This window comes from uncultured Dialister sp. (assembly GCF_937959425.1).
Lineage (GTDB): Bacteria > Bacillota > Negativicutes > Veillonellales > Dialisteraceae > Dialister.
Genome location: NZ_CALGPS010000104.1, coordinates 1 through 57671 on the forward strand (window position 1 = coordinate 1; position 57671 = coordinate 57671).

The following is a 57671-nucleotide window of genomic DNA, read 5'->3' on the forward strand; positions in this document are numbered from 1 at the left end:
CGGGGGAAGTCCCGCGCAGCGGGCAAGGGGGAGGCGAGCGTAGCGAGCCTGACACTGCAATGCTTAGCGTGACTTAAGCAGCGGGAGGGTAATCCCGTAACGCTGACTTTATACTCATTGCCGCCAAAGGCGGCAATCCACAACCCTCAGCAGGGGAGCTGCTGTCAAACCTAAGAACCCTTGGGCCCGGAGGGCCCATCAATCTTAAGAACCTTTCCCCCTGAACCCCAACGGGCCCTTCGGGCCCGTCCCCCTTTGGTGGCCGCGCCCCCTTTTTATTTGCGGCTGTGCCGCCACCACAACCCTCGGCGGCGGAGCCGCCGTCAAACTTAAGAACCTTCCGGCCAAAGGCCGGTCAATCTTCAGAACCCTCACGCCCACAGGGCGTGTCAACAAAAGGAGGCCTGTTTCTGAGTTACAATAAAAATATCATCACCCTGGTAGCCAGCATGTTCCTTGTGGCGTCCGGCTACACCATGGTTATTCCCTTTCTTCCTCTTTACCTGGGAGAGCTGGGAGTACCGGACAATGAAATATCCTTCTGGACGGGCATCGTCTTTTCCAGTTGTTTCCTGGTGGCCGGCGTTATGGGGCCGGTGTGGGGGAAGCTGGCTGATTCCGGAGGGAAGAAGAAAATGGCCGTCAGGGCAGCGGTGCTTCTTGGTTTCTCCTATCTTTTCTGCGGCCTCTGCCAGAATCAGTACCATTTGATGGCCGCCCGGGCTTTCCAGGGCTTTGCCAACGGTTTTGTGGCTGCCTCCATGGCCATTATTTCCGACAGTACGGAGTCGGACAAGCTGGGAGCTACCCTTGGCATGGCCCAGACATCCCTGGTGGTGGGAGGCATTTTGGGGCCCCTTATGGGCGGTGCCCTGTCCCATGTTTTCGGCATGCGGGATACCTTCTTCCTTTCCGCCCTCTTTCTCTGGATTGTAGCGGCAGCGGTGATCTGCTTTGTAAGAGATAAAAAGCATTTGGCGAAGAAGGATGAGAAGAAAACATCCATTGGAGCCGATCTTTCCTATGTGGCCCATAAGCCTTCCCTTCGGGAGCTGCTGATGCTCTGTTTTTTTCTGCAGACTACCATCCTTATGATCCAGCCGGTGACCTCCCTCTATGTGGGTGAGCTTATGCATCATGAAGGAAATATAGAGCTTACCGCCGGATTTATTATGTCCAGCGGCGGCTTGGCAGGGGCTCTTACCACCACCCTTTGGGGAAAATTCGGACAGGAGAGGGGCTATTACCGCGCCATGACCGTCACCCTTCTGGCAGCGGGGGTCATTACTATCCTTCAGTCCATTCCCGACTCCATCTGGGGCTTCGGCCTTTGCCAGTTCCTGGTGGGCTGCTTTGTCATAGGCGTGAACCCTTCCCTCAATGCGGCACTGGTGGAACATACGCCCTCCGATTTCCGGGGACGCATTTTCGGCCTGTCCACTGCGGCCCAGCAGTTTGGAAATATGCTGGGGCCCCTTCTTTCCGCCGCCGTTTCCATGGCCTTCGGCATCTGGGAAGTTTACCTCACTGCCGGTATTATCCAGCTCCTCTTGGGACTGAAGGTGTGGGTGAGCCATGGGAGAGGGAATAGACGGTAGAAATTAGAAGATAGACGATAGAAGACACGGCTGACCGCTGTCGGCTATCCGCCGGCCCCTCGCGGGGCTTTTCTATTCATGATATAATGGGCATAATCAACCATAGAAAGAAGGTATATCCATGCAGAGACTTGTTTCTTATAATTACAATGGCCAGCGGCAGTGGGGCGTGCTGGCGGCTGACGGAAGCTCCATTTATTCTGCGGAGGACCTGGAGGAAACCTATTTCATTCCTCTGGGAGAAACCATGGAGGAATTCATCGAATCCGGCGAAGAAGGCCTTTTGAATCTGGCAAGGGCGCTGGAAATGAATGAAAAGGACAAATCCATCGAGCCCCTTTCCCTGAAGGATGTGCGGCTGGAAGTTCCCTTCTATCCAAGACGCAACATTCTTTGCGTAGGCAAGAATTACCAGGCCCATGTGAAGGAATTTGATCAGAACGTGAATGCAAAGAACCCCACCACCCCTATTTTCTTCACCAAAGCCACCACCTCCGTCATCGGTCCTGACGAGGAAATCGACAGTCATCCGGCGGTGACAAAGGAAGTGGACTATGAAGGGGAACTGGGTGTCATCATCGGCAAACGGTGCACCAATGTGGCGGAAGAGGATGCCATGAAGTATGTGTACGGCTATACCATTATCAACGATGTGACTGCCCGGGACCTGCAGAAGAAGCATGTGCAGTGGTTCAAGGGAAAGAGCCTTGATACCTTCTGCCCCATGGGTCCTACGGTGATGGTGGGAGACTGGCCGGTGCCTTTTACCATTTACACCAGGGTGAACGGCCACCTTCGCCAGGAAGGTTCTACCAATGACCTGATTTTCTCCATTCCAAAGCTTATCGAAGTGCTTTCCGACGGCATGACCCTTCTGCCCGGCGACGTCATTGCCACCGGTACGCCGGTGGGAGTAGGCATGGGCATGAATCCTCCCCAGTTCCTGAAGAAAGGGGATGTGGTGGAAATCACCATTGATCCTATCGGTACACTGAGGAATAGGGTGAAATAAATTTCTTGATAAAAAAGAGCTGTGAAAAAATGTTCAATCATTTCTTCACAGCTCTTTTTCCTACTGCCACATCCCATTTCCCTCATGGAAATAGAAATGAAGCGTCAGATATTGTATAATAAAACAAATATCCATGATAAAAAGAAATGGAGGAAACTAAAATGGAAGAAAAAAGAGAAGCCGCCAATTTTATTGAAGCGGAAATCAATAAAGACATAGCAAATCATATCTATGCCAATGGAAGGGTGCTCACCCGTTTCCCGCCGGAACCAAACGGCTACCTGCATATCGGACACGTGAAGAGTATCTGCCTGAACTTCGGACTCGGTGAAAAGTATCACGGTGCCACCAATATCCGTTTCGATGATACGAATCCCTCCAAGGAAAACCAGGAATTCGTGGACTCCATCCTGGAAGACGTAAAATGGCTGGGATTCAAGTGGAAGGAACCGGTTCATTTTGCTTCCGACTATTTCCCGGAACTTTATGAATTTGCCTGCAAACTCATCCGCATGGGCCTTGCCTATGTAGATGACCAGAGCAGCGAGGAAATCCATAATACCCGTGGCGACCTGGAGCATCCGGGCAAAGAAAGCCCCTGGAGAAACCGGTCGGTAGAAGAAAACCTGAAGCTTTTCCAGGAAATGAAGGAAGGCAAGTACAAGGATGGGGAAAAATGCCTCCGTGCCAAGATTGATATGGCTTCCCCGAACCTTGTTATGAGGGATCCGGTCATTTATCGTATCCTCCGTGCCACCCACCACAGGACAGGAGACAAATGGTGCATTTATCCTCTCTACGATTTTGCCCATCCTCTTTCCGATGCACTGGAAGGCATTACCCATTCCATCTGCACTCTGGAATTTGAAGAAAGGAGACCTCTTTACAACTGGTGCCTCCAGGCCTTTGACGGCAAGGAAAAACCGCGGCAGATTGAATTTGCCCGCCTGAATGTGACTACCATGATTACCAGTAAGAGAAAGCTTCGTAAAATGGTGGAAGCAGGCCTTGTGTCCGGCTGGGATGATCCCCGCATGCCCACTATCTGCGGCATTAGAAGAAGAGGCTACACGCCAGAATCCCTCCGCCATTTCTGCGACCTCATCGGTGTAGCCAAGGCGGACAGCGTGGTGGATATTTCCCTTCTGGAATACTGCATCCGTGAAGACCTGAAGGCCAAGGCACCCCGCATTATGACAGTCATTGATCCGGTGAAGGTGGTTCTGACCAACTATCCGGAAGATAAGATCGAATACATGACACTGGAAAACAATCCGGAAGATGAATCCATGGGCAGCCGTAAAGTACCGTTTGGAAGGAATCTGTACATTGAAAGGGAAGATTTCATGGAACATCCGGCCCATAAATTCTTCCGCATGACCCCGGGGAAAGAAGTCCGCCTTAAGGGCGCCTACATTGTAAAGTGCGAAGATGTGGTGAAGGATGAAGAAGGAAATATCAAGGAAATCCACTGCACCGTAGACTTTGACAGCAGAAGCGGCACTCCCGGCGCTGACCGCAAGGTGAAGGGCACCCTCCACTGGGTATGTGCTGATACAGCGGTGGATGTGGAAACAAGACTCTATGATTACCTCATTTCGCCGGACGATACGGACGACGGCAGAGATTTCATGGAAAAGGTAAATACCCATTCCCTTACCGTCATGAAGAGCAAGGCGGAACCGGCCATTAAGGAATACCCTGTAGGCAGCCGCTTCCAGTTCCTCCGGAAAGGCTATTTCATCATTGACCAGGATACCACGGAAGACCATCTGGTATGCAACCGTATCGTAGGTCTTCGGGACACCTGGGCTAAACTGCAGAAGAAGCAGGCAAAGGCATAAGGCATGAAGAAATCATTTTTCTCAGGCGCACTGGCAGCAGCGCTCCTTCTTGCCGGCGCCCTGCAGGTTTCCGCCGCAGATAAGATGACTCTTTCCGGTATCGGCACCATGGAAGTGCCCAAAGGCATTACCTATTCGAAGGGTGCCCAGGACGCCCTGCCCTTTATGAAGGACGGGGGAACGAAACGGTTCTTCATCCGGCGGGGCATGACCAAAAGCGATTACTACACCATGACCTGGAAAAACGGCCCCGATTTCTCCTATGGCTGGGCCATGTCCCAGGAAACAGGCATTCCATTTCTGCAGGACATAGGGGAATTCAAACATAAGGACGACAAACCGGAAGATCAGATGGACCTCATCGCCGGCTGGCTGAATAAAGAACTCATTTCCCAGGGGGCATCCTTTGAAGGGCCGGCGCCGCTGAAGAAAATCAAAGACAGCCGCCATCCCCGGTGGGAAGGCTTTGTCACCGTGAAAACCAGGGAGCAGGGCATTACCTATAATGAAGCTTACATCATCCTTCTCCAGTGTGACGGCTATTTCACCACCCTCGGCATTTTCAATACGGACGCCGACAGAGGAGATATTACGGATGCAGTGAAGAAAATGGTGCAGAAGCGGAAATTTCCCCAGAAAGCAAACCTGCTTGACCTTTCTAAAAAGGGAACATCTTTGACAGAATGGGAATAATTGCTTTTAGAAATTGACAAGGAGCCTTTGAATCAGTAAGATAGAAGAGTAAGGCAATTATATCAATTGAATATTGATAGGAGGAATTTTAAATGGCAAAAGTTGCAATTGTATATTGGTCCGGTTCCGGTAACACTGAAGCTATGGCTCAGGCTGTAGAAGAAGGTGCAAAGGCTGCAGGTGCAGAAACCACTCTTTCCTTTGTAAGCGACACCTCTGCTGCTGACGTAGCTCAGTTTGACCACATCATCCTCGGCTGCCCCGCTATGGGCAATGAAGAACTGGAAGAATATGAATTCGAACCATTCTTCGAAGAACTTCTGCCCCAGCTGAACGGCAAAGTTGTTGCTATCTTCGGCTCCTACGCATGGAACCAGGGCGACTGGATTGAAAACTGGAAAAAGCGTTTCGATGAAGCAGGCATCAAACTGGCTGCTGATCCCGTCAAAGCTTACAGCTATCCGGACGATGACGCTCTGGAAGCCTGCAAGAAACTGGGCGAAACCGTAGCTAAGGCATAATTGAAAAGCAGAAAAGAGCGTTCTTTTTTAAGGACGCTTCTTTTTTTAATGAAATATGAACAGAAAAGGGGCTTTTGAAAGAGGCTCCATCCCTGTGAAAAGGAGGACAATATGGCAGAAAAAGTAGCTGTCATTTATTATTCTGCCACAGGAAATACGGAAGCCATGGCGGAAGCTGTGGCAGTCGGTGCCAAAAACACCGGTGCAGAAGTGCTTCTGGCTCCCGTTTCCGATGTGGACCCTGTGGAAATCGGAAATACCTATGATCATATCCTTCTGGGCTGCAGTGCCTGGGGCGTAGAAGTGATTGAAGAGGCGCAGATGAAGCCTTTCTGCAATAAACTGAAGCCTTTCCTTAAAGGAAAAATTATGGGAATTTTCGGCTCCTGCGGCTGGAGCCGCGGCGCCTGGCTGAATTCCTGGTATAATGAACTCCATTTTGCCGGTGCATCCTTCCCGGCCCAGCCCCTTCTGGCCTACGGGTATCCCGATGAAGAATCCCTCAAAAAATGCGAAGCTCTGGGGAAGAAAGTGGCAGAAACAAAGTAATGTTTCTTCTTTCCCTTTTTAAAAATATAAGGAGACTGTTATGATAAACTGGGATGATAAAGTTGCATCCAACATAAAAGAAGTACCCTTTTCCGGTATCCGTAAATTCTTCGACCTGGCCAGCACCATGAAAGACGTGATTTCCCTGGGGGTCGGGGAACCGGACTATTCGGCTCCGGACAAGGTCATTGACGCCTGCATTGACAGTTTGAAGCGGAAAGAAACGTCCTATACCTCCAACTGGGGGCTTTTGGAACTGCGGCAGGAAATCGCAAAGCTTTTCAAGAACCGCTACCATGTGGACTATGATCCGGTGGATGAAGTCATGGTTACCGTAGGCGTATCCGAAGCCATCGGTCTTGTAATGACCACCCTCCTGAATCCGGGAGACGAAGTCCTTATCCCGGACCCCGCTTACCTGGCTTATCCTGCCTGCGTATCCATTGCCCGTGGTACTCCGGTGCTGGTTCCAACCTACGGAAAAGATGAATTCAAGCTTACTGTGGAAGAACTGGAAAAGAAAGTCACTCCAAAGACCAAAGCCATTCTCATCGGCTATCCCAATAATCCCACCGGCACGGTGATGGACAGGAAGTCCCTGAAAGAAATTGCCGCCTTTGCAGAAAAGCATGACCTGGTGGTAATTTCCGATGAAATCTACTGCGATTTGACCTATGAAGGCACCCATACCTGCTTTGCCTCCCTCCCGGGCATGAAGGAAAGAACCCTCACCATGAACGGTTTCTCCAAATCCTACGCCATGACAGGCCTCCGCATCGGCTACATCTGCGGACCCAGGGAAGTGATGGAAGAAATCTACAAAGTGCACCAGTATGAAATCCTCTGCGCCAGCGTGACCAGCCAGTACGGCGCCATTGCTGCCCTCAAATACTGCGACGATGATGTAAAAGCCATGTACGATGAATATGCAGCCCGCAGGGACATGGTGTATGAAGGCTTAAAGAAAATCGGTCTTTCTGTTTTCAAGCCTAAAGGTGCCTTCTACATTTTCCCGGACATCAGCATCACCGGCATGGATGATGAAGAATTCGCCGACAGGCTTCTGAAAGAAGAAAAAGTAGGCGTAGTCCCCGGCACCTGCTTCGGCCCCCAGGGAAAGAACCACATCCGTATCTCCTACGCCGCCAGCCGTGAAAACCTGGCGGAAGCGCTGAAACGGATCGGTCATTTTGTGGATAAATACAGAAAAGCATAAGAAAAGAGGCGCTCTTCAAAATCGAAGAGCGTCTCTTTTCTTATGCTTAGCAGAATCATATTATGCCGCTGGCCGGGATTCCTTAATCCACAATCACCGGCGAATGATAAAATTCCTGCCTTCCGTCTCGGAACCGGGGGGATGCCTGGCACCAGGCCTGCACGTCACCGGCGCGGATGTCCATGGCAAGGGAAAGGCGGGTGGATTCACCGGCCTCCTTCATGGCCCTGGCCATACTGGTAATGACAGGAAGGGAAATATTCCGCAAAGCGCTGCTTTTTTCCCGCCTGAGGGCAAGGAGGCGGGCATAGGATGGCGGAGGAGGGGCGGTAAAGGGGGAGGAGCCTCTTCCGGAGAGAAGGAGCTGGGCTCCCAGCCGTTTCAGGCGGCTGTAAAGATAGCGTTTGCTCTTAATAGCAGAAAGCATGGTTTTATAATCGGTATTTCCCATTTCTTTAAACCATTTGTGCTCCAGTCCCTCTGTGAAAAGGCCGGTTTCTGAAAGCTCTTTTTCAGAAAGAAGACGGGCATGGAGGAGGCAGGCGTCCTCAAAGCGGGAAAAGTCGGTGAAGTGACCGGACTTCATGAGGGACTCCGCTTCAACGGCGCTTCGGGAGGGGAGGAGGCTGCCGTCTCCCCGAAGTAAAAGATCTTTCCTTGTCTCGGAGGCGGAAATATTATGGTCCATGTCCCGGTGCACCACATAGATTTCCATGGGAAAATGATTTCTGAGGATTGCTTCTGCATACCGGAATCCCAGGAGATTGTTTGGTTTGGACAGTTCATCTGCCAGGAAGGGAGAATGGCTTTTCATGGCTTCGTAGGAAGCCCTTGCATAGGAAAGTCCTTCTTTTAAGGACTTGTGGAATGCCTTTTGATGGGTATCAGTGAGGGAAAAGGAGGCAGCCTCCCAGAGATCATCTTCATCGAGACTTTCCGTACCGAAGGAAATGACTTTCGCACCCATGGAGACAAGAAGCTTTACTCCAAAGGATGCAAAATGATCGGCACTCTGCAGTGCATAGAGCACCGGCAGGGCAAAAACCGCATCTACACCCCTTTCCGCCGCCCATCTGGCCCTGGTCCAGCTGTCAAAGAGGGCAGGCTCTCCCCGCTGTACGAAAGGGCCGCTCATGACTGCCATAATAAAGGCATTGTCAAAACGGGCCCGTACCTCCTGTACCATGGCTTCGTGTCCCCGGTGAAAGGGGTTCCATTCCGCAATGATTCCGATTGATTTCTGTTTCATCCTGTTGCTCCCTTCTATTCATAACTTTATTTTATCATAGCAGGGGAGGAAATGGAGAATCCGGTTCCTCGCGGTCCTTTTCCATTCATGATATAATTAAGGAAGCACTGATTAATTCGCAGAATCGAATTTCATATGTATTTTTATCCAATACTGCGTCATCAGTCTCCTTAAATAGCTCGCTATTCGCGTCGACCGATTCCTTGCATTGAATAAAAATACAAGAATGAAATCCGATAACAATTTAATCAGCGCTTCCTTAATGGCAGTATTTACCCGTTGATGGGATTGTTTAGGGAAGTATGACAGTACTTTTCCGGAATGGAGTTATGTATGAGCAACGAAAATAAGAAATGCCGCGTTCACTATGAAGGCACCTTTAATGACGGCACGAAATTTGATTCTTCCTATGACCGGGGAGAACCGCTGGAATTCATCTGCGGCGCCGGCCAGATGATTAAAGGCTTCGACGAAGCAGTGAAGAATATGGCAGTGGGAGAAATCAAAAATATCCACCTTATGCCGGAAGAAGCTTATGGCATGCCGGATGAACGGAATATTCTCACAATCAACATGGACCAGATGCCCGGTTCTTCCGAGCTGCCTGTAGGGGCCAGAGTGGTATTGACAGATCCCATGGGCCAGCGTTTCCCGGTCAAGGTAACGGCCAAGACAGAAACTACCATTACCTTTGATGCCAACCATGAAATGGCAGGAAAAGAACTGAACTTCAAAATCGAACTGGTTTCTGTAGAATAATAAAAAGGACAGCCCGCGGGCTGTCCTTTTTGATTTGTGAAATTAATAGTTTTCAGCTTTGATGGCAAAGAAGCTTCTCGGATGGCCGCATACCGGGCATTCCTGCGGAGCTTCTACGGATTCTACGGTGTAGCCGCAGTTAGCGCACATCCACAGTTTCTTTTCACCCTTCTTGAATACCTGGCCGTTTTCTACATTGGCGAGGAGCAGTTTATACCGTGCTTCATGAGACTTTTCGATTTCGCCCACTTTGGAGAAAAGGAAAGCAATCTGGGGGAAACCTTCTTTTTTAGCGGTTTCAGCAAATTCCGGATACATGGAGGTCCATTCACCATGTTCGCCTTCAGCAGCCATCTTCAGGTGTTCAGCGGTGGTCTTCTTCAGGTCCCCAACCAGCCAGAACCAGATTTTTGCATGAGCTCTTTCGTTATTTGCAGTTTCGCGGAAAAGGTCTGCAATCTGGCGGGAGCATTCCGGATCCTTTTCTGCTTCGTTGGCGAAAAGGTTATATTTTACATGAGCCTGGGATTCTCCGGCATAGGCAGCACGCAGGTTCTTTTCGGTCTGTGTGCCTTTCAGTCTTTTCATTTCTTCTAATACTTTTGCTTCATCCATAATAAATCCTCCTTTTTTAATCGCAGGATATTGAATCATTTTTTGCATTTGCCTGCATACAGCTTCAGTATAGGCATATTAAAGAGAAAAGTCAAATGTCAGAATTTATGCTGATTCAACTTAACAATTACAACATAGTGAAATAAATATTTTGAGCATATATAAAACATGAAGAGAAGCAGAAAGAAGGGAAGTGGGCCGGTGATTTTGCTGTTCCTCATGGAAATCTAATCCGTCTGCCCTATTTCAAAATCATAAAAAATATTTCATAATAAGAAAAAGAAACATGTGATTATATCTTTTTTTACAAACTTTACATTCTCTTTACATTCATGCGGTACCATAAACTTAACAGTTTGTGCGTTTTTTATGGAGGACACCATGTTTAGTCTTGTCAACAAGCACGAAGAGTTTTTTGATTTTCTTGTTACCAATGCAGAGTATTTCCACAAAGGGACACAAATGGCACGGGAGGTGCTGCAGGATCCGGCTAAGCTGGAGAGGTACGTAAAGGACGTAAAGAATCTGGAGCATTCTGCCGATAAGGTGACTCATGAGATTTCAGCAAAAATGCGCCACGTGTTTATCACACCTATTGACAGGGAAGATTTCTTTCTTCTTACCACCACCTTGGATGACTGTGTGGATGATATCCAGGATGTGGTGATGTCCCTGAAGCTGTATCATGCAGGTATCGGCTCTAAACTGCCGCTCAGGATGGCAGACATCCTTGTGGAAATGTCTTCGGAACTGATTGTGCTTTTTCGTCTGCTGAAGGATATTGACAAGAATGAGACGGAAATCAGCGAACGGACAAGAAAAATCAATGCCCTTGAAAGTGAAGGAGATGAAATTTACAGAAACGCCATTTCTGACCTTTTTGACGGTACCCATGAGGTGATGGAAATCATCCGCTGGAAGGAAATCATGGAGGCCATGGAAGATACGGCTAACCGGACAGAAAGGGTAGGCAACCTGATTAAAGAGGTGGTCATGAAATATGCCTGATATCTACATCATAGCCGTCGTCGTTATTCTGGCGCTTTGTTTTGATTTCATCAACGGGTTTCATGATACTGCCAATGCCATTGCTACCTGCGTGGCCACCCGTGCATTAAGCCCTAAAGTGGCTATTATCATGTCAGCTGTTCTGAACTTTGTAGGCGCCATGATTTCCACAGGCGTGGCCAAGACCATCGGCGGGGAAATCGTGACTTCTCCCCATATGGTGGATTCAGTGGTGCTTTCTTCGGCCCTGGCCTCTGCCATTATCTGGAACCTTTTCACCTGGCGTATCGGCATGCCTTCCAGTTCCTCCCATGCTCTCATCGGTGGGGTTATCGGCGCTGTCATCATTTCATACGGTACCGGCGCTATTCATCTGGCAGGAGTGCTTACTATCGTCATCGGCCTTGTGCTTTCTCCGGTCTGTGCCCTCATTACAGGCTATATTATGATGACCATCCTGTACATTGCTTTCAGGAATGTGGGGAAATCCAGGGTGAATTACGTGGCTACCCATATCCAGATGGCATCTGCCGCCCTCATGGCCTTTTCCCATGGCTCCAACGATGCGCAGAAATCCATGGGCATTATTACCCTGGCCCTTCTTTCCGGCGGCTATATCGGTCAGCTGGAAGTACCCTGGGAAGTGAAGGTGGCCTGTGCGATGGCTATGTCCCTGGGAACCTCTGTAGGGGGCTGGCGGATTATCCGTACCGTAGGAAATAAGATTTTCCGCATGCAGCCTGTGAATGGTCTGGCAGCGGATCTGAACAGCGCCATTACCATTTTCTCTGCCACCATGCTCCATCTTCCCGTATCCACCACCCACGTGGTGACAGGATCCATTATGGGTGTGGGCTGGGCTACCCGTTTCCGTGCCGTTCACTGGAGCGTGGCCTACCAGATGGTGTCCGCATGGATTATGACTATCCCCTGCACCGCAGCAGTGGGAGCGCTGGTCTATCTCATCATCAAGCATGTTCTGTAAAAGAAAGTAAAGCATCGCAGTTTCTGCGGTGCTTTTTACGTCTCATTTTTTCCCAATATATCCAATTTCTTTAATTTATGTTAAAATGGTACTCGTATAGGTAACCCGGGATGGGTATACCGGGAGGTGCATATGTTAATTCAATGGTTCCCTGGCCACATGACCAAAACGAAGAGAATGATTGAGGATCATCTGAAGGCGGTGGATGTGGTAGCAGAACTGCTGGATGCCAGGATTCCTGCATCCAGTGCCAATCCTATGGTGGAAGAACTGGTAAAGGGAAAGCCCCGTATCGTCATTCTGAATAAAGCGGATCTGGCAGATCCTAAGAAAACAGATCAGTGGGTTTCTTTTTATAAAAAGAGGAAGATCCCTGTAGTTCCCATGAGCGTGGGAAATGGCAAAAATAAGAAGAAGCTGCTGTCTCTCATTCGGGAAACAGCAAAACCGATTCTTGATAAATGGTATAAAAAGGGACTGAAGAACCGGTCCGTAAGACTTATGATTCTTGGCATTCCCAACGTAGGGAAGTCGTCCCTTATCAATTTTCTGGCAGGGACAGCGGCGGCCAGAACAGCCAATACACCAGGTCATACCAGAGGCAAGCAGTGGGTCCGCCTTTCGGAAGGGCTGGACCTTTTGGATACGCCGGGGGTTTTGTGGCCTAAGTTTGATGACCAGACGGCAGCCCTTCGTCTGGCAGCTACCGGAGCCATTGCAGGTGATGTATTCAATCCCGATGAGGTGGTGCCGGTTCTTCTGTCTTCTCTGGCGGAGACGGAACCCCAGGTTTTGATGGATGTGTACCGCATTGAAGATGTGCACCAGGATCCCCAGCTGCTGCTGGAAGCGGCAGGACGGAGAAGGGGATGCCTTCTTCCCGGCGGTGCCATCGACTATGACCGGGCGGAAACGGCGGTGCTCCATGATTTCAGAAGCGGCAAGCTGGGAAGAATCACCCTGGATCCGGTGCCGGCGGAGGACTGACCATGAAAATCGCAGAAATCAGGGATATCCTAAGGCAGGATGATGTGCCGGACGAAGTCATGAAGGAAATCCTGGCAGATTCCCGTAAAGGGGTGCAGCAGCTTGTTTCTTCCTATATGCGCCGTCTGGAGCGGGAAAGCAGGGAAAGGCTGCGGGTAGAATCTCTTTATGAGGTGGAAAGTGAATTCTACAAGCGGGGACTTACCTATGTGGCAGGGATTGATGAAGTGGGAAGAGGCCCCCTGGCCGGTCCGGTAACCGTGGCAGCGGTGATATTGAAGCCCCACTGGTTTGCGGAAGGTTTGAATGATTCCAAAAAGGTAACGCCGAAGCACAGAGAAATACTGGCAGAAAAGATTCATAAGGAAGCGGTGGATGTGTCCATTGTCAGTCTGCCGCCGGAGGAAATTGATGCATTGAATATTTATCAGGCAACCATGACGGCCATGTACCAGGCTGTAAGAAATCTTCATGTAAAGCCTGATGCGGTTATTGTAGATGCTATGCCTCTTCATTTTCCATTTCCTACGGTATCCATGGTTCATGGCGATGCCAGGAGTGCTTCGGTGGCCGCCGCCTCCATAGCAGCCAAGGTATACAGGGATCACCTTATGGATGAGTATGATAAAAAATATCCCGGCTATGGCTTTTCCCAAAACAAAGGGTACGGCACGGCAGAACACATCGAGGCCCTTCACCGGCTTGGCATTACACCTATTCACAGGAAAAGCTTTGAGCCTGTAAAAACCATGATTTACGAAGGATGGTAAGAAGGACAGGGAATTCTGCTGAACTGTGCAGGGGGTGGGAGAACCTTCACCGGAGACTGAAAAATAGCAGGGCAGGTGCAGGCCATCGTCCCATGGTTGATGAGGATGTGCCCTGTGAGGATATCGCTATCCCGGCGAATACAGGATAATCTGCCCTTCTCCAGTCCTGCACATATATTAGGGAAGCACTGATTAATTCATAGAGTCTGCTTTTATAAGAATTTTTATGCACTGCTTCGTCATAGGACTCCTTAAATAGTTCGCTATTCGCGTCGTCCTATTCCTTACATTGCATAAAAATTCAAGAATAAAAGCAGACAGTGATTTAATCAGCGCTTCCCTAGAAATGCTCAATCATAAATGGGAAGTGTATGAAACTTTATAATTAAATGCAATAAGAATGAGATAAAATTATTATTTTATATACCAGCATTAGAACTCTCTTTTAAAGCCCTGCTTTTGTTGTCACTGGACTGTTAGAGTGTTACAATTTTAATTGTGGTATAAGATAGCATTTTTCTTATTCTGCAGTTCATTTATATGGGAGGTTTCTTTTTGTATCCTGTCAATCTGCATATGAAGGGGGTTCCCTGTCTGGTGATTGGGGGAGGGCATATTGCTCTCCGAAAGGTAAGGAAGCTTCTTTTGGAAGGCGCAGAGGTGACTGTTCTTTCTCCGGAAATCTGCGTGGAGCTTGAACAGTACTTCAGGGAAAAGCGTATTTTCTGGAAGAAGGCTATGTACCGGCAGGGGGATACCCGAGAGTATCGATTTGTGGTGACTGCCTGCGGCATCAGGAACGTGGCGGAAGAGGTTCATCAGGAATCTCTCCAAAGGTCTTTCTTATATAATGCAGCGGATTTCCCGTCCCTTGGAAACTGTTCGCTTCCGGCTGCCTTTGAAACAGGGGGGATTCACTTTGCCGTTTCCACTGATGGCCGTTCACCGGCCATGGCAAAATATGTGAAGAATTGGCTGAAGGGAAAGATTCCTCCTTCTTTTGGTGCCTGGCTGGACCGGGTGGCAGAGCTCCGGATGGAGCTGAAGAAAGAGGTCGGCGAAAGCAGATTGCGGGAAAATTTTTGGCATGTTGTTTTTGATGATGAGATTATGAATCTTGTGATTTCAGGGAAATTAGACGAAGCAGAGGAGCGTGTGCGTCATGCAGTTGGTTGTATTAGGTCTGAATCATAAAACGGTTTCCGTAGATATAAGGGAACAGTTTGCGATTTCCGAGGAAAGTGCCAGAAGTGGTCTCCGCCATCTGGATGGAGAGGAAGGCATTGAGGAGGCGGTGGTTCTTTCCACCTGCAACAGAACCGAAATTTATGCAGTATTAAAGGATGCGAGTGCTAAAAAAACACTGGAAAAATTCTTCCTTGCCCTTTCCGGAAACAGTGAGGCAAAGAAGGAGTATTTCTTCTATTTTGAAGGAGAAGCCTGCATCCGTCATCTCTTTGAGGTGGCATCGGGGCTGGACTCCATGGTGATTGGCGAAAGCCAGATTTTAAACCAGATCAAGACGGCCTACACCATGGCTCTTTCTGAGAAGGCTACAAAGACCATTCTGAACACCCTTTTCCATCGGGCTATTACTACCGGTAAAAGGGTACGCACGGAAACCCGTATTTCCTACAGCGCCGTGTCTGTGAGCTATGCAGCGGTAAAGCTGGCTGAAAAAATCCTGGGAGGTCTGGATGACCGGACAGCCATGGTATTCGGCGCCGGCGAAGCAGCAGAACTTCTTGTGAAGAACCTCATGGGCAAAGGGCTTAAAAAGGTGATTGTAACCAACCGCCACATGGATAAGGCGGAAGATTTGGCTGCAAAGATTCATGGTGAGGCCGTTCCTTTCCACAGTGCCCTGTCCCATGCAGATGATGTGGATATTATCGTTACTGCCACCGGTGCATCCCAGTACATTGTAAAGGCCTGGGATGTTAGAAATCTCATGATGCGCCGTGGAAACCGCCCGCTGGTGGCCATTGATATTGCAGTGCCCTGCGACATTGAACCGGAAGTAGGCAGTATCCGCAACGTGACCCTCTATAACATCGACGATCTGCAGGAAATCGTGGCCAATAACATCCGCTTCCGCAAAGAGGAAGCACAGCGGGCTGAAGTGATCGTACAGGAAGAAATCCAATCTATTGAAGACCGGTTCAAATACCTGAGCACCCGTCCTGTCATGGTTTCCCTGTCCGACAAAGCAGAAGAAATCAGGCAGAGGGAGCTCCGCCATGGTCTGGCGAAAATCGAAGGACTGACGGATGAGGACATTAAGGTCCTTTCCCACATGACCCACATGATTGTGCGTAAGATTCTGCGCGAACCTATGATTCACCTCAATGAATATGCCGGTACGGAATGGGAATCGGAAGATAAGTCCGCCGTAGCCCGCCTGTTCAAGCTGGATGTAAGAAAGGGGCAGGAACTTGAAAAATAAAATCACCATTGCCACCAGAGAAAGCCTTCTGGCTCTCTGGCAGGCCCATTATGTAGAAAACCGTTTGAAGGAGAAGTATCCGGGACTTGTGGTGGAGCTTCTTCCTGTAACCACAAAGGGGGACCAGATTCTTGACCGCCCGCTGGTGGAAATCGGTGGCAAAGGGCTTTTTATCAAGGAACTGGAAGTGATTCTTCTGGAAGGAAAAGCAGATATTGCAGTCCATTCCCTGAAGGATATGACTGCAGAGTGCCCCAAGGGACTCACCATTGCGGCGGTCACCAAAAGAGAAGACCCAAGAGATGCCTTCGTTTCCAACAAATATAAATCTCTGGCGGAACTCCCTTCCGGCGCCAGGGTAGGCACCTCCAGTCTTCGCAGGCAGGCCCAGCTTCTTCATGAACGGCCTGATCTTGTAATCCGTTCTCTTCGCGGCAATGTGCAGACCCGTCTCCGTCATCTGGATGAGGAAGACTTTGATGCCGTCATCCTGGCAGCTGCCGGATTGAAGCGTCTGGGACTGGCAGAGCGCATTACCGCCTATATTTCTACGGAAGACAGCATTCCTGCTGCCGGACAGGGAGTCATGGCGGTGGAAGCCAGAAGTGATGACAGGGAAACGCTGGAACTCCTGACCTTCCTCCACAATCATGAAGTGGCTTCCTGCATTCGTGCAGAACGGGCCTTCCTGGCCAGGGTAGGCGGTGACTGCAAGGTGCCGGCAGGCATTTATGCCGTGCCCGGTGAGAAAGACAGAATTCAGGTGGAGGCTTTCATCGCTTCTCCTGATGGAAAGAAACTTTACCGCGGAAAGACAGAAGGCTCCATTGCCAAAGCTGAAGAGCTGGGAAGCGATATAGCCGGCAGGCTTTTGGATGAAGGCGGACGGGACATTCTTGAAAAGCTGCAGAAAATATAATTGAAGTGAGGAGATTTTTCATGAAAAAAGGGAAAGTGTATTTAATCGGCGCAGGCCCGGGAGATCCGGAACTTCTGACACTGAAAGGGAAGCGGTGCCTGGAAGAAGCGGATATCATCGTAGGTGACTATCTGGCGGACAGGCGGCTCCTTCGCTATGCCCGGCCGGATGCAGAATATGTGTATGTAGGCAAGAAAGCCGGCTGCCATACCATGAAGCAGCATGAAATCAGCCTTCTTCTGGCGAAAAAGGGAAAGGAAGGAAAGATTGTGGCCCGTCTCAAAGGCGGAGATCCTTTCGTTTTTGGCAGAGGAGGAGAGGAAATCGAGGTACTCCGCGAAGCGGGCGTTGATTTTGAAGAAGTGCCAGGCATTACCAGTGCCATTGCGGCTCCCGCCTATGCAGGCATTCCGGTCACCCATCGCGGCGTGGCCGCTTCCTTTGCGGTGATTACGGGCCATGAGGATCCTACCAAGGATAAGTCCTCCATTCACTGGGATAAGCTGGCCGGCGGCGTGGATACCCTGATTTTCCTCATGGGCGTAGGCCATACTGCTCTCATTGCATCCCAGCTCATGAAATACGGCAGAAGCGCCGACACACCGGCCGCTTTTGTGCGCTGGGGCACCCGTCCCTATCAGGAAACCTATACCACTACCCTTGGAAAGGCGGCAGAGGATGTTAAAAAAATGGGGATCAAGCCGCCGGCAGTCTTTGTAGTTGGAAATGTGGTTAATCTGCGCAGCGAAATGCGCTGGTTTGATAACCGGCCCCTCTTTGGAAAACGGATTATCGTCACCCGCTCCCGGAGCCAGGCGTCCCGTCTGGTGGATGTGCTGGACCAAAAGGGTGCGGAGACTATGGAAATTCCAACCATTGCCATTAAAGGCCCTTCCGATGATTTCAAAGGCATGGACGAAGCACTGGATCGTCTTGAAATGTATGACTGGCTTATCTTCACCAGCCAGAACGGTGTGGATTCTTTCTTCCGCCGCCTTTATGAATCGGGGAAGGATACCCGTGCCCTGGGGCACATGAAAATCGGTGCTATCGGACCGGCTACGGCCCGCCAGCTGACCCGTCACGGTCTCCATGCAGACTGCGTGCCGAAGGAATACAAAGCTGAAAACCTGCTGGCAGAGATGAAGCCTCTGCTGAAGGGCTATGAAAAGGTTCTCATTCCCAGAGCCAAAGTGGCCAGAAGCGTCCTCCCTGAAGGGCTTCGGAATCTGGGGTGCCGGGTGGATGTGGCGGAAGCCTATCGCACCGAACCGGACACGGCCCATCGGGAAGAGCTGCTGGAAGTTCTCCAAAATCACGGCGCCGACATCATTACCTTTACCAGTTCCTCCACCGTATACAATCTCATGAACCAGATCGACGGAAAGACGGAACTTCTGGAGGGAGTTACACTGGCGTGCATCGGACCTATTACAGCTGCTACATGCCGTAAATATCATTTAGAACCATCCATCATTTCTGATGTCTATACGATTGATGGCCTTGTCAATGCAATTGAAAAAGGAGTCGAAAAGAAATGAAATTAAACACACTTCGTCCAAGAAGATTGAGAAAAACGGAAGCTATCCGCTCCATGGTCAGAGAAAACTCTCTGGAACTGAACGATTTCGTCTATCCTATTTTCGTTGTTCCCGGTACCAATATTAAGGAAGAAATCCCCAGTATGCCCGGACAGTACCATCTTTCTGTAGATAATGCGGTTAAAGTGGCAGAAGAAATTTACAAGCTGGGCATTCCGGCAGTGGAAGTATTCGGACTCCCTGAATATAAAGATGATATCGGCTCCTCTGCCTGGGATATGACAAGCCCTGTGCAGCGTGCCATCCGCGCTATTAAGAAAGCGGTGCCGGACCTTGTTATTGTTGGGGATGTCTGCCTCTGCCAGTACACAAAGAGCGGCCACTGCGGTCAGCTGAAAGGCCATGAAGTGGATAACGACCCCACCCTGGAACTTCTGGCTAAAGTAGCACTGTCCCAGGCTGAATGTGGCGCTGACATTGTGGCTCCCTCGGATATGATGGACGGCCGTGTGGCAAAGATCCGCGAAACACTGGATGCCAATGATCTCCACGATGTATCCATTATGTCCTATGCCGTGAAATACGCTTCCGGCTATTACGGACCCTTCCGTGATGCAGCTGACTCTGCTCCCCAGTTCGGCGACCGCAGAGGCTACCAGATGGATCCTGCCAACAGCCGGGAAGCCATGAAGGAAGTGGACTTGGATATGGAAGAAGGAGCCGACATTATTATGGTGAAACCGGCCCTGGCTTATCTGGATATTGTTCGTCAGGTAAGGGATCATATCAACCGTCCTGTGGCTACCTACAACGTATCCGGCGAGTATGCCATGGTCAAAGCAGCGGCTGCCAAAGGCTGGATTGATGAGAAGAGAATCGTTATGGAATCCCTCCTCTGCATGAAACGGGCCGGCGCAGATATCATTATTTCCTACCATGCTCCTGATGTGGCTAAATGGATGAAGGAGGAGGCAGGGAAATGATCGACCTTACCAAGTCCAAAGTCGCCTTCGAAGAAGCAAGAAAATACATGCCCGGTGGAGTGAACAGTCCTGTCCGCTCCTATCCCCACATGGGATGCCCGCCGCCCTTCATCAGGGAAGCCCACGGTTCCCATATTACCGATATTGACGGAAATACGTACATTGACTACGTAGGCTCCTGGGGGCCCATGGTGCTGGGCCATGCCCATCCGGCGGTGATTAAAGCCATCCAGAAAGCAGCGGAAAGAAGCACCAGCTATGGTGCTCCTACACTGATGGAGACGGAAATCGCAGAACTGATTCACCAGGTGTATCCCTCCATTGAAAAAATGCGTATGGTCAACTCCGGTACTGAAGCTACCATGAGCGCCTTAAGAGCTGCCCGGGGCTATACGGGAAGAGATAAAATCCTGAAATTTGAAGGCTGCTACCATGGTCATGGGGACAGCCTTCTGGTGAAAGCCGGCTCCGGCGCTGCCACCTTCGGCAGTCCTGACAGTGCAGGCGTTACAAAGGGAACGGCCCAGGACACCCTGGTAGTTCCCTATAACGACATTCCTGCCTTTACAAAGATGATGGACGAAAAGGGTGATGAAATCGCTGCTGTCATTGTGGAACCGGTAGCAGGCAATATGTGCTGCGTACCGCCGGTGGAAGGTTTCCTGGAAACCCTCCGCAAAGAAACGGAAAAACACGGCACCGTCCTTATTTTCGATGAAGTGATGTGCGGCTTCCGTACCTCCTTCCACGGTGCCCAGGCCCGTTACCATATTCATCCCGATATGACCTGCCTTGGCAAAATTATCGGTGGCGGACTTCCGGCAGCAGCTTACGGCGGCAGAAGGGAAATTATGAACTGCATTGCGCCTGACGGTTCTGTTTATCAGGCAGGCACCCTGTCCGGGAACCCCCTGGCAGTAACGGCAGGCATCGAAACCCTGAAGCAGATGATGGCCATTCCGGACTTCGACAAAATTCTGGAAAAGAAAACGAAAGACCTCCTTGCAGGCTGGAAACAGGCTGCGGACAAAGCAGGTGTACCTCTTGTATGCCATCAGTCCGGTTCCATGTTCGGTATTTTCTTCTCCGACAAAGATGTCCTTAACTATAAGGATGCCTGTGAAGCCGATGCAGCCCGGTTCAAAGCCTGGTTCCTTTCCATGCTTGACCAGCACATCTATCTGGCACCTTCTCCCTTTGAAACACTCTTCATGTCCTATGCCCACAGTGACGAAGACATTGAAAAGACCATCAAGGCAGCAGAAAAAGCCATGGAAAAAGCGGCAGAAGTCAAATAAAATTGTAAAACGCGGCATTCTCAAAAAGGAATGCCGCGTTTTTTATATCATAGCCGTTGATGGGTGTATAAAAAATATTTTTAATTCCCTTTACTTCGATAAATCTCTATGCTATAATATAAATATCGAAGGGGTTCGATGATGAACTCTAAAATGTGTGGACGAAAAGGAGAGATTCTTATGAAATTATCTGAAAAACTCTTAAAAGCACTGAATCAGCAGATCAATATGGAACTTGCTTCCGGTTATTTATATCGCGCCATGTCCCATGACATGAAGAACCTTGCTCTTAACGGCTATGCTAAATGGCTGGACAAGCAGTATGAAGAAGAAAGAGAACATGCTTTCAAAATCATTGCCTATGTGGAAGACAGAGATGGAGTTGTAGACTTTGACTCCGTAGAGGGTGTAAAGAAACATTACGACAATCCTCTGGATGTGGCTAAGGATTCCCTGGCCCATGAAGAAGCGGTTTCTGAATCCATCCGCAGCCTCTTCAAGATGGCTCGTGAAGAAGGAGACCTGGAAACCGAAGTATTCCTCCAGTGGTTTATTACTGAACAGATTGAAGAAGAAGTGAATGCCCGTGACAATGTGGCAGGCTTTGAAAAGGCTAAAGGCTGCGAAGGACTGCTCTTCATGTTCGATGCTCATCTGGGAAATCGCTGATTTCAACAATAAAAAATACCTCCTTTGCGGGAGGTATTTTTTTATTGTTGTCAGGGAAGCACTGATACCGCTGGGGACTTACTTTTCTTTCATCGAAATGTACACGCCTGCCGCCGGCTATGATATAATTTATGGGTAGAGTAAAGAAAAGGGGTACTGCCATGTGGGACAAACCGCGTAAGTTTATTATTTTGACAGCCAGCATAGGAACCGGACACAGCCAGGCAGCCAGAGCCATTGCGGAGGCCATCCAGTCTACCCATCCCTCCGACTCCGTCAGCGTTCTTGATTTCGTTTCCAATAATAAACTGTCGGTGGATCACATCATTAAAGATACCTATCTGAAAATGATCGATGTATTTCCTTCCATGTATGACCATTTGTACAGCGATTCCCAAAACAGCCAGTTTGGGAAAGCATCCCAGTACATGCTTTCTCTCACCTTTAAAAGGCGAATGAAAAATCTGGTGAGCACACTGAAGCCGGACGCCGTGATTTTCACCCATCCTTTTCCTGCAGGGGCAGCGGATCTGTTGAAGGCAGAGGGGAAAATCAGTGTACCCCTCCTTGGCGTAATTACGGACTTTGATATTCATCAGCTCTGGGTGGATCATCATCTGGATGGATTCTGCGTGGCCACTCCCGATTTAAAAACACTTATGGAGAGCTATGATGTACCGGGCTATATGATCCATGTCACCGGCATTCCGGTACGCCGCTCTTTTTATGAGAAGGCTGCCCAAAAGAAGCCTTTTGAAAAAGGAGCGGTTCTTGTGATGGGCGGCGGTCTGGGGCTTGGAAATGTGGTGGATAATATTATCCGGCTCGATGAAGTGGAGGAAATCTCCAAATTTATCGTCATTACCGGGAAAAATATCGACCTTTACGAAAAAGTAGCGGCTCTTTCCGATAAACTTCACCATCCCGTAGAGCTGCACAGCTATACCAATAAGGTGGCTGAAATCATGGCCAGAAGTGAAATCCTCGTGACCAAGCCGGGGGCTCTGACCTGTACGGAAGCTATGGTGATGCACCTTCCCATGGTTCTTGTCAATACGCTGCCCGGGCAGGAAAGGGCCAATGCCCTTCACATGAAGAAGCAGGGCTGTGCGGAATGGGTGAAGAGAGGAGAACTGGCGGAAACGGCACGCCGTATTTTAAGAAATCCGGATGTCAGGAGCCGGATGGCTGCCTCCTGCGGCGATGTCCATCCTGACAGCGCACGGGATGTGGTGAAAGTTCTCTATGATTTATTATGAAATATAGCAGTCAAAAAGCATTGAGGAAATGGTTTATTTCTTCAATGCTTTTTATATCTTCAATGTATTTGATTATTTTGCCAGGAGAGCCAGCATAATGCCGCCGGAAATGGCGGTACCGAATACGCCGGAAAGGTTCGGCCCCATGGCATGCATGAGGAGGAAAATCCTTCTGTTTTCTCTCTGTCCCACCAGGTGGGATACCCGGGCGGCAATGGGAACGGAGGCGATACCGGCAGAGCCGATAAGAGGGTTAATCCGTCCGCCGGAAAGACGGTTCATGATTTTGGCACAAACTACGCCGGAGCCGGTGCCGAAGGCAAAGGCGATAAGGCCAAGGGCGATGATGAGGATGGTGCTTCCGGTGAGAAAGGTATCTGCTGCCATGGTGGAGCCGATGGCTACGGTAAGTACCAGGGTGACAATGTTCAGCAGGGCGTTGGAAGCAGTTTCTGCCAGTTTGGTCACTGCCAGGCACTCACGGAGCAGATTTCCCAGCATAAGCATGGTAATGAGCGGTGCCACCGGCGGCAGGAACAGATTGACTATGAAAGCCATGACAATGGGAAAGGCGATTTTTTCAAGCCGGGATACAAAGCGGGGCTGTTTCATCATCACGTTTCTTTCTTCTTTCGTGGTGAGAAGCTTCATAATAGGCGGCTGGATGAGGGGCATGAGGGCCATATAGGAATAGGCAGCTACGGAAATCTGTGGCAGCAGGTGGGGAGCCAGTTTCATGGTAGTGTAAATGGCCATGGGGCCGTCGGCGCCGCCGATAATACCGATGGAAGCAGCTTCTCCCAGGTTGAAGCCCAGAAGCTGGGCTCCGATGAGGGCTACGAAAATGCCCAGATGGGCAGCAGCACCAAGGATGACAAGGCTGGGATTGGCAATCATGGGGCCGAAGTCCGTCATGGCGCCTACGCCCAGAAAAATGAGGGGAGGAAGGATGAGTTTTTCCACTCCCTGGTAGGCATACCAGAAAAGGCCGCCGTCAGAAGTGAGGGTTGAACCGGGCACATTAGCCACAATGCAGGAAAAACCGATGCCCACCAGCAGGAAGGGTTCGTATTTCTTTACAATGCCCAGGTACAGCAGTACCAGGCCTGCGGTAATCATGATAAGATTTCCCAGAGACAGGTCAGAAAGGCCGGTCTGGTAAAAAAGCTCTGTTAAGAGGGTGCTCATGAGAGAATCCATGAAAGTCAGTCCTTTCGTTCAGAAATGCTTCCCAGCTTATTGAGAAGGGGAAAGAAGTGGAGCACCACTCCGATGAAGGAAATAAAAATGAAGCTGAGGAAGAAATCAATCACTGAAAGAATCAGTGCGCCTGTTAAATTATCCGGTAATGTCATCATATGTTCATGTTCCTGATCTGCTCGTTTGCCTGACGGATGAGGAGCAGTCTTGTCCTTTCTTCTGCTTTATCCAGCACGGTTTTCTTCAGAACGATGGAACGCTTTAAAAGTCCATGCCCGATTTCACCCTGTTCATCCCAGGCCTTGATGGAAAGAGTGACATCCCTGTCGGTGATGGCAATGATGGAAGCGTGTACGGTGACCGTCATGCCCAGGCTGGAAGGAGCGGTGTGAACGAAATTAATGGAAAGGCCGATACTGGCGTATTCTTCAGGAAGGTAGGGGTCAATGGCTTCAATGGAAGCGTCGATGGCCCAGTGAATGAGGCGGGGTGTGGCAAGAAGATTTTTAAAATCATTGGAATAGTTGTCTGCCGCGTCTTCATGTGAGATGACCCTGGTGGCCATGGCATTCTGTCCCACAGACAGGAAATCGGAAATATTGATAGCAGGAGTATCCATAAAATTGTCCTTTCTCTTAAAGAGGGAAGAGGTACCATCTTCCCTCACCGGGAAAAGTCCCGGGTCTTTGCATTTGCTGGCATGATTATAGCCTGCCAATTGATAGAAAAATAATACAAAAATAAGCACTATTAATGCACTATATACTATAATATAGATAGTAAATTATAATTATTAAGTTATAGAAACGCCCATAAAAAATAAATGGGAGTTCGATAGAAACTGAAAAAACTCAGAATCCAGTCTCATAGATTAAAATATATGCATTTTTAAGGGCAGGGGAGGGAGAAAAAATCAAAAATTTTGGCTGTTTTTGATTTTGCAAACCGATCCGGAGAACTTCACTTTTCACGGGGCTCACCCATAGCACCCATAGCGACGTATTTTTTATTAAATTTTCTTGACAAAAGGCACGGGCCGTACTATAGTATGTTCATAAACGTGATGACGGAGACACGATGCATTCGAATATCTTTTAAGAGAGTCTGCGGCTGGTGCAAGCAGATATGATGACGGATGGATTACCGCTCCTGAACAGAAGGATTGAAATCCTTCCGGCCGGCTGCCGTTACGAGCTTATGAGTAAAGCCTATGGCTTTAATTTGGGTGGAACCGCGGAAGATAACTTTCGTCCCTTAGTGGGACGGAAGTTTTTTTATGACTTAGTTTCCCTGATGACCGTTCCCAGCGGCCCGGAAACAAAGAAGAAAGGAAGATTTGCATGATTACAATCAAACTCAAAGACGGCAAGGAAAAACAGTTTGAATCTGCTGTATCTCTTGCTGACGCAGCCAAAGCCATTTCCAACAGCCTTGGCAGAGACGCCATTGTGGCTAAGGTGAATGGCGAACTGACAGACCTTCGTGATCCTATCGTAGACGGAGCAGAAGTAGAATTCTTCACAAAGGAAGATAAAGAAGGTCTCTTTACTCTGCGCCATACCGCTTCCCATGTAATGGCACAGGCTATCCAGCACCTGTTCCCAGGCACCAAGTTTGCCATCGGACCGGCTATTGATGACGGGTTCTACTATGATCTGGATTCTGCCCATGTATTCAGCCAGGAAGATTTCGCAGCCATTGAAAAGGAAATGGCTAAGATTGCCAAGGAAAACATTCCCCTGGTAAAAAAAGTGGTCAGCCGCGACGAAGCACTGAAGTTCTTCCAGGACAAGGGCCAGGACTACAAGGTGATGCTTATCAATGATCTTCCGGAAGATGCTGAAATTTCCATGTATGAACAGGGCGACTTTACAGACCTCTGCGCAGGCCCCCATATGCGTTCCACCGGCAAGGTAAAAGTATTCAAGATTATGACAGTTGCCGGCGCTTACTGGCGCGGTGACTCCAAGAACAAAATGCTCCAGCGTATTTATGCTACCGCCTTCTTCAAGAAAGAAGATCTGGATCATTTCCTCTTTGTCCGTGCTGAAGCGGAAAAGAGAGACCACAGAAAACTGGGTAAGCAGCTGGATCTCTTCTCCTTCCATGATGAAGGTCCGGGATTCCCCTTCTTCCATCCAAAGGGAATGGTTCTCAGAAATATGCTCATGGACTATGAAAGAGAACTGTTCAAGGAATTCGGTTATGTGGAAATCATGACACCGGTTATCCTTTCCAAGCAGCTCTGGATTCAGTCCGGCCACTGGGATCATTACAAGGAAAATATGTACTTTACCAAGATTGATGATGAAGACTATGCCATCAAACCGATGAACTGCCCCGGCGGAATCCTTTATTTCAAGACCCAGCAGCGTTCCTACAGGGACCTGCCGATGAGAGTCGGTGAATTCGGTCTGGTTCATCGCCACGAACTCCGCGGTGCTCTCCACGGTCTCTTCCGCGTACGGTGCTTTACCCAGGATGATGCCCATATCTTCATGACCCAGGACCAGATGAAGGAAGAGGTTATCAAGTGCATGGCCATGTACAAGAAGATGTACGGCGTATTCGGCCTGGAATATCATGTGGAACTGTCCACCCGTCCGGAAAACTCCATGGGCAGCGATGAACTGTGGGAAATCTCCACCAATGCTCTCCGTGAAGCCATCGAAAAGACCGGCGTTCCCTACCAGATTAACGAAGGGGACGGCGCTTTCTACGGCCCGAAGCTTGATTTCCACGTACAGGACTCCCTGGGACGTACCTGGCAGTGCGGCACCATCCAGATGGATATGCAGCTGCCGGAAAGGTTTGATGTCAACTATGTCGGTGAAGACGGCGAAAAACACAGAGCTGTCATGCTGCACCGTGCAGGCTACGGCTCTCTGGAACGTTTCATCGGCATCCTTATCGAACACTTTGGCGGCGCATTCCCCACATGGATTGCTCCTGTACAGGTTAAGGTCATTCCGGTTACCGAAAAGCACCTGGAATATGCAAAATCTGTGGCAAAGACCCTTTCCGAATCCAACATCCGCGTGGAAGTGGAAGAAGCAAACGAAACCCTTGGCTACAAGATCCGCAAGGCCCAGATGGAAAAGGTTCCCTATATGCTCATCGTAGGCGACAAGGAAGTTGAGTCCCATACCGTTTCTATCAGAAGCCGCAAGGAAGGGGACAGGGGCTCCATGATGGTTCCCATGTTCATTGCAAACCTGATTCGTGAAATTAAGAGCAGGGAATACTGATATGCAGAGGGATTTTCAGAGCGCCGATGTGGCAAGAGCTGCTGTGCGCATGGCTTTGTCGGAAACAAGGGCAGATGAGAATGAGCTGAAGGAAAAACTGGCAGCCCAGGGCATCCGTTCCGTAGCAGTAAATTTTGGCGGAAAATTTACGGATATTCTTCCCAAAATTTTCGAATCCGCCATTGTGGCTGCCCAGAGGCAGCATGTGATTTCTGATACCCATGTTGGAGATGGCTCCGTCCTTGGCGCCATGGAATCCGCTATCGAGCAGGTCAAGCTTATGGCTATCGGTATGAATGTAGGTGGAAAAATCGGTATTGCCCGCTGGAGAGAACATCTCTGCGTAGCTGTTTTTGTTGGCGTTGGCGTCCTTCATTTCAATGAAGTCACCATTGGCTTGGCTCACCGCGTTTTACGAAATGACTTGACAGATTGAACTCTATGAGGTATTATTAATCCTGTGATTGATTGCAAGCAGAAGTCATCCGCTTCTCACCTTACAAGGCGCAGGCTACTAAGGTTTACGTATGAACTCGGGGCGGACGGTGTATGCTGTCCGCCTTTTACTTGCAATGATTCCTTTTTCGGAGGTGAAAAGAATAGGTAAAGAACTTAGTATCAATGAACAGATTCGGGCTAGAGAAGTCCGTGTAGTCAGCGATACAAACGAACAGCTGGGGATCATGACACTCCATGAAGCAATCCGCATTGCGGAAGATAAGGGACTTGATCTCGTCGAGGTGGCGCCCAACGGCCGTCCACCGGTATGCCGTATCATGAATTATGGCAAGTACAGATACGAACAGCAGAAACGTGATAAGGAAGCAAAGAAGAAACAGAAGGTATTCCAGATCAAGGAAGTCAAGCTTCGTCCGAACATCGAAGACCATGATTTCTTTGTAAAACTGAAAAATGCCCAGCGTTTCCTCGGAGATGGAAACAAGGTCAAAGTGACCATTATGTTCCGCGGAAGAGAAATGAGCCATCCCGAACTGGGACAGGAAGTTCTCGATCGCTTTGCAAAAGAGCTCGGTGACTCCATTGTTCGAGAAAAGCCACCGAAATTAGAAGGGCGTAATATGACTATGGTCATTGGCCCGAAAGCATAAAAAGGAGAGACAGATATGCCGAAAATGAAAACCCGTCGCGCTGCGGCAAAACGTTTTACCGAAACCGGATCCGGTCAGTTCAAGAGAAATAAAGCTTTCAAGAGCCACATTCTCGAAAAGAAGTCCCCGAAGAGAAAGAGAAACTTCAGAAAAGCAGCACTGGTTTCCAAATCTGATTACAAACGTGTAGCAAGACTGCTTCCGAACGGCTAATAAGGAGGATTTAGAGAATGGCAAGAGTAAAAAGCGGCGTAACCGCCCATGCAAGACATAAGAAAATTCTGAAACTGGCTAAAGGCTACAGAGGTGCCCGTCATACCCAGTTCAGAAAAGCTAACGAACTGGTTATGAAGGCTCTCTACTATGCAAGAAGAGACCGCAGATCCAAGAAGAGAGAATTCCGTAAGCTCTGGATCGTTCGTATCAATGCAGCTGCCCGTCAGAACGGCCTGACCTACAGCAAGCTCATTGCAGGCCTGTCCAAAGCCGGCATCGAAGTAAACCGTAAGATGCTGTCCGAACTGGCTATCAATGATCCTGCAGGCTTCACCAAGATCTGCGAAGCAGCCAAAAACGCTTAATTGGCAGAAGAAAACACCGTTTCCCTTTGGGACGGTGTTTTTTATTGCCCATTTTTAGCTATGTTTTTATTCTATGATATAATAAAAATAAAGAATCCGGCAAAAGAAGAGTTGGTGCGGCAGTAAAGAGGCAGCAGATTCCTTCCATGATGAGGGGCGCCGATAAATTCCCAACCCAATAGGCCTTTTTAATCTAAGACCCTTCCGTGTCTAAAGGACGTTATATCCCGAACTTTTTCTATCAATAAATTCCATATATTTCCCTGTGCATAAAGCATAGATTTCGAAGATTTTCTTCGGGAAAGGCAGGAGTATGATGGCTAAGAAGTACAGTGATGAGGAAATCGAAGTATTGGCGGAGAAGGCATCGGTTAACGCCATGGAGCATTTTAAACACGGGCTGAACTGCGGCGAATGTGTGCTCCAGGGGTTCCTGGACTTGGGGATTACTGACTATCCCCATGACATTGTAGGCCTTGTTTCCGGATTCGGCGCTGGAATGGGTGCTACAGGCCACACCTGCGGTGCAGTGAATGCGGGTATGGTGGTTATCGGCTCGGAAAAGGGGAGAAAGAACCCCTATGCCAAACCTTCCTTTGAGGAAAGGGTGGATGAATTAAATCACCCCGAAACAGGTATTTACGCCCGCCATGGCGATTATATCCGCCAGTGCTTCAAGGAGCTGGGCACTATTGAATGCAGGGATCTCTGCATTGCCTATCCGGAGTTCCATTCTAAAGACCGGGCCCGTAACTGCAAAAAAATCATCGGCATCTGTGCAAAGCTGGCCACCCTGGCGGCATTGAAGAAATAGGCGGTGGTGCTTCATGAAATATGTGATTGTAGGCGGCGTGGCCGGCGGTGGCTCTGCAGCTGCCAGGCTGAGGCGGCTGGATGAAAAGGCGGAAATCATTATCATTGAAAAAAGCAGTCACGTTTCCTTTTCCAACTGTGCCATGCCCTTTTATCTTTCCGGCATGGTGAAGGAGATGGACTCTCTTATCCTTATGAATCCGGAGAAATTCAGTAAGCAGTACCATATAGATGCAAGGGTGGGGGAAGAGGTCATTGCAATTGACAGGGAGGAGAAGAAGGTCACTGTCAAAAAGCTGGAAACAGGAGAAATATATGAGGAATCCTACGACAGGCTCATTCTCTGCCCCGGTGCCAGGCCGCTTCGCCCCTCTTCCCTCAGGGGGCTGGACGGGCCCCATGTATTTACTATCCGTCATGTGGAGGATATCGCCAGTCTGAAATGGCGGATTGATGAAACCTCCTGCCAAAGGGCTGTGGTTATCGGCGGCGGCTTCATCGGCATTGAGGTGGCGGAGAACCTGGTTTCTGCGGGACTTTCGGTGACGGTATGCGAAGCGGCTTCCCAGATTCTCTTTCCCCTGGACGAGGATATGGTTCAGATTCTTCACAAAGAACTTATGGACCATGAGGTCAATCTCATCCTGAATGACAGTGTGAAGGAAGTGACAGATCATTCAGTGATCCTTATGTCCGGCAGAGAAATTTCTTGTGGTTTGGTCATCCTGGCCATCGGTATCCGTCCTGACACGGAGCTGGCGGAAAAGGCGGGTCTTAAGCTGGGAGAAACAGGAGCTATTGCGGTGGACAGCACCGGAAGGACGTCGGACCCCTTCATTTATGCCGCCGGCGACGCGGTGGAAGTACACCATGCCCTTTCCCACAGATTTACAAAGCTCTCCCTGGCAGGGCCGGCCCAGCAGGAAGCCCGCCGGGCGGCGTCTGCCATCTGCGGCAGCCCATTAAGAAATCCCGGTGTTATTGGTTCCTTTTCTATTCAAGTCTTTGATTACCACGCTGCCGCCACCGGCCTAAACGAGAAAACTGCCAGGGCAGCAGGAATTCCCTGTGATACGGTGACGGTGATTCCCTTCGACCGGGTGAGCATCATGCCTGGATCCTGTCCTCTCTTTTTTAAACTCATTTATGAAAAGGTGACAGGAAAACTGCTGGGAGCCCAGTGCATCAGCAAAGGTGATGCTGAAAGACGGGTGGATGTGGCAGTGGCCCTGATTTCAAAAGGCGGCACGCTGGAAGATGCCAGGGATGTGGAGCTCTGTTACATGCCCCTTACCGGCACTGCCAAAGATGCGGTCAATCTGGCAGGCATGGCGGGTATGAACCTTCTTCAAGGCGTATACAGGCAGGTGCCTGTTTCCCGGGTCCGGGCACTGGTAGAAGAGGGAGCATGCATTGTGGATGTCAGAGAAAGAGGAGAATATGAAAGGGGGCATCTGAAGGGAAGCTTGAACATTCCTCTCTCTGAACTTAGGGAAAGGATGGATGAAATTCCTCAAGACCAGCCGGTGTACCTTCACTGCCGCAGCGGGCAGAGAAGCTACTATGCCATCCGGGCCCTCCAGGGAAGGGGATACAGAAATCTTTATAATATTTCCGGTTCCTTCCTTTTTCTTTCCTTTTATGAATGTTTCCGGGACAGCACTCTTGGAAGAATACCTATTGTGACGGCTTACAATTTCAATTGATTTCATGCAAAAAGCCCCTGCGCATCATCAGCGCAGGGGCTTTTTATTCACATGAAGTGGTCAAACCGTATTAAATGGTATGGGCAGAGCCGAGAACGGCTTCAATTTTATGCTTTACCATTTCCTTTACCGCATTTCTAGCCGGCTTCAGATAGTTTCTGGGGTCAAAGTTGGAGGGATCTTTATAGAGGGCCTCCCGGATAGCACTGGTCATGGCCAGACGGATATCGGTGTCGATATTGATCTTGCATACGGCCATGGTGGCAGCTTTGCGGAGCATATCTTCCGGTACACCTTTGGCACCGAGAACTTTGCCGCCGTACATGTTACATTTTTCCACAAATTCCGGAATGACGGTGGAGGCGCCGTGAAGGACGATGGGGTAGTTCGGCAGGAGTCTGCCAACTTTTTCCAGCCGTTCATAGTCCAGGTAGGGGTCACCTTTGTACTTGTAAGCGCCATGGCTGGTACCGATAGCAATGGCCAGGGAATCGCAGCCTGTCTTTTCTACGAATTCAGCGGCCTGGTCGGGATCGGTGAAAATGGCATCTTTGGCATCTACGCTGACCAGATCTTCTACGCCGGCCAGACGGCCCAGCTCCGCTTCTACGACTACCCCTTTGTCATGGGCATATTCGACAATCTGCTTTGTAATCCTCACATTTTCTTCAAAAGGATGCTTGGAGCCGTCATACATGACGGAAGTGAATCCGCCGTCAATGCAGGCTTTGCAGATTTCATAGGAAGAACCATGGTCAAGGTGAAGGGCCGTCGGGATTTCAGGATAATCCTGGAGGGCAATTTTCACAAGGCCTACGATATATTCCTGGCCTGCATACTTACGGGCACCTTCCGAAGCCTGGAGAATGACAGGAGACTCCTCTTCCTTGGCAGCTTCCATAATGCCCTGGATGATTTCCATGTTGTTCACATTGAAAGCACCGATGGCGTAATGACCTTCGTAGGCTTTCTTAAACATTTCAGTAGTTCCAACAAGCGGCATAGTGATAACCTTCCTTTCAAACAGATGTGTATGAAATCAATGCATGAGTGACTTGGAAATATGCATGAATCTACTCTCATTATACTGAATGAACCGGGGGATTTCCACCGGAAAATAAAGAGGAAATCATATTGACTGCTTCCGGTTAACCTGTGTATACTGATTATATATGTAAACAGAAATAATATACAAAAGTTTACAAATTGCTACAAAGGGGTGCTTTATGGAGAAAATCAGACAGGCAGTTATGTACCGGGAAGGATTGTGACAAATGATGACCTGGCAGCCATGATGGATACTAATGATGAATGGATTGTAACAAGAACCGGGATTCATACAAGACATATAGCAGAAGACGGAGAAAGTGCATCGGATATGGCTGCGGCTGCCGGCAGGAAAGCGCTGGAAATGGCAGGTGTCGGAAGGGATAAGATAGGTTTCATGCTGGTAGCCACAGGGACGCCGGATTATCCTATTCCTTCTACAGCAAGTATCGTTCAGGAAAAGCTGGGGCTTACTCATACCGGTGCCATGGATATTTCTTCCGGCTGCGCCGGGTTTATTCATGGACTGATCGTTGCCCGGGGAATGGTATCTTCCGGCATGGTGGATTATGTACTTGTGATTTCTTCTGAAATGCTGTCCCGTCATCTGGACTGGAGCGATCGGTCCGTATGTATTCTTTTTGGCGATGGTGCTTCTGCGGCGGTGGTAGGGCCGGTTTCGGAAGGGATGGGGATTCTGTCCTTTGATATGGGCACGGACGGACGGTTTTGGAAATGTATTCACATTCCTGCAGGCGGTGTGGTGAAGCCTGTTTCCGAAGAAGCTATTCGTAATAAAGAAATCTATATGAGGATGGATGGGAAAAAGGTATTTGAATGGTCTGTCCATCGCATGATGGAAACGGCTGCCCGTTCTCTTGAAAAGGCCGGGCTGAGTAAGGAGGAAATTTCACTTTTTCTCTTCCACCAGGCCAATCTGCGCATTATCCGCTGCATAGCAGGAAAAATGGGGATTCCTATGGATAAGATTCCCATTGAACTGGACCGGCTGGGAAATACAGGGCCTGCGTCTGTGGGAATCGCATTGGACGAAGCCCTTAAGGAAGCACTGATTAATTCGCAGAATCGAATTTCATATGTATTTTTATCCAATGCTGCGTCATCAGTCTCCTTAAATAGCTCGCTATTCGCGTCGACTGATTCCTTGCATTGAATAAAAATACAAGAATGAAATCCGATAACGATTTAATCAGCGCTTCCTTAGAAAGGGAAATATCCAAAAAGGGGACAAGGTGCTGCTGGATGCTTTCGGTGCAGGCTTCATCTGGTCCAGCGCAGTCATCGGATTCTGAAAGGAAAGAGAAGACGATGGGCGGGGACATTATACTTTGGGGAATGATTTCTGCCGAGGCTGTTCCTTTACCCAGTTTTCATAAATACTGCAAGCGAAATAACTGCAAAGGGAACAATACGGGAGAAGTAACAAAAAAGGAGCACCTTTCAGTGCTCCTTTTACAATGGTGACCGGTATGGGATTCGAACCCATACTCTCTGCGCTGAGAACGCAGCGTCTTAACCGTTTGACTAACCGGCCATGTATGACTTATTATACATGAAACGGTACATAAATTCAAGAGCTCCTTTGACAAAAAATGAATTTCTCTGTACAGAAAAAAGACGGATTCTTTTCCTGTGTGATATAATTTCATCAAGGGAAGTACTGATTTCATCGTTTGGATTGGTGCTTATCAAAAAAAAGGAGGTACTTATGAACATAGAAGCCAAGAGGAAATATATGCTTGTGGGAGTCATCATTCTCCTCGTTGCAGCCTTGGTGGCGGGCACTTCTTCTCTTTGGAAGGGCAGTGCTGTAGAAAGCCGGAAACAGGGGTATGTGGCGGTTATCCGCATTGACGGGCCCATTTATGGAGGTCCCGATACGGATTCGCTTTTAAGCGGAAGCAGCGGCGTTACCAGTGAACAGATTATGAAGGAGTTCCAGGCGGCCAGGAAGGATCCGGAGGCCAAGGCTATTCTGGTCCGTATCAACAGTCCCGGCGGATCCACCGGTGCTACCCAGGAAATTGCAGAGGAAATGGATAAGATCCGAAGCAGCGGCAAACCTATCATTATTTCCATGGGAGACATGTGCGCCTCTGCAGGTTACTGGCTGGCCAGCAAGGGAAATTATATTTTCGCTTCTCCTGCCACCATTACAGGCAGCATCGGCGTTTATATGGACTATACCAATGTGGAGGACCTCATGGGCAAGCTGGGCGTGAAAAATGAAAAGATTAAAAGCGGTGCCCATAAGGACATCCTTTCCATGTACCGCCCCATGACAGGGGAGGAAAAGGAAATGGTGCAGACCATGGTAGATGATATTTATAACCAGTTTGTGCAGACTGTGGCTGACGGACGGAAAATGGATGAGAGTAAAGTGCGTGCCATTGCGGACGGCCGGATTCTGACCGGTAAACAGGCCCAGGACCTGGGGCTTGTGGATGCCATGGGCAACTATTACGATGCTTTGAGCTATGCAGCCTCCAGCGGCGGCATACAGAGCGAGAATATCCCTGTAAAGAGTTATGGCAGCGGCGTATCCCTGAGAAACATCCTGTCCGGGGAGGCAAAAACGATGGCCGGCATTTTTGCCGATGCTCTGGCTGATTCTTTCAAGAAGTCGGTGGCCGATGCTTCCGTGCCTGCTGTGAAATAAGGAGGATTGTATGAACCATTTACTTGATCTGGCCATGGCTGTCATCATTTCACCCCGGCAGGCGCTGCGGGAAATCACCAATGAGGAGAAATTGAAGGAAGGATTTATTTTATGGATCTTTGTAGTCTTCCTTCTTTCCCTTTCTCTTTTCCAGGAGGGGCCGGGGCTGGTGGTGCAGTTCCTTATGCTGGTTCTCTGCATGGGAGCAGCCCTTCTGGTGCACAGTGCTGTCATTGACTATATTTCCGGTTTCTGGGGCGGTATGGGCACTGCCCGGGGCATTACAGCCGGGTTCATGGCTGCTTCTCTGCCCATGGCTTTTTCCGTATTTTTCACTTTCCTTTCAGTCATGGGGGCGGATGTTCTTTCCGGTATCGGCAGTTTTGTGGTTTTCATCTGGTCCTTCTACCTGGATGTGACGGCCATTGGAGAAAACTACCGTTTCCGTCCGGGGAAATCTTTCCTCATTGCCCTGACCCCCTATGTGCTGCTGGTGGTTTTCCTTATTGCCCTCATGGCCATTGGCGTGGCGGCAGCAGTGGAAGGGATTGCCAATATGCAGGATGTTCAAAGTATTGAATCTGTGATTCAACAGATGTAAAATAAGATAAAATACATTGGCAGAGGCGCCGGAATCCATCCCGGTGCCTCTTTCCTGTTCAATTTCAAAAACAGCCCTGATGTGTTATAATATAAAACGTATGTATAACCCTTATGGGGCTTTGAGTTATGAATAACAGTTTACTCTATCAATACAGATAAGAATACAAGGAGGAATACCATTTATGTGCGGTATCGTAGGTTATGTAGGCAGTGGAAATGCCACGGAGTTTCTGATTGACGGACTTCGCCGCCTGGAATACAGAGGATATGACTCAGCAGGCATTGCTGTCTATGAAAATGGAAAAATCAACATCGAAAAGAAACAGGGCCGCCTGGTGAATTTGGAAAATGTACTGAAAGAGCATCCGCTTCACGGACATATCGGCATTGGCCACACCCGCTGGGCCACCCATGGCAAACCTTCTGACAGGAATGCCCATCCCCATGGCGACTGCCACAATCATTTCGTGGTAGTGCATAACGGCATTATTGAAAACTACCTGACTCTGAAGAAAAAACTGATGGATAAAGGCCATGTTTTCAAGTCTGAAACAGATACAGAAATCGTAGCTCATCTGTTGGAAGAACTGGATGACGGTGATTTTCTATCCACTGTCCGCAAAATGCTTGCCATTATTGAAGGCTCCTACAGTCTTGTAATTATGGATGATGCAGATCCGGATACCATTATCTGCACCAAAAAGAACAATCCCCTCATTATCGGCCTGGGCAAAGGGGAAAACTTCATTGCCTCCGACATTCCTGCTGTCATCAATCATACCCGGGATATCTACATTCTGGATGATGAAGAAGTGGCAGTGGTAAAGAAAGACAGCGTGGCTGTCTATGACAGGGATGGCAAACCTGTGGAAAAGAAGGTTCAGAAGGTGACCTGGACTGCAGAAGCGGCAGAAAAAGGCGGTTATCCCCATTTCATGCTGAAAGAAATCTTTGAACAGCCTAAAGCTGTCCGCGATACAGTGCAGATTCATCTGAACAAAGACGGCTCTGTTGCTTTCCCGGACCTGGGCTGGACAAAGGAATGCTTCGACAATATCGACAATATCCTTATCACCGCCTGCGGTACTGCCTATCATGCAGGACTGGTGGCAAAACACTATATCGAACGGTTTGTAAAGATTCCGGTGGCTGTAGAAATCGCTTCCGAATACCGTTACAGCAAGCCTCTTACCACCAGCCATACCCTCTGCATCGTGGTAAGCCAGTCCGGCGAAACCATCGATACTCTGGAAGCGCTGAAGGAAGCCAAGAAGCATGGGGCCAAGAGTCTGGCTGTTACCAACTCCATCGGCTCCTCCATTGCCCGGGAAGCGGATAATGTAGTCTATACCCTGGCAGGGCCGGAAATTGCTGTAGCTTCCACCAAAGCCTATACTACTCAGCTGGTGGCACTCCTGCTCCTTTCCCTTTACATGGCACAGCTCAGAGGCACCATTTCCATGGATCTCATCCATAAAATCACCGATGGACTCAGAGACCTGCCAAAACAGATTGAAAAGGTACTGGAAGAAAAGGACCATATGGCAGAAGTGGCAGACCGCCTTATCAAGGCCAGCGATATCTTCTATCTGGGCCGTTCCATCGATTATGCCATTGCCATGGAAGGGGCACTGAAACTGAAAGAAGTATCCTACATTCATGCAGAAGCCTATGCAGCCGGCGAACTCAAGCACGGCACCCTGGCACTCATCACACCGGACACCCCGGTTATTGCTGTGGCTACCCAGGACTCTGTCAGCTCCAAGATGTACAGCAACATCCAGGAAGTCAAAGCCCGGGGCGCTGAAGTCCTTGGCATCGGCTACGATGATGACAAGGAACTGGGCAAGTATACCACCGAAACCGTCCGTATCCCCAGAGTGGACTTCTTTATTGCTCCCATTCTTTCCGTTATTCCCATGCAGCTTCTCGCCTACTACACCAGCGTAAAGAGAGGAAACGACGTGGATAAGCCGCGGAACCTGGCTAAATCGGTTACTGTAGAATAAAACACCCGGCACAGGCATTCTGCCTGTGCTTTTTTATCGGTTGCGAAAACCTGCCGTGAGGCATAAAATAAATACAGTATGCATTCATTGATAGGAGTTGTGTTATATGAAAAAAATTATTTTAACCGGCGACCGTCCCACCGGACACCTTCACGTAGGCCACTATGTAGGATCCCTTCGGGAAAGAGTCGCTCTCCAGAATTCCGGTCAGTTTGACGAAGTCTACATTGAAATCGCCGATGCTCAGGCCCTCACAGACAATGCAGACAACCCTGAAAAAGTAAGGAAGAATGTGCTCCAGGTAGCCCTGGACTACCTCTCTGTAGGCATTGATCCCGATAAATCCAATATCTTCATCCAGTCCCTGGTACCGGCGCTTCCGGAACTGACCATGTACTACATGAACCTGGTCACCGTTTCCCGGCTGGAAAGAAACCCAACCGTAAAAGCAGAAATCCAGCAGAAACATTTTGAAGCCAGCATTCCTGCCGGTTTCCTCTGCTATCCTGTCAGCCAGGCTGCTGACATCACCGCCTTCGACGCCACCACCGTGCCCGTAGGGGAAGACCAGGAACCTATGCTGGAACAGACCAGGGAAATCGTCCGCAAATTCAATGATATCTACGGCGAAACACTGGTAGAACCGGAAATCGTTCTTGCTTCTAATAAGGCCAGCCTCCGTCTTCCCGGCATTGACGGCAAAGCCAAAATGAGTAAGTCCATCGGTAACTGTATTTATCTCTGCGAAAAACCGGAAGACATTGAAAAGAAAGTCATGTCCATGTTCACCGACCCCACCCATCTTAGAAGAGACGATCCCGGCCACGTGGAAGGCAACCCTGTCTTCACCTACCTGGATGCCTTCTGCAAGGATGAATACTTCGCCGAATTCCTGCCGGAATACAAAAATCTGGACGAAATGAAAGCCCACTATATCAGAGGCGGCCTGGGAGATGTCAAAGTCAAACGCTTCCTCAACAACGTGATGCAGGCAGAACTGGCACCTATCCGTGAACGCCGCCAGTACTGGGATCAGCACCTGGACGATGTGGTGGATATCCTTAAGGCCGGCACAGAAAAAGCAGCAGCCAAAGCCGACGGTACTCTCCAGAAAGTCAGAAGAGCCATGAGAATCAACTACTTCGAAGACGGCAACCTGCTGAAATAAGAATATGATGCAAAGGACGAAGGAAATTTCCTCCGTCCTTTTTTGCATAGTCATATTTCTTAGGAAAATGGAATGAAAGGGCGCCGGACTGGACAACAGCCAACGGAGCAGGGAGATTTCAGGGCTCTCCTTCGCTGCGCTCGAAATGACAGCACATCATGGCGCTGCTGCGTCTCCATAGGAAAACCGCCCACCAGCTCACTGTCCCACTTTCTTACTATCCCACTGTCCCACTGTCCCACTAGCCCACTACCCTTCCCTAGCTTCCTATTTGTTATTTCTTATTTTTCTATTATAATAAAAGAAAGTATAGATGATTTCTTGTTGGCAGTGCGGAAAAGGGGCATTATGGATTTAAAGATATTGAATACGTTTAAGGCCATTGTGGATGAGGGCAGTTTTTCCAAGGCGGCCAGGCGGCTGAATTATACGCAGTCTACCATTACCTTCCATATCGGGCAGCTGGAGAAGGATCTTCATGTGAAGCTGTTTGAGAAGGTGGGGCGGCGCATGGTGCTGACGAAGGCGGGGGAGGAGCTGGTGCCCTATGTGGAGGAGGTCATCCAGTCTGTAAATAAGATGAGTAATTTCCAGACGGATTTGACGGAGTGTACCGGGGATCTGCGCATCGGAGCGCCGGAGTCGCTGCTCTGTTTTTATCTGCCCTTCCGGCTCAAGGAGTTCCATGCCCGGGCGCCCCATGTGCATCTGCTTCTGCAGTCCATGAACAGCGGGAATACCCTTTCTGCTTTGAAGAATGATGATATTGATATCGGCCTTTTTTATGATACGCCTGACTATGGCCCGGCCCTGGGGGTGGCCAGGAAGAGGCTTGGAAGTTTTCCCTTGAGCTTTTATGCGTCTTCGGCAGTGAGGCAGAAGTACAATGATTTTGTCACTGCCGACCAGCATTATCCTCTTCTTTCCGCCATTGTACAGCCGCCGAAGGGGTCCCTGCGCCGTATGTTTGACGGGTATATGAAGAAGAAAAATATTTCTCTCGGCAATCGGATAGAGCTTAGGAGTACACAGACCATCAAGAATCTGGCGGTAAATGATGTGGGCATCTGTTTCCTTCCGGAGTTTGTGGTGCAGGCGGAACTGGAGCGGGGAGAACTGGAGGAGCTGGAGACAGATCATTCTTTCCCGCCTATTGAAGGGTTCTTCGGTTATCGAGAGAGCAAGTGGATGAGTCCTGCCATGAAATTAATCTGTGAAGTATTGAATCAGGAAAAATAAAATAAAACAGGAACAGGCCAGCAGCCGGAAATTTCCGGCTGCCGGCTTTTTTATTCAATGATTTCGAAGGAACGGTTCATGATATTCTATTTGAACTCTTTGAAAAATTCATATAGACTTAATAGAGCAGTTGTATTAAACTATTATATATTAATAAGAGGTTCATTCTATGCTTGCCATTGAAACGGAAGAGGTAACGGAAAAGGGATTCCCCATGGCGGAATTCTGGAAAAGAAATGATACGGTGCTGGTATGCGGCGGTTCCATTCCCTGCATCCGGGAGGCCTATGTGCTGGCGGTAGAAAGGGACAAGCTCAATCGGATTTCCTATGTGCCGCTTACGGAAGAGGAGTATGTGCTGGGGACGGCGGAAGAACGGATACGGGAAGAAATTCGTTCTGTTTCCCAAAGGAAGGGTGTACGTGTGATTATTTTCTACCTTTCCTGTCCCGATATCCTGATACGCATGGATTTTAAAAATCTGGAGGAAAGCCTTTCCCGAGAGACGGGGAAGGTGGTGCGCTGTTTTTTCCGGGGCCCTTTGGGAAAGGCAGAAAAGGAATATGAAAAGGCGGAGGATTTTGTGAAGCATCTTCCTCCCGATGAAGGAGGACCGCTGGAATCGCCGCCGCTTCTTCCTCCGCCGGTGGCGGACTGTGCAGGAATTTCAGACTGGCTGCGGTTCAGGAACTGCGCCAATATCCTTGTAACGCCGGCAGGGTGCCGAAGCTCCATGGTCCATATGGACATGATGGCAGACCAAAAGCAGGTATACTACACGAAAACGGAAGAGAAGGATTATGTTTTCGGTATGGAGGAGACCACAGAGAAGCAGACGGCTGAACTCCTGAATGATTCGAATATACGCCGCTTTGCCCTTATCGGTTCTGCGGTACCTTCTTTTATAGGCATGGACAGACAGGCGGCAGTAGAAGCCATTGAGAAGGAAACAAAGAAGAAGGGGATGTTCTTTAAGGCAGACGGCTTCCACGATATCCTCTGGGGCGTCAGTGAGGCGGAAAGGAAATGGGCGGAAGAGTCTTCTTTTTCCCAAACCGGGGAGAAAAAGACGGTGCTCATCCTGGGATACAGTCCCCTTCTCTGCGGTGATATCCACCAGTATGATGGATGTCTCCATTTCCTGAGAGAGGAAGGGCTGACGCCTCTCTTCTCCGGGCAGGAGGAATTGACCGGGAGGCCCTCTCTTGTGTGGGTGGTGTCTTCTGCCGGCCTTCCGGCGGCAGAGGTGTATAAAAAGCGGTATGGCATACCGGTGCTGATTTCCTGCCCCGTAGGAGGCCACGCTTTTTCCATGTGGCAGAAGCATGTGAGAAATCTGGTTTCTGCAGGAAAGGGCAGGGCGGTCCTTAAAATACATAACATGGACCTTCCCCATACAAGAAAGGAAAAGGTGCTCATCATAGGAGACCCGGTCCACACCATGGCAGCGGCCCATGCATTGTGGCATGAGGGCTTTTCCCACCTGGTACTGGGGGCCTATGAGTGGTCCGGCGAGGACCGGTCTCTGTATGAACAAGCGCCGGGAATGGAATGGGTGACCTGCTTTAAAAGGGATGAGGACCTGAAAAAACTGGGAGATGAGACTGATGTCATTGTGGCGGATCCGCTGCTTTTGCCTTTCTTTCCGGGAAAGCATTTCATTCCATTTCCCTGGGGCGCTTTGTCCGGCCGGAAGGCAGTGAAGCCGGGCAGCGGTGTCATGGGCCATGCGTTATGGGAAGAACTTCAGAATTTGTGATTTCTACTGAGAGGAGTAAGGGAAAATGAAGAATTGGAAAAAGAAGGTATTGGCAGTACTTGCGGCAGCTGCCCTTGTGGGGTTGGCGGCAGGAATTTCCGGATGCGGCAGTGGAAACCAGAAAGCAAAGCCCGCTTCCTCCACAAGGACCATTACGGATATTAAGGGAAACCAGGTGACCCTGCCGGAGAAGGTGAGTAAAATCGCCATTACCCCCATTCCCTGGGCATCTATTGTCTATGTTCTTGACGGAGGCAGTTCAGAACGTATTGCTGCCGTCCATCCTTCTGCCATGAGTGCTTACAAAGGCCATCTCTTTGAACGGCTGGATAAGCATTTCGGCACGGCGGATACAAAGATGATCGGTTCCGATTTCTCCGTCAATGCGGAAAGCCTGGTGAATGCAGGCGTTGATGCGTGCATCCTCTGGCAGTACCAGGAAAAGGATGCGGAGAAATTGAAACAGCTGGGCATTGCACCGGTTATGATTTACAACGATAATATGGAAAATCTGAAGAAGAGTTTCCTTATTGTTGGGGATGTTTTGGGAAAGAAGGATAAAGCGCAGGAACTGAATGCCTATTACGATAATGCATACAATGATATCAATGCCCATAAGGCGGAGGTAGATGCTTCCGACAAGCCTACGGTGCTTTTTCTCCGCACGTCGAAGCTGAGGCTTCAGGGAAATGACAATTTCATGCACCAGGCTCTGGAAATGGGAGGCGCCTATAATCCCATCGAGCAGGCAGCCCTGGATTCCAACAACAAGAAAATCCCCATGGAAGAGGTGTACCGGATGGATCCGGATATTATTTTCCTTTCCAACTTCGATAAATTCGTACCGGATGATCTCTATGAGAATCGGATTGCCGGACAGGACTGGTCCACTGTGAAGGCAGTGAAGAACCATCGGGTGTACAAGGTGCCCATGGGGCTTTACCGCTGGGATGCACCGGGGGTGGAAACGCCGCTGATGATGAAATGGATTGCCCATACCCTCCATCCGGAAATCTTCAAAGATATCCATATGAGAGAGGAAACAAAGACATTCTATAAGAATTTCCTGAACCTTGATGTTTCCGATGATGACCTGGCCCTCATTTTTGCGGATGAAGCCAATAAGAACAGCAAACCGCTGGACTGAGGAGGCAGGCATGAAGAAATGGAACAGCCTGACCGGCGGCGGCTATGCGGCGGTATTTCTTATCCTTATTTTTCTTCTGGCAGTTATGTCTGTAGTCAGTATCAGCTGGGGAAGGTATTATATAGAACCGGGGCAGGTGGTCCGTATCCTGGTAAACGGTATCCACCCGTTGGAAGAGACCTGGCCGGCCCAGGCAGCCAGCGTTATTTACACGCTCCGGCTTCCCCGGGTGCTGGCGGCGGTGATGATTGGAGCGGCTCTTGCCCTTTCCGGAGCGTCCTACCAGAGTGTTTTTAAAAATCCCCTGGTGGCGCCGGATATGCTGGGCGTGTCTTCCGGTGCCTGTGTAGGCGCATCTCTGGCCATCCTTCTTGGAATTTCCCAGGCGGGCATCCAGATAGGTGCTTTTGCCGGCGGTATTCTGGCTGTGGCCTGTGCCGTGTCCATACCCCGGATTATCGGTAAGAATTCCATCGTCATGCTGGTGCTGGCAGGCATTATTGTAGGCGGGCTCATGAATTCCTTCATCGGCATTATTAAATACCTGGCCGACACGGATACCCAGCTTCCTGCTATTACCTACTGGCAGCTGGGCTCACTGACCAATGTGGTATGGACAAATATTATCTACAGCGGCATTCCCATCGCATTGTGCATTATCTTCATGATGCTCATCCGCTGGCGGATGAATATCCTTACCCTGTCAGAAGAAGAGGCCCATATGCTTTCCTCAAGCTCCGGCTGGCTCCGGTATGCCGTCATTTTCTGCGCCACTGTCATGACCGCCTGCTCCGTCTGTGTGTCCGGCACCATCGGCTGGGTGGGACTGGTGATTCCTCATTTCTCCCGCCTCATCGTGGGACCGAATAACCAGAGAATGCTCCCGGTTTCCGCCCTCCTTGGCGCCCTCTTCCTATTGGTCATTGACACCCTGTCAAGGGCTGCCATGACATCAGAAATCCCCCTGAGCATACTGACAGGCCTTATCGGCGCACCTTTCTATTTCTTCCTTCTTGTGAAACAGAGGTTGTCCTTATCATGAAACTGACTGCGGAAAATCTATCCTATACCTATGACGGAACCTATTATCTCTGGAAAAAAGTTTCCTTTACCGTCAGACCGGGAGAAATATTTTCCCTTCTGGGCTCCAACGGCTGTGGGAAATCTACCCTTCTTCGCTGCCTCATAGGCATTCTTAAACCGGAAACAGGGCAGATTTATATAGAAGACGGAAGCCGAAGGCTGGATGCCCGAAATGATGCCGATGAATATACAAGGAAAATCGGCTATGTACCGCAGATGCAGGACACCGCCTATTCTTTCACCGTAAGGGACTATATTATCATGGGCAGGGCTCCCCATCTGGGGCTTTTCAGGAAACCGTCGGCCAAAGACTATGAGCTCTGTGATGAAGTGATGAATGAAATGGGGATTTATGAAATCAGAAATCATTCCTTCAACACCCTTTCCGGCGGCCAGCAGCGCCAGGCTGTCATCGCAAGAGCCATTATCCAGCAGCCGGAAATGATTATCATGGACGAACCTACCAACCACCTGGACTACGGCAACCAGTACCGGGTGGTCAAGATGATTGAAAAGCTGGCGGAAAAAGGAATCGCCGTCATCCTGACCACCCACATGCCGGACCATGCCATTTATCTTGGCAGCCAGGTGGGCGTTTTCTGCGACAACAGACTGGTGGTAGGGAAAGCCGGCGATGTTATTACGGAAGAGATTCTGGAAAAAATCTATCACGTGAAAATCCACCTGGTCTATGAACCGCTGGTGGGAAGGAATATCTGCATAGCGGAGTAGAAGAGGGAATATGAAAGAAATTATTCGAATTTTCTAATAAGGCTGGAAATCAGACACCAGATGCTCCTTATGTCAATTCTGAGCAGGTTCAGCTCCGCTCGGGATGACGTGGAGGCAGGTGGTGTATCCTTATTTTGCACATTTTTTATGGTATAAAGGCAAGGAAAAATGGACTGTGAAGAAATGATAAACATTTTTTCACAGCTTTTTATTACTTTGAAACATAAGTCCATTGTTCAAAATAAATTCAGATAACCAAATGGAATATTCATAAAATTTGAATGTTCATTTCATTTATTTAAAATTGTCGTACTATTAATTTAATACTACAATAATAATTATAAAATTAAAGTGAATAGAACTTTAATGGAATGGTTTTGAATCGGTTGGGGAGGTTAAAAATGATTAACAGGAAAAGGGCATTATTATCCATGTTTATTACAGCCTGCTTATGGGGGCTGGGAAGCTCAGTGGAGGCCCAGGTTTATGATTTGAACCCCATTACAGTGAATGGGAGTCGATACAGAGTGGATACATCTGTTAGTAAAGAAGAAGAAAGTCACTGGCTGCCGGGGAATTATGAGAGAGATGAAACCCATGTGGGCATTCTTGGGGATAAGGATGTAATGAAGGTCCCTTATACAGCAGCCAGCTTTACCCAGAAGGCAGTGGACCAGTTTGCTCCGCCCAATGGTTCGGTGCAGGAAGTGCTGGCCAATGTGCCTTCTGTTCGGATAGGGACAAGCCCTATTAAAACAGATTTCTCCGTCCGCGGCATGCTTGCCAATGGCTCCGCCATGTATTTGAACAATGTACCGGGGTTCTTTATTATGGCATCCGGTCCCATGACTAATTATATCGGCCGGATGGACGTATTAGTGGGGCCGGCGGCAACGCTGACCGGTTCTGTACAGTCCTATAACGGGCCTGATGGAGGTCAGCCTGTATCTGTTTTCATGTATACCAAGAGGCCGGATGTGAACCTGAACCGTTTTACCGAATCATACAGCGGCTATGGTGACTGGGGTGAAAATATAGACGTGAGCAGAACCGGCCTTGGGAAAGATGGCAGCTGGGGCGTCCGGGTCTATGGGCAGTATGATAAAGGCGGCATGTCTATTACCGGATCCAGCCGCAAAAGGCGGGATATTTTCGTAGATATTGAGCATAAAAATGAAAAGAGCGATACCAATTTCTTTGTAGGATCCTTTGATGACCGTCTGTGGGGTGCAGAAAGAAGGTTCCTGATAGATACGAAGGGAGACCGCATTCCTTCTGCGCCGGATGCCAATAAGAGCTATGATGACCCGCACTTTATGCACCAGTTTGATTACGGCTGGCTTATGACGTTAAATCATGAACAGAAAATCAACGACCATTTCAGCTGGTTCCTCAATGCCGGCATGAATGAAACAACCATCCGCCGCTTCATCTATTGGAGCCAGATACCGATTGACCAGTATGGAAATCTGAAGGGTGCATCTCTGTGGTCCCAGCATTTCCTCATGGAAAACAAGTACGGCCAGGCAGGGCTGAAAGCATTCTTTAACACCGGAGCCCTTGAGCATACCTTTACCCTTTCTGTGGACCGCAGCTGGCGGAAGCATTACAATGCAAAGAGAAAAGACAAGGCCGGAGCGCATGCTTATGGAAATATATATACCGGTATTTTCTACAGACCCAGCATGTACAACTATGACATTTCCAATACACTTGGAAATACCTTCATGTATCAGGAAATGGACACAGGTCTCAATCTGACGGACGATATTAAATCGGGGAAATGGAATATTCTTCTGGCAGCCAACAGGCGTCACGGCAATTACAGAGGCGCCAGTTCTTCTGACAACATAAAGGATGACCACTGGTCTCCTACCTTCGGCGCTTCCTACGCTGCCAATGACCGTTTCACTGTTTATGGTTCCTATTCTAAGGCCGTAACCAGAGGGCAGATTGTAGACGACGGCTATGTGAATGAAGGAGAAAGGCTGAAGCCGGTGGAACTTACACAGAAGGAAATCGGTTTCAAGTATAAATGGAAGGATGCATTGGCGACACTGGCTTACTTTGATATGGAACAGCCCAATGCCATTGATGTGAATAAAACCGATGGTATTTATTATGAAATGAACGGGAAAAATCGGTACAAAGGCATTGATTTCACAGTGGACGGTAAACTGGCTCCCAAATGGACAATCCTTGGAGGATTTGAATACCTCCATGCCCGTCAGCAGGAAACGGAAGGAGGCTTGAAGGATGGCATGCCCACCGACAGCTCTGCTAAATGGAGCACGGTGGCTGGCCTTGCTTATCATCCCAATGAGGATATGTCCATTATGGGCAGGCTCAATTATACAGGCCACGGCGTGATTACAGGAGACAATAGAAAAGAGCTTCGGGTTCCTTCGTATACCACCTTTGATATTCTCTTCAGCTATAAGAGCCATATGGGCCGTATACCGGTGACCTGGAATGCTTCCTGCTACAACGTATTCAATAAAGACCACTGGGTACTCCAGCCGGGGCAGGGAAGCAAACTCATGCTTGATATGCCAAGAACTTATGTGATTTCTGCGTCCTTTGATTTCTAAAGGCTAAGGAAGTACTGATTAATTCGCAGAATCGAATTTCATAAGTATTTTTATTCAATACTTCGTCATAAGCCTCCTTAAATAGCTCGCTATTCTCGTCGACTTATTCCTCGTATTGAATAAAAATACAAGAATGAAATCCGATAACGATTTAATCAGCGCTTCCCTAATAGACAATGCAAAAAGAGGCAGTGAAAAATGATTTACATTTCTCACTGCCCCTTTTGTTCAATCTTCTTGAATAAAACCATCGAATCTTCCAATTTGTCATTTTCTCCTGTTTCCTTTACAGTGAGAAGAGTGTAAAGGAGGACTGAAATGACAGAAGAAAAAGTACAGCCGGAAACCTGCATGGTACAGCCGGCGGTTCATCGGAAGAGCAAGGGGCCGGTGGCGGTGATTCCCAATAAGATTCTGGATAGGAAGGACCTGGCCCTTCTGGCCATCGGTTTGGCAGCCTGTCTGCGGGGGGTGTATCTGGCTATTGCACCTTTTGGCGAACTCAATCGGTATTTTACCTGTGAATTTGAGCTGGAGGATTATACCAATGGCCGGTGGGAGGAAAAGCTGGCCCGAAAGCTGGAAGCGCTAACTGCTTTGCAGGGGATTGGCGGCGTGGTGATTTATACGTCCTGTCTGGAAAAGATTTATGGAAAAGACTTCGGACCGGTCATTCATTCCATATCCGAAAGGACGGGAATTCCGGTGGAGGTGCTCTGGCGGGGTGCCCTGGTATCGCCGGAAAGAAATCCCTTTGCATACCTGCCTGAAGTGCTGGAAGCTATTCCGGACCGGGGAAAGCGGTTCTCCCCATCGGGACGGGAGCTGCCGCCGGTGCAGACGGACTTTGCAGGCATTGCCTATCTGCTGCAGCCTTTTGATACTTACAATTTTCTGGTGGATGCCGGCGGCTGCACGGAATGCTTTGCCGTGGCTGAAGAGGAAGTGGATTCCTTCCGTTTGAAGAAGTCCCGCTTCAGCAATCTGGAAGCCGCCCGCCGATGGAAGGAACTTCTGGTGGATCAAATCGCCGGAGACTATGAAAAGAAGGGTGAAGGAAAGCTCTGCTGCCTTATGAGCTCCGTCATTCCCGAAGCCCTGGGCTTTGATTTCCATGAAATCCTTGAGGAATTGAAGAGCCGCCATATCCCGGCCGTGTATATTCCTTCCAATGGCAGGAGAAGCAGCACCGAAGGCATGGCGGAAGCGCTGCAGGTACTGGCCGGAAAGGCAGGAGAGAAGGAAGAATCGGTCACCTTCCTCTGGGGCGCTTCCTCCTATAACGGCATTGACAGAAAGGGGAAAGAGAGAATCATAGAGAATCTTTCCCGTTTCCGGCGGCCGGTCATTTGTCCGGAGGAAGAAACCATGGATAAATGGCAGGGGGTAAGGCCTATGCTCAATGCCGCTGCGTCCACGGCAGCCCTGCCTCTTGTGATGGAACAGGAAAAACAGGGCATTCCCTATACCATCTGCCTTTCCCATGAGGAAATAGAGGAAGAAGGGCAGGCTCTTATTCTGGGAGACCCGGTGGTGACAGCCGGTATGGCAGAAGGAATGAAGAAGGGCAGTGTCATCCGTGCTTTTTATGCGGACCGGAAAGAAACGGAAGCCTGGTACAGGAAAACCCTTGCCCTGGCTGAAGACCACTGCCCGGGCCTCAGCCATGTGACCTGTTTCCATAACAGGAAAGAACTGGAAACTCTCACGGAAAAGGCGGATGTGATTTATGGAGAACGGCTTTTCAAGGAAGTGCTGGGGGATAGGGTAAAAGGAAAGAAATGGGTGCTTACGGAAGAAAGCCTCCTTTCCGAAGGGATTTCTTTCAAGGAAGTATAAGGAAGATTCCCTGAAAATTTTTGAAATGACCCTATGGTGCCCATCGTTGTGTCATTTCGAGCGGAACTGCCTGTCGGTATGAGGGCAAATGCTTTTTCTTAATTGTAGCACTGAGTCGAGAAATCTCCCATCGCCATGGTGCTTGCGCTATGGGAGAGCAGGGCCCCTTCCACCGCTGGCGCGGTCCCCCTCCCCCATAGATGGGGGAGGCAAGCTAGGGAAGCGCTGATTAAATCAGTGTCTGCTTTCATTCTTGAAATTTTATGCAATGCAAGGAATGGGATGACGCGAATAGCGAGCTATTTAAGGAATCCCATGACGAAGCAGTGCATAAAATTTCTTATGAAAGTAGACTCTATGAATTAATCAGTGCTTCCCTAAATTAGGACGCAGTCCCTTTCCGCCATGGATGGGAGGGATAAGGTAGATGATGATATGATTCTGCCGCTGCATTCAAAAATCCCGGCTCTTTCAGGAGAGTCGGGATTTTATGACGTTATAACGAATTTACACTTTTTCCATATCCGACAGGGGCAGTGCTTCTTTGCCTTTGCATTTGGAGCCGGTGGTGAGGAAGACCAGGGTGCCTGCTGCAGCGGAAATGGTGGAGGCCATGAGGATGGAGAATTTGGCCAGGTTCAGGAGGGCCGGGTCTGTGAAGGCGATGGAGGCAATGAAAATGGACATGGTGAAACCGATGCCGCCAAGCATGCCGGTGGCTGCCAGCTCGCGGGGAGAAGCTTTTCCGGGGATGTCTATATTTCCCAGTTTATGAAGGAGATAGACCGATCCGAAGATGCCCACCGGCTTACCAAGGAAGAGGCCGGCCAAAATGCCCCAGGGGAGGGGAGAGGAGAAGTCCAGGGATGCCAGGGAGATTTCTACGCCTGCATTGGAGAGAGCAAAGATAGGCATGATGAGGTAGGCGGACCAGGGATGAAGTCTCTTTTCCCAGCGGTGAAGCATGGATGTTTTGCAGCTCTTTTCAGCGGGAATGGAGAAACCCAGAATGACGCCGGCAATAGTGGGGTGGATGCCTGCTTTGAGGAAGAAATACCATGCAATGAGGCCCAGAACAAGGTAGGCCGGAAAGAAACGGATTTTCATGCGGTTTAAAACGAAGGCGCCTGCCAGGGCAGCCAGTCCGGAGAGGAGGGCAAACCAGGCAAGGTCGGTGCTGTAGAAGAGGGCAATCACCACGATGGCGCCCAGGTCATCTACAATGGCCAGGGCGGTGAGGAAGACGATGAGGCCCGGAGGCGCGCTTCTGGCTGCCATGGTCATAATGCCCAGGGCAAAGGCAATGTCCGTGGCCATGGGGATGCCCCAGCCGCCGGCGGTGGGGGAGCCGAAGTTCAAAAGGCTGTAGAACAGGGCAGGCACCAGCATGCCGCCTAAAGCGCCGCATACCGGAAGAATCATGGCGGATTTCGTCTTCAGCTCACCGAAGAGGAATTCCCGCTTGATTTCCAAACCTACCAGGAAAAAGAAAATGGCCATGAGCCCGTCATTCACCCAGTGGAGCAGTCCCATTTTCAGGGAATAATCTCCAAATCCGATGGCTATGGGGGTATGAAGGATATGTTCATAGGTCTTTCCCCAGGGAGAGTTGGCCATGATGACCGCCAGAATGGCGCATATCAGAAGAATGACACCGCCGGATGCTTCTGATCGCAAAAAAGAAAGAAATGTGGTGCTCAAGGATTCGATTTTTCGTCTCATAGTCAACTCCTTTCAACGAATGGAAATATTCTATTTAAATGATAGCATATAATGTATGCAATGTCACTACTTATGAAAAATTATTTATATATTATATTGAATGCTATGCAATTGAATGGGTTGCTTGATTAATAGATGTATATACTTAAGCTTCTAGTTTCTGGGGCCTTACTGTACTTGGTGTGTTTTTCCTTCACATTCCCATCGTCATTCTAAGCGATAGCAAAGAATGACAATGGGAATGTGAATGTGAATGGGAATGGGAAGGTTAGCACCTAACGCAGTCTGATTTCTGATTTTTATTGTCTAATCTATGCCCCCCTGTCCTCCGTCGCCTGTCGGCGACACCCACTTTCTGGGAAAGGAGGCTATGGCTGTTCGTCATGCGGCACTGGATAAACAAAGGCGCATCCCGTAACGTAGGCTCCTTCCCCAGGTGGCAATCCTGCATAGGATTGCCAAGTCGGGCAAAGTTGGCCCTTAGCCTGCCCATAAAAGGGCCTTCCTTTTGTTTGCCCGACCGGAATGGAGCTGGGCGATAGCCCTGAGGATAGGTCCGAAAATTCCTTGGCAGACCTGACGCCCCTATCCTCCGTCGCCTAACGGCGCCACCTGCTGGCCGGGCTTTAAGGTGTTCGCTTTGTGTGCAGGCTATGCTCACATAATAGCCCGGCTCAGAAGTCCTCTGCAGGACTTCTGCCTGTGGAAGGAGACTATGGCTGTTCGCCATGCAGCATTGGAGCCACAAAGGCTAATCCCGTAACGCCCCTTGCGTCCCCTTGAGGTGGCCAAGGAACTGGATTTGTAGGGGAGCGAAGCGACCTGAAAATCCAGTGACATGCTTCCCAGCGGGGCGAAGAGGGCCACGAAGTGGCGCAGGGGTGCACTACGCTGCAAGTCGAAAAGATACTCTACGCAAACCTGACTGCCAAACGGCAGCCTTCCCGCCGACTGGTATTTATTGACATTTTTGTCACTTGCGATTCTTACCGAGATTCTTCGCCTGCGGCTCGGAATGACGATAAGGGCGGGAAGGCAATCCCGTAACGCTGATTTTATACTCATCGCCCGAAAGAGCGATACCACAACCCTCAGCCCCTAAAGGGGAAACGACTCACTATGATTTGTGCGTCGCTTTGCTCCTTCAAATCATGTTCGCTGTGCACGGCAAAGCCGCTGTCAAACCTAAGAACACTCCGGCCCAAAGGGCCTTAAACTTCAGAACCTTTTTACGCCTAATAATCCCTTTCAATAAAACCACGCAAAAAAACTGTGCAGAAATGGCTGCCATTTTAGCTGCACAGTTTTTTTATTTCATCATTTACTTGCTCAAATCGATGGAGCGGATCTGTTTCCTGAGGGGCAGTACGGAGTAGGGGGCCACGGAGAATTCGTCTACGCCCATGCGGAGGAAGGTTTCGGTGATGGAGAGGTCGGAGCCCAGTTCGCCGCACATGCCTACCCAAATGCCTTCCTTGTGGGCATTTTCCACGGTCATCTGGATGAGTTTCAGCACTGCCGGATGATGGGGGTTAAAGAAATCGGAGAGCACGCGGCTTGTCCTGTCGACTACCAGGGTGTACTGGGAAAGGTCGTTGGTACCGATGGAGAAGAAGTCCACTTCTTTAGCCAGTTTGTCGCTGATCAATGCGGCTGCCGGGGTTTCTATCATAATGCCTACTTCCATGTGGTGGTCATAGGCAATGCCTTTCTTGTCCAGTTCCATTTTCACTTCGTCCAGGATTTCTTTGGCTTTCCATACTTCCCACACAGAGGTGATGAGGGGGAACATGATGGCTGCCTTGCCGAAGGCGCTGGCCCGGAGGATGGCGCGGAGCTGGGTTTTAAAAATTTCCGGGCGCTTCAGGCAGATGCGGATGGCCCGCATGCCCAGGGCGGGATTTTCTTCTTTGGGGAGGTGGAAGGCGGAAGCTTCCTTATCTGCGCCAATATCCAGGGTACGGATGATGACCCTTTTGCCTGCCATGGTTTCGATGGCCAGTTTATAAATGTTAAACTGTTCTTCTTCGCTGGGGAGGGTATCCCGTCCCATGTAGATGAATTCACTGCGGAAAAGGCCGATGCCTTCGGCATCGTTTTTCAGTACTGCTGCCAGGTCGGAAGCAGAGGACACGTTGGCTGCCACTTCTACCCGATGACCGTCCACAGTTTCACTGGGGAGGCCTTTCAGCTGCTGCAGCAGGTCTTTCAGACGGATGCTCTGATCCTGCTTTTCTTTCATCACTGCCAGAATGCCGGGGGTGGGGTCCAGATATACGGTGCCGGAGAAACCATCGATGACAGCGGTTTTTCCGTCATAGGAGTCGTCTACTTCCGTGCCGGTGGCTACGATGGCAGGGACACCCAGGGCTCTTGCCAGAATGGCGGTGTGGGAGGTGGGGGTGCCTTCTTTGGTAACGAAGCCGAGAATTTTTCCTGTATCCATCTGGATGGTTTCACTGGGGGTGAGGTCGTCGGCGTAGAGAATGCAGGGTTCGTCTCCTGCAAACATGGCCTTCTTCTGGCGGAGGGTGCGAAGGAGGATGCGGGCAATTTCCTGTACGTCGCCGATATGGGCCTGCATGTATACGTCTGCTCCGGCACTGTAAATCTGGGTGAAGTTCTTTTCCGCCTGGGAAATGGCAGATTCTGCGTTAATGCTCTGGCTGCGGATCATGGAACGGACAGAGTCCACGAATTCCGATTCCGTCAGCATCTGCTGGTATACTTTGAAAATGGAGGCGTTATCAAGTCCTACACGGGAAACCGCTTCCTGGTAAAACTGGTTCATTTTGGCGGATGCTGCATTTCTGGCGGAGTCAAAACGGGCCACTTCCGTTTCCGGACGGTCCACCTTTATTTCCTCTACGCTGAATTCTTTGTGACGAAATATCCGGAGCGGTCCAATGGTGACCATGCCTGAAATGCTTTTTCCTGTAATTTTTTCCATTCTATGCAATCCTTTCTTTTTCCGCTGGAAGGAAATCAGTCTTCGATTCCCTTTCTTCCCATGACACCTTTGTCATAGTAATGACGGATTTTTTTCATTTCGGTAATGAGGTCTGCAGCATCCAAAATATAGGATGGCGCGTTGCGGCCGGTGAAGACAAGCTCCACATCAGGACGGCGGGCCGAGAGGATTTCCTTTGTATCCTCTTCATTGGCCAGGTCGTACCAGCAGGCCATATTGTATTCATCCAGAATGACCACATCATAGGAGCCGGAAACTGCCTTTACTGCATCATCGATGCCTCTGCGAATCATGGCTCGGTATTCCTTGGGCGGATGGCCGGCAGGATACACCACCAGCTTATCGCCCCAGGCCTTGATTTCCTCATCGCTAAGCATGCCTTCCTTGGCAATGAAATAGGGCTTTCCCAGTGTAATGAGAGTGATGCCCGGAAGGGTTTTCAGTACTTTCTGCTCGGAGTATGCCAGGGATTTCATGAACTGAATAATACATACTTTCTTTCCTGCACCGATGGCGCGGATGGCCAGTCCGATGGCGGCGGTGGTTTTTCCTTTTCCGTCGCCGGTGTAAACTTCGATATAACCTTTCATTCTATCCTCCTTATGAGAAATAGTCCTTCATAGAGGCGGTATCTATTACTTGAAAGAATAGATTTAATGTTATTTCATAAGTACATGTATATTATACAATGAAAAGAAAAGAAACAAAAGACGGGGATTTTCGGAAAAGAATGGGATGGGAAAATGGGATGGGAAGACGTAAAAGAATATACTAAAACCGCCATGCAGAGCATGACGGTTTATTTCAGAGGCATTTATTTTTAAAGCAGCGGCGCTTCTTGTACATTTTATGAATGACATAGCCTGCCAGCAGGAGGAAAAGAAGCACGATGAATCGGGTTCCGTGTTCCGAAAAGTAAATCAAGTCGTGGCCGAGCCATACTTCAATGACAACGGAAGGAATCTTGCCAATCAGGGTGGCCTTCAGATGTTCCCGGCTTGTAAGCTTGGTGAGAACGGCGATGGCGGTGAAAAGAATATTAGGGGAATAGGGGATAGCCCGGGCAAGGGCCATATTTTTCACGCAGCTGTATTTGTCCAGCTTGGTAAGCATATGCTTCTTTTCGATAATGCGTCGGGCTTCTTTGCGAAAGAAAATACGTCCGATGTGGAAGCTGATTTCGATACCGATGACTTCGCCTGCCCAGGAAATAAAGATTCCAGGCAGCAGCCCAAAGAGAGCACCGTTTACTGTCAGGAAGGGAATGGTGGGGATACCGAAAACATTGCAGAAGATGAGCAGCCCCATGCTTACCAGGAAAGCTCCATATCCGAAAGAAGCGATGTAATCCGCCAAACCGTCCACATCACCGGCCATGGTAAGATGAATGGTCTGGTTATAAAATTCAGGATAGTACATGCGAATCAGGTAAAGGGATATGACAGCGGCCACAATCAGGATGAGAAATCCGATCAGCTTTTTACATTTGTCAATCATAGTATATCCTTTTAGCCGCCCAAAGCCGGCACGGCGCCTTTTAGGAAACGCTGGTTTATCGGCTCACTGCTTTTATTTCCCGAACTTTATGCATTGAGGGCACGGGATGATGCAGACAATAAGCTGTTTACATCATTCCCTGATGCAGCAGTGCGTTAAGAACCTTATGAAATCAGAATCTATGAATGAATCAGCGTTTCCTTGATCTGTCCAGGCGGAGCGGCGCACCGGACAGGCATATTTTAGTTGATGATAGTCAGTAAATCGTCCAGTAAGACAACTTGTCTATTGTATACGATTTGTCAAGTTTATGCAAATACCTTCTCTTATCTCATACATTATAATACGGATTTCATCCATTTGCCAATATACATAGAGGGCTATATAAGTTTAGAGCTCCGATAAAATCGAATGTTTCTGCAATTCATTTCCATTGGCGTTTATTGAAATTAAACAGATGGATAGAGATAGAAGATAGGAGATAGAACGTAGATAGTAGAAGGGAAAAGATAGAGCGTAGAGGGGCATAGGGGAGCAGGGGGTGATTCAAAATGACAGTCCTCTGCCATTCATGGTGAATTTTTAGGGATAAATCTGTTATAATGAATAGGAAATGTTTCTGCAGGAGCTGCAGACAATTTGGTAACTATATTTTTGATTCGGCAGGTGTTGGAAAATGGACTTTACATTGACAGATCAGCAGAAGGAACTGGTAGGGCTGGCCCGGGAAATCGCACAGAAAGAAATCGCACCCAGGGCTCTTGAAATAGATAAGAGCGGCATTATGGATGAAGAGCTTCTTCATATCCTGAAACAGTCAGGCATGACCGCCCTGTCCGTTCCGAAGGAATTCGGCGGAGCAGGACTGGACCTCCTTACCATTGCCATGATCAGTGAGGAACTGGCCAAAGGCTGCGCCGGTGTAGCCACCGTATGTGCCGCCAATTCCCTGGCTTCTTTCCCGGTGCTTATCGCCGGAACCGATGAACAGAAGAAATCCTATTTTGACTGTCTTAATGATGGCGGCATGAGCTGCTTTGCACTGACAGAACCGGGAGCCGGCTCCGATGCCGGCGCCGTTTCCTGCCGGGCAAAAAAAGTTGACGGTGGTTATGTGCTGAACGGCACCAAGTGCTTCATCACCAATGCGCCTATTGCGGATAAGATTACCCTTTTTGCCAATACAAGAGAATCCGGTGGCATCCGCGGCCTCACAGTCTTTTCCGTAGACCGGCACACCAAGGGAATTTCCATCGGCAAGGAAGAAGATAAGATGGGCATTCGTGCCTCTGCCACCTCTGAAATCATTTTTGACGACTGCTTCGTGCCCGCTTCCGCCAGACTGGGAAGAGAAGGCATGGGATTCCGCATCGCCATGGAAACCCTGGAGAAATCGAGACCGGTGGTGGGCGCCATTTCCGTAGGCATTGCCCAGGCTGCTTTGGAAAATGCCATTCACTATGCACACCAGAGAAAGCAGTTCGGACAGAAAATCGCTTCCTTTGAAATGGTACAGCAGATGATTGCAGACATGGTTACAAAGACAGAAGCCGCCAGAGCTTTGGTGTACAAAGCCTGCTGGCTTCAGATGCAGGGGGACAAAAAAGCGTCCCTCTTCTCCGCCATGTCCAAGTGCTTCGCCTCCGATGCAGCCATGGAAGTTACTACTACCGCCGTTCAGGTCATGGGCGGCAACGGCTATTCCAGGGAAAATCCGAACGAAAAATATATGCGTGATGCCAAAATCATGCAGATTTACGAAGGCACCAACCAGGTACAGCGCCTCGTCATCGCCAATGCGGCTATGTATTAATTAGTGGGCTGGTGATCTAGTGTTCTAGGTAAGTGCGTAAGGCTCCTTGTCATGCAGCGCTGATGACACAAAAGCAAGTCCCGTAACGCTGACTTTATATTCATAGCCGCCAAAGGCGGCTATCCACCACCCTCTGAACCTTCTGAACCCGGGCCGCCGTATGGCGGTCCTATTGACATTTCCGTCAGTCATG

Annotated in this window: 51 protein-coding genes, 1 tRNA gene and 1 other annotated feature; of the genes, 41 read left to right on the forward strand and 11 right to left on the reverse strand. The window is 49.3% G+C overall.

The window, feature by feature from the left end:
- Nucleotides 1–386 precede the first annotated feature (386 nt).
- From Q0482_RS04255 to Q0482_RS04285, 7 genes are all read left to right on the forward strand, one after another.
- The gene (locus Q0482_RS04255; RefSeq protein ID WP_299143795.1) at nt 387–1598 is read left to right on the forward strand and encodes an MFS transporter; all 1212 of its coding nucleotides are present in this window, start codon (nt 387–389) and stop codon (nt 1596–1598) included.
- Between the two features lie 121 nt (nt 1599–1719).
- Nucleotides 1720–2610 carry a fumarylacetoacetate hydrolase family protein gene (locus Q0482_RS04260; RefSeq protein WP_299143797.1) on the forward strand — a complete coding sequence of 297 codons (891 nt, stop codon included), beginning with the start codon at nt 1720–1722 and terminating at the stop codon, nt 2608–2610.
- 161 nt (nt 2611–2771) lie between these two features.
- Entirely contained in the window at nt 2772–4454 is a 1683-nt protein-coding gene (locus tag Q0482_RS04265; protein ID WP_299143799.1) for a glutamine--tRNA ligase/YqeY domain fusion protein, read from the forward strand.
- A 3-nt stretch (nt 4455–4457) separates the two neighbouring features.
- Nucleotides 4458–5147: a hypothetical protein gene (locus tag Q0482_RS04270; protein WP_299143803.1), complete on the forward strand. Its 690-nt coding sequence runs from the start codon at nt 4458–4460 to the stop codon at nt 5145–5147.
- Nucleotides 5148–5239: 92 nt separating this feature from the next.
- Nucleotides 5240–5668, forward strand: a complete 429-nt coding sequence (locus tag Q0482_RS04275) for a flavodoxin (RefSeq protein ID WP_299143805.1) — start codon at nt 5240–5242, stop codon at nt 5666–5668.
- Nucleotides 5669–5779: 111 nt separating this feature from the next.
- Complete coding sequence (locus tag Q0482_RS04280) at nt 5780–6217, forward strand: flavodoxin domain-containing protein (RefSeq protein ID WP_299143807.1); 438 nt, start codon at nt 5780–5782, stop codon at nt 6215–6217.
- A 43-nt stretch (nt 6218–6260) separates the two neighbouring features.
- On the forward strand, nt 6261–7433 hold the full coding sequence (locus Q0482_RS04285; RefSeq protein ID WP_299143929.1) for an aminotransferase class I/II-fold pyridoxal phosphate-dependent enzyme: 1173 nt from the start codon (nt 6261–6263) through the stop codon (nt 7431–7433).
- Nucleotides 7434–7515: 82 nt separating this feature from the next.
- On the opposite strand, the gene Q0482_RS04290 is transcribed toward Q0482_RS04285, so the two are convergent.
- Nucleotides 7516–8682: a nucleotidyltransferase family protein gene (locus Q0482_RS04290; RefSeq protein WP_299143809.1), complete on the reverse strand. Its 1167-nt coding sequence runs from the start codon at nt 8680–8682 to the stop codon at nt 7516–7518.
- 333 nt (nt 8683–9015) lie between these two features.
- On the opposite strand from Q0482_RS04290, the gene Q0482_RS04295 reads away from it, so the two are divergent.
- Nucleotides 9016–9441 (forward strand): peptidylprolyl isomerase, encoded by a 426-nt coding sequence (locus Q0482_RS04295; RefSeq protein ID WP_299143811.1) that lies wholly within the window; start codon nt 9016–9018, stop codon nt 9439–9441.
- A 42-nt stretch (nt 9442–9483) separates the two neighbouring features.
- On the opposite strand, the gene rbr is transcribed toward Q0482_RS04295, so the two are convergent.
- Nucleotides 9484–10056: a rubrerythrin gene (rbr, locus tag Q0482_RS04300; RefSeq protein WP_299143813.1), complete on the reverse strand. Its 573-nt coding sequence runs from the start codon at nt 10054–10056 to the stop codon at nt 9484–9486.
- Nucleotides 10057–10437: 381 nt separating this feature from the next.
- Here rbr and Q0482_RS04305 point away from each other — a divergent pair, with 381 nt between their 5' ends.
- The 12 genes from Q0482_RS04305 (at nt 10438) to Q0482_RS04360 (ending at nt 22921) form a co-directional block, all read left to right on the forward strand.
- Entirely contained in the window at nt 10438–11064 is a 627-nt protein-coding gene (locus Q0482_RS04305) for a DUF47 family protein (protein ID WP_299143815.1), read from the forward strand.
- Nucleotides 11057–12049, forward strand: a complete 993-nt coding sequence (locus tag Q0482_RS04310; RefSeq protein WP_299143818.1) for an inorganic phosphate transporter — start codon at nt 11057–11059, stop codon at nt 12047–12049. Before Q0482_RS04305 ends, Q0482_RS04310 begins: the two co-directional genes overlap by 8 nt.
- Nucleotides 12050–12181: 132 nt before the next feature.
- A complete protein-coding gene (gene ylqF, locus Q0482_RS04315; protein ID WP_299143821.1) occupies nt 12182–13036 on the forward strand; it encodes a ribosome biogenesis GTPase YlqF in 855 nt (284 codons plus the stop codon).
- A gap of 2 nt (nt 13037–13038) precedes the next feature.
- Entirely contained in the window at nt 13039–13806 is a 768-nt protein-coding gene (locus Q0482_RS04320; RefSeq protein ID WP_299143824.1) for a ribonuclease HII, read from the forward strand.
- A 576-nt stretch (nt 13807–14382) separates the two neighbouring features.
- Nucleotides 14383–15000, forward strand: coding sequence for a bifunctional precorrin-2 dehydrogenase/sirohydrochlorin ferrochelatase (locus tag Q0482_RS04325; RefSeq protein ID WP_299143931.1), 618 nt, complete (start codon nt 14383–14385; stop codon nt 14998–15000).
- Entirely contained in the window at nt 14969–16252 is a 1284-nt protein-coding gene (hemA, locus tag Q0482_RS04330) for a glutamyl-tRNA reductase (protein WP_299143827.1), read from the forward strand. The genes Q0482_RS04325 and hemA overlap by 32 nt, the downstream gene beginning before the upstream one ends.
- Nucleotides 16242–17171, forward strand: a complete 930-nt coding sequence (gene hemC, locus Q0482_RS04335; RefSeq protein WP_299143830.1) for a hydroxymethylbilane synthase — start codon at nt 16242–16244, stop codon at nt 17169–17171. The genes hemA and hemC overlap by 11 nt, the downstream gene beginning before the upstream one ends.
- A gap of 20 nt (nt 17172–17191) precedes the next feature.
- The gene (gene cobA / locus Q0482_RS04340) at nt 17192–18712 is read left to right on the forward strand and encodes a uroporphyrinogen-III C-methyltransferase (RefSeq protein ID WP_299143833.1); all 1521 of its coding nucleotides are present in this window, start codon (nt 17192–17194) and stop codon (nt 18710–18712) included.
- Nucleotides 18709–19695: a porphobilinogen synthase gene (gene hemB / locus Q0482_RS04345; protein WP_299143835.1), complete on the forward strand. Its 987-nt coding sequence runs from the start codon at nt 18709–18711 to the stop codon at nt 19693–19695. The genes cobA and hemB overlap by 4 nt, the downstream gene beginning before the upstream one ends.
- On the forward strand, nt 19692–20993 hold the full coding sequence (gene hemL / locus Q0482_RS04350; protein ID WP_299143934.1) for a glutamate-1-semialdehyde 2,1-aminomutase: 1302 nt from the start codon (nt 19692–19694) through the stop codon (nt 20991–20993). Before hemB ends, hemL begins: the two co-directional genes overlap by 4 nt.
- A 180-nt stretch (nt 20994–21173) precedes the next feature.
- The gene (locus Q0482_RS04355; RefSeq protein WP_299143838.1) at nt 21174–21662 is read left to right on the forward strand and encodes a ferritin; all 489 of its coding nucleotides are present in this window, start codon (nt 21174–21176) and stop codon (nt 21660–21662) included.
- Between the two features lie 161 nt (nt 21663–21823).
- Nucleotides 21824–22921, forward strand: a complete 1098-nt coding sequence (locus tag Q0482_RS04360) for a glycosyltransferase (RefSeq protein WP_299143841.1) — start codon at nt 21824–21826, stop codon at nt 22919–22921.
- Between the two features lie 72 nt (nt 22922–22993).
- On the opposite strand, the gene Q0482_RS04365 is transcribed toward Q0482_RS04360, so the two are convergent.
- From Q0482_RS04365 to Q0482_RS04375, 3 genes are read right to left on the reverse strand one after another with little or no spacing between them, the layout of a single operon-like run.
- On the reverse strand, nt 22994–24109 hold the full coding sequence (locus Q0482_RS04365) for a sodium ion-translocating decarboxylase subunit beta (RefSeq protein WP_366517984.1): 1116 nt from the start codon (nt 24107–24109) through the stop codon (nt 22994–22996).
- 17 nt (nt 24110–24126) lie between these two features.
- Nucleotides 24127–24279, reverse strand: coding sequence for a hypothetical protein (locus Q0482_RS04370; RefSeq protein ID WP_291057545.1), 153 nt, complete (start codon nt 24277–24279; stop codon nt 24127–24129).
- On the reverse strand, nt 24276–24839 hold the full coding sequence (locus tag Q0482_RS04375; protein ID WP_299143847.1) for a hypothetical protein: 564 nt from the start codon (nt 24837–24839) through the stop codon (nt 24276–24278). Before Q0482_RS04375 ends, Q0482_RS04370 begins: the two co-directional genes overlap by 4 nt.
- Nucleotides 24840–25175: 336 nt before the next feature.
- Nucleotides 25176–25379: a binding site (T-box leader), on the forward strand.
- Between the two features lie 82 nt (nt 25380–25461).
- Between Q0482_RS04375 and thrS the strand changes: the two genes are divergently transcribed.
- The 7 genes from thrS to Q0482_RS04410 all read left to right on the forward strand — a co-directional run bounded on the left by thrS (nt 25462) and on the right by Q0482_RS04410 (nt 31578).
- Nucleotides 25462–27369, forward strand: a complete 1908-nt coding sequence (gene thrS / locus Q0482_RS04380; RefSeq protein WP_299143850.1) for a threonine--tRNA ligase — start codon at nt 25462–25464, stop codon at nt 27367–27369.
- A 1-nt stretch (nt 27370) separates the two neighbouring features.
- Nucleotides 27371–27805, forward strand: coding sequence for a HutP family protein (locus Q0482_RS04385; protein WP_299143853.1), 435 nt, complete (start codon nt 27371–27373; stop codon nt 27803–27805).
- Between the two features lie 136 nt (nt 27806–27941).
- Complete coding sequence (infC, locus tag Q0482_RS04390; RefSeq protein WP_298025556.1) at nt 27942–28478, forward strand: translation initiation factor IF-3; 537 nt, start codon at nt 27942–27944, stop codon at nt 28476–28478.
- A 15-nt stretch (nt 28479–28493) separates the two neighbouring features.
- Complete coding sequence (rpmI, locus tag Q0482_RS04395) at nt 28494–28691, forward strand: 50S ribosomal protein L35 (protein WP_008858952.1); 198 nt, start codon at nt 28494–28496, stop codon at nt 28689–28691.
- A 17-nt stretch (nt 28692–28708) separates the two neighbouring features.
- Nucleotides 28709–29059 (forward strand): 50S ribosomal protein L20, encoded by a 351-nt coding sequence (gene rplT / locus Q0482_RS04400; protein WP_298025557.1) that lies wholly within the window; start codon nt 28709–28711, stop codon nt 29057–29059.
- A gap of 313 nt (nt 29060–29372) precedes the next feature.
- A complete protein-coding gene (locus Q0482_RS04405) occupies nt 29373–29873 on the forward strand; it encodes a C-GCAxxG-C-C family protein (RefSeq protein WP_299143857.1) in 501 nt (166 codons plus the stop codon).
- A 13-nt stretch (nt 29874–29886) separates the two neighbouring features.
- Complete coding sequence (locus tag Q0482_RS04410; protein WP_299143860.1) at nt 29887–31578, forward strand: FAD-dependent oxidoreductase; 1692 nt, start codon at nt 29887–29889, stop codon at nt 31576–31578.
- Between the two features lie 70 nt (nt 31579–31648).
- Here the strand turns inward: Q0482_RS04410 and fba are convergent, their stop codons facing one another.
- The gene (gene fba, locus Q0482_RS04415) at nt 31649–32581 is read right to left on the reverse strand and encodes a class II fructose-1,6-bisphosphate aldolase (protein ID WP_299143863.1); all 933 of its coding nucleotides are present in this window, start codon (nt 32579–32581) and stop codon (nt 31649–31651) included.
- Nucleotides 32582–32797: 216 nt separating this feature from the next.
- Here fba and Q0482_RS04420 point away from each other — a divergent pair, with 216 nt between their 5' ends.
- Both Q0482_RS04420 and Q0482_RS10015 read left to right on the forward strand, forming a co-directional pair.
- A complete protein-coding gene (locus Q0482_RS04420; protein WP_299143865.1) occupies nt 32798–33799 on the forward strand; it encodes a beta-ketoacyl-ACP synthase III in 1002 nt (333 codons plus the stop codon).
- 79 nt (nt 33800–33878) lie between these two features.
- A complete protein-coding gene (locus tag Q0482_RS10015; RefSeq protein WP_366517985.1) occupies nt 33879–33938 on the forward strand; it encodes a hypothetical protein in 60 nt (19 codons plus the stop codon).
- Between the two features lie 166 nt (nt 33939–34104).
- Here Q0482_RS10015 and Q0482_RS04430 read toward each other — a convergent pair.
- A tRNA-Glu gene (locus tag Q0482_RS04430) sits at nt 34105–34180 on the reverse strand.
- 174 nt (nt 34181–34354) lie between these two features.
- On the opposite strand from Q0482_RS04430, the gene sppA reads away from it, so the two are divergent.
- The 11 genes from sppA (at nt 34355) to Q0482_RS04485 (ending at nt 49475) form a co-directional block, all read left to right on the forward strand.
- A complete protein-coding gene (sppA, locus tag Q0482_RS04435) occupies nt 34355–35305 on the forward strand; it encodes a signal peptide peptidase SppA (protein WP_299143872.1) in 951 nt (316 codons plus the stop codon).
- 10 nt (nt 35306–35315) lie between these two features.
- The gene (locus Q0482_RS04440) at nt 35316–35906 is read left to right on the forward strand and encodes a YIP1 family protein (protein WP_299143875.1); all 591 of its coding nucleotides are present in this window, start codon (nt 35316–35318) and stop codon (nt 35904–35906) included.
- 184 nt (nt 35907–36090) lie between these two features.
- The gene (gene glmS, locus Q0482_RS04445; RefSeq protein WP_299143878.1) at nt 36091–37917 is read left to right on the forward strand and encodes a glutamine--fructose-6-phosphate transaminase (isomerizing); all 1827 of its coding nucleotides are present in this window, start codon (nt 36091–36093) and stop codon (nt 37915–37917) included.
- Between the two features lie 106 nt (nt 37918–38023).
- Nucleotides 38024–39085: a tryptophan--tRNA ligase gene (gene trpS / locus Q0482_RS04450; protein WP_299143881.1), complete on the forward strand. Its 1062-nt coding sequence runs from the start codon at nt 38024–38026 to the stop codon at nt 39083–39085.
- Nucleotides 39086–39433: 348 nt separating this feature from the next.
- On the forward strand, nt 39434–40324 hold the full coding sequence (locus Q0482_RS04455; protein ID WP_299143884.1) for a LysR family transcriptional regulator: 891 nt from the start codon (nt 39434–39436) through the stop codon (nt 40322–40324).
- A gap of 169 nt (nt 40325–40493) precedes the next feature.
- Nucleotides 40494–42083 (forward strand): nitrogenase component 1, encoded by a 1590-nt coding sequence (locus tag Q0482_RS04460; RefSeq protein ID WP_299143887.1) that lies wholly within the window; start codon nt 40494–40496, stop codon nt 42081–42083.
- Between the two features lie 25 nt (nt 42084–42108).
- Nucleotides 42109–43230 carry an ABC transporter substrate-binding protein gene (locus tag Q0482_RS04465; protein ID WP_299143890.1) on the forward strand — a complete coding sequence of 374 codons (1122 nt, stop codon included), beginning with the start codon at nt 42109–42111 and terminating at the stop codon, nt 43228–43230.
- Between the two features lie 10 nt (nt 43231–43240).
- Nucleotides 43241–44272 carry an iron ABC transporter permease gene (locus Q0482_RS04470; RefSeq protein ID WP_299143893.1) on the forward strand — a complete coding sequence of 344 codons (1032 nt, stop codon included), beginning with the start codon at nt 43241–43243 and terminating at the stop codon, nt 44270–44272.
- On the forward strand, nt 44269–45045 hold the full coding sequence (locus tag Q0482_RS04475) for an ABC transporter ATP-binding protein (protein ID WP_299143896.1): 777 nt from the start codon (nt 44269–44271) through the stop codon (nt 45043–45045). Before Q0482_RS04470 ends, Q0482_RS04475 begins: the two co-directional genes overlap by 4 nt.
- A 401-nt stretch (nt 45046–45446) precedes the next feature.
- Nucleotides 45447–47636 carry a TonB-dependent receptor gene (locus Q0482_RS04480; protein WP_299143899.1) on the forward strand — a complete coding sequence of 730 codons (2190 nt, stop codon included), beginning with the start codon at nt 45447–45449 and terminating at the stop codon, nt 47634–47636.
- Nucleotides 47637–47954: 318 nt separating this feature from the next.
- Nucleotides 47955–49475: a hypothetical protein gene (locus Q0482_RS04485; RefSeq protein WP_299143902.1), complete on the forward strand. Its 1521-nt coding sequence runs from the start codon at nt 47955–47957 to the stop codon at nt 49473–49475.
- Between the two features lie 507 nt (nt 49476–49982).
- Here the strand turns inward: Q0482_RS04485 and nhaA are convergent.
- The 4 genes from nhaA to Q0482_RS04505 form a co-directional block, all read right to left on the reverse strand.
- Complete coding sequence (nhaA, locus tag Q0482_RS04490; protein ID WP_299143905.1) at nt 49983–51197, reverse strand: Na+/H+ antiporter NhaA; 1215 nt, start codon at nt 51195–51197, stop codon at nt 49983–49985.
- 1321 nt (nt 51198–52518) lie between these two features.
- Entirely contained in the window at nt 52519–54147 is a 1629-nt protein-coding gene (ptsP, locus tag Q0482_RS04495; protein ID WP_299143908.1) for a phosphoenolpyruvate--protein phosphotransferase, read from the reverse strand.
- Nucleotides 54148–54182: 35 nt separating this feature from the next.
- The gene (locus tag Q0482_RS04500; RefSeq protein ID WP_299143911.1) at nt 54183–54758 is read right to left on the reverse strand and encodes a cob(I)yrinic acid a,c-diamide adenosyltransferase; all 576 of its coding nucleotides are present in this window, start codon (nt 54756–54758) and stop codon (nt 54183–54185) included.
- Between the two features lie 214 nt (nt 54759–54972).
- Entirely contained in the window at nt 54973–55665 is a 693-nt protein-coding gene (locus Q0482_RS04505) for a VTT domain-containing protein (protein ID WP_299143914.1), read from the reverse strand.
- Nucleotides 55666–56341: 676 nt separating this feature from the next.
- Here Q0482_RS04505 and Q0482_RS04510 point away from each other — a divergent pair.
- The gene (locus Q0482_RS04510; RefSeq protein WP_299143917.1) at nt 56342–57478 is read left to right on the forward strand and encodes an acyl-CoA dehydrogenase family protein; all 1137 of its coding nucleotides are present in this window, start codon (nt 56342–56344) and stop codon (nt 57476–57478) included.
- Nucleotides 57479–57671: the final 193 nt, after the last annotated feature.

Excerpts from the sequence above, each read along its gene's own strand:
- Q0482_RS04365 (WP_366517984.1), bottom strand. The coding sequence starts at position 24,109 with ATGAGCACCCTCTTAACAGAGCTTTTTTACCAGACCGGCCTTTCTGAC.
- Q0482_RS04480 (WP_299143899.1), top strand. The coding sequence starts at position 45,447 with ATGATTAACAGGAAAAGGGCATTATTATCCATGTTTATTACAGCCTGC.
- Q0482_RS04485 (WP_299143902.1), top strand. The coding sequence starts at position 47,955 with ATGACAGAAGAAAAAGTACAGCCGGAAACCTGCATGGTACAGCCGGCG.
- glmS (WP_299143878.1), top strand. The coding sequence starts at position 36,091 with ATGTGCGGTATCGTAGGTTATGTAGGCAGTGGAAATGCCACGGAGTTT.
- Q0482_RS04370 (WP_291057545.1), bottom strand. The coding sequence starts at position 24,279 with ATGATGACATTACCGGATAATTTAACAGGCGCACTGATTCTTTCAGTG.
- infC (WP_298025556.1), top strand. The coding sequence starts at position 27,942 with ATGATTCCTTTTTCGGAGGTGAAAAGAATAGGTAAAGAACTTAGTATC.
- ylqF (WP_299143821.1), top strand. The coding sequence starts at position 12,182 with ATGTTAATTCAATGGTTCCCTGGCCACATGACCAAAACGAAGAGAATG.
- hemA (WP_299143827.1), top strand. The coding sequence starts at position 14,969 with ATGCAGTTGGTTGTATTAGGTCTGAATCATAAAACGGTTTCCGTAGAT.
- Q0482_RS04270 (WP_299143803.1), top strand. The coding sequence starts at position 4,458 with ATGAAGAAATCATTTTTCTCAGGCGCACTGGCAGCAGCGCTCCTTCTT.
- Q0482_RS04280 (WP_299143807.1), top strand. The coding sequence starts at position 5,780 with ATGGCAGAAAAAGTAGCTGTCATTTATTATTCTGCCACAGGAAATACG.
- rpmI (WP_008858952.1), top strand. The coding sequence starts at position 28,494 with ATGCCGAAAATGAAAACCCGTCGCGCTGCGGCAAAACGTTTTACCGAA.
- rplT (WP_298025557.1), top strand. The coding sequence starts at position 28,709 with ATGGCAAGAGTAAAAAGCGGCGTAACCGCCCATGCAAGACATAAGAAA.
- Q0482_RS04355 (WP_299143838.1), top strand. The coding sequence starts at position 21,174 with ATGAAATTATCTGAAAAACTCTTAAAAGCACTGAATCAGCAGATCAAT.
- Q0482_RS04460 (WP_299143887.1), top strand. The coding sequence starts at position 40,494 with ATGCTTGCCATTGAAACGGAAGAGGTAACGGAAAAGGGATTCCCCATG.
- Q0482_RS04410 (WP_299143860.1), top strand. The coding sequence starts at position 29,887 with ATGAAATATGTGATTGTAGGCGGCGTGGCCGGCGGTGGCTCTGCAGCT.
- Q0482_RS04385 (WP_299143853.1), top strand. The coding sequence starts at position 27,371 with ATGCAGAGGGATTTTCAGAGCGCCGATGTGGCAAGAGCTGCTGTGCGC.
- Q0482_RS04475 (WP_299143896.1), top strand. The coding sequence starts at position 44,269 with ATGAAACTGACTGCGGAAAATCTATCCTATACCTATGACGGAACCTAT.
- Q0482_RS04470 (WP_299143893.1), top strand. The coding sequence starts at position 43,241 with ATGAAGAAATGGAACAGCCTGACCGGCGGCGGCTATGCGGCGGTATTT.
- trpS (WP_299143881.1), top strand. The coding sequence starts at position 38,024 with ATGAAAAAAATTATTTTAACCGGCGACCGTCCCACCGGACACCTTCAC.
- sppA (WP_299143872.1), top strand. The coding sequence starts at position 34,355 with ATGAACATAGAAGCCAAGAGGAAATATATGCTTGTGGGAGTCATCATT.
- Q0482_RS04405 (WP_299143857.1), top strand. The coding sequence starts at position 29,373 with ATGATGGCTAAGAAGTACAGTGATGAGGAAATCGAAGTATTGGCGGAG.
- thrS (WP_299143850.1), top strand. The coding sequence starts at position 25,462 with ATGATTACAATCAAACTCAAAGACGGCAAGGAAAAACAGTTTGAATCT.
- Q0482_RS04320 (WP_299143824.1), top strand. The coding sequence starts at position 13,039 with ATGAAAATCGCAGAAATCAGGGATATCCTAAGGCAGGATGATGTGCCG.
- Q0482_RS04275 (WP_299143805.1), top strand. The coding sequence starts at position 5,240 with ATGGCAAAAGTTGCAATTGTATATTGGTCCGGTTCCGGTAACACTGAA.
- Q0482_RS04310 (WP_299143818.1), top strand. The coding sequence starts at position 11,057 with ATGCCTGATATCTACATCATAGCCGTCGTCGTTATTCTGGCGCTTTGT.
- fba (WP_299143863.1), bottom strand. The coding sequence starts at position 32,581 with ATGCCGCTTGTTGGAACTACTGAAATGTTTAAGAAAGCCTACGAAGGT.
- Q0482_RS04290 (WP_299143809.1), bottom strand. The coding sequence starts at position 8,682 with ATGAAACAGAAATCAATCGGAATCATTGCGGAATGGAACCCCTTTCAC.
- Q0482_RS04265 (WP_299143799.1), top strand. The coding sequence starts at position 2,772 with ATGGAAGAAAAAAGAGAAGCCGCCAATTTTATTGAAGCGGAAATCAAT.
- cobA (WP_299143833.1), top strand. The coding sequence starts at position 17,192 with ATGAAAAAAGGGAAAGTGTATTTAATCGGCGCAGGCCCGGGAGATCCG.
- hemB (WP_299143835.1), top strand. The coding sequence starts at position 18,709 with ATGAAATTAAACACACTTCGTCCAAGAAGATTGAGAAAAACGGAAGCT.
- ptsP (WP_299143908.1), bottom strand. The coding sequence starts at position 54,147 with ATGGAAAAAATTACAGGAAAAAGCATTTCAGGCATGGTCACCATTGGA.
- Q0482_RS04440 (WP_299143875.1), top strand. The coding sequence starts at position 35,316 with ATGAACCATTTACTTGATCTGGCCATGGCTGTCATCATTTCACCCCGG.
- hemL (WP_299143934.1), top strand. The coding sequence starts at position 19,692 with ATGATCGACCTTACCAAGTCCAAAGTCGCCTTCGAAGAAGCAAGAAAA.
- Q0482_RS04360 (WP_299143841.1), top strand. The coding sequence starts at position 21,824 with ATGTGGGACAAACCGCGTAAGTTTATTATTTTGACAGCCAGCATAGGA.
- Q0482_RS04305 (WP_299143815.1), top strand. The coding sequence starts at position 10,438 with ATGTTTAGTCTTGTCAACAAGCACGAAGAGTTTTTTGATTTTCTTGTT.
- Q0482_RS04325 (WP_299143931.1), top strand. The coding sequence starts at position 14,383 with ATGAAGGGGGTTCCCTGTCTGGTGATTGGGGGAGGGCATATTGCTCTC.
- nhaA (WP_299143905.1), bottom strand. The coding sequence starts at position 51,197 with ATGAGACGAAAAATCGAATCCTTGAGCACCACATTTCTTTCTTTTTTG.
- Q0482_RS04295 (WP_299143811.1), top strand. The coding sequence starts at position 9,016 with ATGAGCAACGAAAATAAGAAATGCCGCGTTCACTATGAAGGCACCTTT.
- Q0482_RS04505 (WP_299143914.1), bottom strand. The coding sequence starts at position 55,665 with ATGATTGACAAATGTAAAAAGCTGATCGGATTTCTCATCCTGATTGTG.
- Q0482_RS04260 (WP_299143797.1), top strand. The coding sequence starts at position 1,720 with ATGCAGAGACTTGTTTCTTATAATTACAATGGCCAGCGGCAGTGGGGC.
- Q0482_RS04465 (WP_299143890.1), top strand. The coding sequence starts at position 42,109 with ATGAAGAATTGGAAAAAGAAGGTATTGGCAGTACTTGCGGCAGCTGCC.
- rbr (WP_299143813.1), bottom strand. The coding sequence starts at position 10,056 with ATGGATGAAGCAAAAGTATTAGAAGAAATGAAAAGACTGAAAGGCACA.
- Q0482_RS04500 (WP_299143911.1), bottom strand. The coding sequence starts at position 54,758 with ATGAAAGGTTATATCGAAGTTTACACCGGCGACGGAAAAGGAAAAACC.
- Q0482_RS04510 (WP_299143917.1), top strand. The coding sequence starts at position 56,342 with ATGGACTTTACATTGACAGATCAGCAGAAGGAACTGGTAGGGCTGGCC.
- Q0482_RS04455 (WP_299143884.1), top strand. The coding sequence starts at position 39,434 with ATGGATTTAAAGATATTGAATACGTTTAAGGCCATTGTGGATGAGGGC.